Source organism: Nocardioides sp. SRI_004, assembly GCF_057586415.1.
The window spans coordinates 1-54,684 of record NZ_JBYCZV010000012.1; the positions used below are offsets into that span (position 1 = coordinate 1).

Annotated in this window: 58 protein-coding genes and 2 pseudogenes (1 of these 60 only partly in view); 29 read left to right on the forward strand and 31 right to left on the reverse strand. The window is 72.8% G+C overall.

Annotation, left to right across the window (positions count from 1 at the left end):
• Together AC2YHB_RS16730 and AC2YHB_RS16735 are read right to left on the reverse strand one after the other, a co-directional pair.
• Positions 1-518 (reverse strand): annotated as a pseudogene (locus tag AC2YHB_RS16730) (hypothetical protein); the annotation flags it as partial.
• Positions 515-1,330, reverse strand: a complete 816-nt coding sequence (locus AC2YHB_RS16735; protein WP_179650575.1) for a PP2C family protein-serine/threonine phosphatase — start codon at positions 1,328-1,330, stop codon at positions 515-517. The gene AC2YHB_RS16735 and the pseudogene AC2YHB_RS16730, both read right to left, overlap by 4 nt.
• Before the next feature lie 177 nt (positions 1,331-1,507).
• On the opposite strand from AC2YHB_RS16735, the gene AC2YHB_RS16740 reads away from it, so the two are divergent.
• Positions 1,508-1,879 (forward strand): FKBP-type peptidyl-prolyl cis-trans isomerase, encoded by a 372-nt coding sequence (locus AC2YHB_RS16740; RefSeq protein ID WP_036542003.1) that lies wholly within the window; start codon positions 1,508-1,510, stop codon positions 1,877-1,879.
• 6 nt (positions 1,880-1,885) lie between these two features.
• On the opposite strand, the gene AC2YHB_RS16745 is transcribed toward AC2YHB_RS16740, so the two are convergent.
• The 3 genes from AC2YHB_RS16745 to AC2YHB_RS16755 form a co-directional block, all read right to left on the reverse strand.
• Positions 1,886-2,095 (reverse strand): RNA-binding S4 domain-containing protein, encoded by a 210-nt coding sequence (locus AC2YHB_RS16745; protein WP_487354344.1) that lies wholly within the window; start codon positions 2,093-2,095, stop codon positions 1,886-1,888.
• Positions 2,096-2,261: 166 nt separating this feature from the next.
• A complete protein-coding gene (locus AC2YHB_RS16750; RefSeq protein WP_487354303.1) occupies positions 2,262-3,524 on the reverse strand; it encodes a DUF445 domain-containing protein in 1,263 nt (420 codons plus the stop codon).
• Between the two features lie 183 nt (positions 3,525-3,707).
• Positions 3,708-5,132, reverse strand: coding sequence for an MFS transporter (locus AC2YHB_RS16755; protein ID WP_487354304.1), 1,425 nt, complete (start codon positions 5,130-5,132; stop codon positions 3,708-3,710).
• Positions 5,133-5,209: 77 nt separating this feature from the next.
• Between AC2YHB_RS16755 and AC2YHB_RS16760 the strand changes: the two genes are divergently transcribed.
• Positions 5,210-5,818 carry a TetR/AcrR family transcriptional regulator gene (locus tag AC2YHB_RS16760; RefSeq protein ID WP_487354305.1) on the forward strand — a complete coding sequence of 203 codons (609 nt, stop codon included), beginning with the start codon at positions 5,210-5,212 and terminating at the stop codon, positions 5,816-5,818.
• Positions 5,818-6,465 (forward strand): Pr6Pr family membrane protein, encoded by a 648-nt coding sequence (locus tag AC2YHB_RS16765; RefSeq protein WP_487354306.1) that lies wholly within the window; start codon positions 5,818-5,820, stop codon positions 6,463-6,465. The genes AC2YHB_RS16760 and AC2YHB_RS16765 overlap by 1 nt, the downstream gene beginning before the upstream one ends.
• Before the next feature lie 3 nt (positions 6,466-6,468).
• On the opposite strand, the gene sigJ is transcribed toward AC2YHB_RS16765, so the two are convergent.
• The 5 genes from sigJ to AC2YHB_RS16790 form a co-directional block, all read right to left on the reverse strand.
• Positions 6,469-7,362 carry an RNA polymerase sigma factor SigJ gene (sigJ, locus tag AC2YHB_RS16770; RefSeq protein WP_487354307.1) on the reverse strand — a complete coding sequence of 298 codons (894 nt, stop codon included), beginning with the start codon at positions 7,360-7,362 and terminating at the stop codon, positions 6,469-6,471.
• Positions 7,355-8,098 (reverse strand): SDR family oxidoreductase, encoded by a 744-nt coding sequence (locus tag AC2YHB_RS16775; RefSeq protein ID WP_487354308.1) that lies wholly within the window; start codon positions 8,096-8,098, stop codon positions 7,355-7,357. Before AC2YHB_RS16775 ends, sigJ begins: the two co-directional genes overlap by 8 nt.
• A 47-nt stretch (positions 8,099-8,145) precedes the next feature.
• A complete protein-coding gene (locus AC2YHB_RS16780; RefSeq protein ID WP_036541994.1) occupies positions 8,146-10,299 on the reverse strand; it encodes a DEAD/DEAH box helicase in 2,154 nt (717 codons plus the stop codon).
• 205 nt (positions 10,300-10,504) lie between these two features.
• Positions 10,505-11,482 (reverse strand): TIGR03086 family metal-binding protein, encoded by a 978-nt coding sequence (locus AC2YHB_RS16785; protein WP_487354309.1) that lies wholly within the window; start codon positions 11,480-11,482, stop codon positions 10,505-10,507.
• A gap of 4 nt (positions 11,483-11,486) precedes the next feature.
• Entirely contained in the window at positions 11,487-11,858 is a 372-nt protein-coding gene (locus AC2YHB_RS16790) for an ArsR/SmtB family transcription factor (RefSeq protein ID WP_487354310.1), read from the reverse strand.
• A gap of 159 nt (positions 11,859-12,017) precedes the next feature.
• Here AC2YHB_RS16790 and AC2YHB_RS16795 point away from each other — a divergent pair, with 159 nt between their 5' ends.
• Positions 12,018-12,593 carry a hypothetical protein gene (locus AC2YHB_RS16795; RefSeq protein ID WP_487354311.1) on the forward strand — a complete coding sequence of 192 codons (576 nt, stop codon included), beginning with the start codon at positions 12,018-12,020 and terminating at the stop codon, positions 12,591-12,593.
• A 191-nt stretch (positions 12,594-12,784) separates the two neighbouring features.
• Here the strand turns inward: AC2YHB_RS16795 and AC2YHB_RS16800 are convergent, their stop codons facing one another.
• Positions 12,785-13,948, reverse strand: coding sequence for an acyl-CoA dehydrogenase family protein (locus AC2YHB_RS16800; protein ID WP_487354312.1), 1,164 nt, complete (start codon positions 13,946-13,948; stop codon positions 12,785-12,787).
• Between the two features lie 141 nt (positions 13,949-14,089).
• Between AC2YHB_RS16800 and AC2YHB_RS16805 the strand changes: the two genes are divergently transcribed.
• Positions 14,090-14,824: a winged helix-turn-helix transcriptional regulator gene (locus AC2YHB_RS16805; protein WP_487354313.1), complete on the forward strand. Its 735-nt coding sequence runs from the start codon at positions 14,090-14,092 to the stop codon at positions 14,822-14,824.
• Between the two features lie 21 nt (positions 14,825-14,845).
• The gene (locus AC2YHB_RS16810; protein ID WP_487354314.1) at positions 14,846-15,712 is read left to right on the forward strand and encodes an SDR family oxidoreductase; all 867 of its coding nucleotides are present in this window, start codon (positions 14,846-14,848) and stop codon (positions 15,710-15,712) included.
• On the opposite strand, the gene AC2YHB_RS16815 is transcribed toward AC2YHB_RS16810, so the two are convergent.
• Complete coding sequence (locus tag AC2YHB_RS16815) at positions 15,666-16,568, reverse strand: LysR family transcriptional regulator (protein WP_179650552.1); 903 nt, start codon at positions 16,566-16,568, stop codon at positions 15,666-15,668. The two genes, AC2YHB_RS16810 and AC2YHB_RS16815, sit on opposite strands and share 47 nt — an antisense overlap.
• 83 nt (positions 16,569-16,651) lie before the next feature.
• Between AC2YHB_RS16815 and AC2YHB_RS16820 the strand changes: the two genes are divergently transcribed.
• The 4 genes from AC2YHB_RS16820 (at position 16,652) to AC2YHB_RS16835 (ending at position 20,934) form a co-directional block, all read left to right on the forward strand.
• Complete coding sequence (locus tag AC2YHB_RS16820; RefSeq protein ID WP_179650550.1) at positions 16,652-17,821, forward strand: nuclear transport factor 2 family protein; 1,170 nt, start codon at positions 16,652-16,654, stop codon at positions 17,819-17,821.
• Positions 17,822-17,978: 157 nt separating this feature from the next.
• Positions 17,979-18,548, forward strand: coding sequence for a PadR family transcriptional regulator (locus tag AC2YHB_RS16825; RefSeq protein ID WP_487354315.1), 570 nt, complete (start codon positions 17,979-17,981; stop codon positions 18,546-18,548).
• Positions 18,545-20,548: an NADPH-dependent 2,4-dienoyl-CoA reductase gene (locus tag AC2YHB_RS16830; protein WP_036541980.1), complete on the forward strand. Its 2,004-nt coding sequence runs from the start codon at positions 18,545-18,547 to the stop codon at positions 20,546-20,548. The genes AC2YHB_RS16825 and AC2YHB_RS16830 overlap by 4 nt, the downstream gene beginning before the upstream one ends.
• Positions 20,545-20,934, forward strand: a complete 390-nt coding sequence (locus AC2YHB_RS16835) for a nuclear transport factor 2 family protein (protein WP_487354316.1) — start codon at positions 20,545-20,547, stop codon at positions 20,932-20,934. The genes AC2YHB_RS16830 and AC2YHB_RS16835 overlap by 4 nt, the downstream gene beginning before the upstream one ends.
• A gap of 117 nt (positions 20,935-21,051) precedes the next feature.
• Here AC2YHB_RS16835 and AC2YHB_RS16840 read toward each other — a convergent pair whose 3' ends face one another.
• Positions 21,052-21,537: an SRPBCC family protein gene (locus tag AC2YHB_RS16840; RefSeq protein ID WP_036541977.1), complete on the reverse strand. Its 486-nt coding sequence runs from the start codon at positions 21,535-21,537 to the stop codon at positions 21,052-21,054.
• Between the two features lie 303 nt (positions 21,538-21,840).
• Here AC2YHB_RS16840 and AC2YHB_RS16845 point away from each other — a divergent pair, with 303 nt between their 5' ends.
• Entirely contained in the window at positions 21,841-22,224 is a 384-nt protein-coding gene (locus tag AC2YHB_RS16845) for a DUF1304 domain-containing protein (RefSeq protein WP_179650544.1), read from the forward strand.
• Here the strand turns inward: AC2YHB_RS16845 and AC2YHB_RS16850 are convergent.
• Positions 22,221-23,495, reverse strand: coding sequence for a DUF1501 domain-containing protein (locus AC2YHB_RS16850; protein ID WP_487354317.1), 1,275 nt, complete (start codon positions 23,493-23,495; stop codon positions 22,221-22,223). The genes AC2YHB_RS16845 and AC2YHB_RS16850 overlap by 4 nt on opposite strands.
• Positions 23,496-23,500: 5 nt before the next feature.
• Entirely contained in the window at positions 23,501-24,967 is a 1,467-nt protein-coding gene (locus tag AC2YHB_RS16855; RefSeq protein ID WP_487354318.1) for a DUF1800 domain-containing protein, read from the reverse strand.
• Positions 24,968-25,134: 167 nt separating this feature from the next.
• On the opposite strand from AC2YHB_RS16855, the gene AC2YHB_RS16860 reads away from it, so the two are divergent.
• Complete coding sequence (locus tag AC2YHB_RS16860) at positions 25,135-25,764, forward strand: flavodoxin family protein (protein WP_487354319.1); 630 nt, start codon at positions 25,135-25,137, stop codon at positions 25,762-25,764.
• A 75-nt stretch (positions 25,765-25,839) separates the two neighbouring features.
• Here AC2YHB_RS16860 and AC2YHB_RS16865 read toward each other — a convergent pair whose 3' ends face one another.
• Complete coding sequence (locus AC2YHB_RS16865; protein ID WP_179650539.1) at positions 25,840-26,376, reverse strand: DUF4334 domain-containing protein; 537 nt, start codon at positions 26,374-26,376, stop codon at positions 25,840-25,842.
• A gap of 24 nt (positions 26,377-26,400) precedes the next feature.
• A complete protein-coding gene (locus tag AC2YHB_RS16870; RefSeq protein WP_487354320.1) occupies positions 26,401-26,799 on the reverse strand; it encodes a homing endonuclease associated repeat-containing protein in 399 nt (132 codons plus the stop codon).
• A gap of 152 nt (positions 26,800-26,951) precedes the next feature.
• Between AC2YHB_RS16870 and AC2YHB_RS16875 the strand changes: the two genes are divergently transcribed.
• The 6 genes from AC2YHB_RS16875 (at position 26,952) to AC2YHB_RS16900 (ending at position 35,288) form a co-directional block, all read left to right on the forward strand.
• Positions 26,952-28,754: a DUF3556 domain-containing protein gene (locus AC2YHB_RS16875; RefSeq protein WP_487354321.1), complete on the forward strand. Its 1,803-nt coding sequence runs from the start codon at positions 26,952-26,954 to the stop codon at positions 28,752-28,754.
• Positions 28,755-28,757: 3 nt separating this feature from the next.
• Positions 28,758-30,272, forward strand: coding sequence for a class I adenylate-forming enzyme family protein (locus tag AC2YHB_RS16880; protein WP_487354322.1), 1,515 nt, complete (start codon positions 28,758-28,760; stop codon positions 30,270-30,272).
• A 107-nt stretch (positions 30,273-30,379) separates the two neighbouring features.
• Complete coding sequence (locus AC2YHB_RS16885; RefSeq protein ID WP_487354323.1) at positions 30,380-31,660, forward strand: PucR family transcriptional regulator; 1,281 nt, start codon at positions 30,380-30,382, stop codon at positions 31,658-31,660.
• A 154-nt stretch (positions 31,661-31,814) separates the two neighbouring features.
• On the forward strand, positions 31,815-33,227 hold the full coding sequence (locus AC2YHB_RS16890; RefSeq protein WP_487354324.1) for a phytoene desaturase family protein: 1,413 nt from the start codon (positions 31,815-31,817) through the stop codon (positions 33,225-33,227).
• Between the two features lie 80 nt (positions 33,228-33,307).
• Positions 33,308-34,618, forward strand: a complete 1,311-nt coding sequence (locus tag AC2YHB_RS16895) for a cryptochrome/photolyase family protein (RefSeq protein ID WP_487354325.1) — start codon at positions 33,308-33,310, stop codon at positions 34,616-34,618.
• Between the two features lie 46 nt (positions 34,619-34,664).
• A complete protein-coding gene (locus AC2YHB_RS16900) occupies positions 34,665-35,288 on the forward strand; it encodes an alpha/beta hydrolase (protein WP_242530580.1) in 624 nt (207 codons plus the stop codon).
• 80 nt (positions 35,289-35,368) lie between these two features.
• Here AC2YHB_RS16900 and AC2YHB_RS16905 read toward each other — a convergent pair whose 3' ends face one another.
• Complete coding sequence (locus tag AC2YHB_RS16905) at positions 35,369-35,629, reverse strand: metal-sensitive transcriptional regulator (protein WP_036541962.1); 261 nt, start codon at positions 35,627-35,629, stop codon at positions 35,369-35,371.
• The gene (locus AC2YHB_RS16910; RefSeq protein ID WP_487354326.1) at positions 35,626-36,054 is read right to left on the reverse strand and encodes a DUF302 domain-containing protein; all 429 of its coding nucleotides are present in this window, start codon (positions 36,052-36,054) and stop codon (positions 35,626-35,628) included. Before AC2YHB_RS16910 ends, AC2YHB_RS16905 begins: the two co-directional genes overlap by 4 nt.
• 94 nt (positions 36,055-36,148) lie before the next feature.
• On the opposite strand from AC2YHB_RS16910, the gene AC2YHB_RS16915 reads away from it, so the two are divergent.
• The 4 genes and pseudogenes from AC2YHB_RS16915 (at position 36,149) to AC2YHB_RS16930 (ending at position 39,085) form a co-directional block, all read left to right on the forward strand.
• The gene (locus tag AC2YHB_RS16915; protein WP_487354327.1) at positions 36,149-38,305 is read left to right on the forward strand and encodes an MMPL family transporter; all 2,157 of its coding nucleotides are present in this window, start codon (positions 36,149-36,151) and stop codon (positions 38,303-38,305) included.
• 31 nt (positions 38,306-38,336) lie between these two features.
• Positions 38,337-38,714: a carboxymuconolactone decarboxylase family protein gene (locus tag AC2YHB_RS16920; protein ID WP_179650522.1), complete on the forward strand. Its 378-nt coding sequence runs from the start codon at positions 38,337-38,339 to the stop codon at positions 38,712-38,714.
• A 3-nt stretch (positions 38,715-38,717) separates the two neighbouring features.
• Positions 38,718-38,831, forward strand: a pseudogene (locus tag AC2YHB_RS16925) (hypothetical protein); the annotation flags it as partial.
• Between the two features lie 23 nt (positions 38,832-38,854).
• The gene (locus tag AC2YHB_RS16930) at positions 38,855-39,085 is read left to right on the forward strand and encodes a YgaP family membrane protein (protein ID WP_179650520.1); all 231 of its coding nucleotides are present in this window, start codon (positions 38,855-38,857) and stop codon (positions 39,083-39,085) included.
• Here AC2YHB_RS16930 and AC2YHB_RS16935 read toward each other — a convergent pair.
• The 6 genes from AC2YHB_RS16935 to pcaH are packed head-to-tail and all read right to left on the reverse strand — an operon-like array spanning position 39,064 to position 43,877.
• Entirely contained in the window at positions 39,064-40,242 is a 1,179-nt protein-coding gene (locus tag AC2YHB_RS16935) for a 4-hydroxybenzoate 3-monooxygenase (protein ID WP_036541956.1), read from the reverse strand. The genes AC2YHB_RS16930 and AC2YHB_RS16935 overlap by 22 nt on opposite strands.
• Complete coding sequence (gene pcaC, locus AC2YHB_RS16940) at positions 40,239-40,640, reverse strand: 4-carboxymuconolactone decarboxylase (protein ID WP_036541954.1); 402 nt, start codon at positions 40,638-40,640, stop codon at positions 40,239-40,241. The genes AC2YHB_RS16935 and pcaC overlap by 4 nt, the downstream gene beginning before the upstream one ends.
• Positions 40,637-41,374 (reverse strand): alpha/beta fold hydrolase, encoded by a 738-nt coding sequence (locus AC2YHB_RS16945; protein ID WP_179650518.1) that lies wholly within the window; start codon positions 41,372-41,374, stop codon positions 40,637-40,639. The genes pcaC and AC2YHB_RS16945 overlap by 4 nt, the downstream gene beginning before the upstream one ends.
• Complete coding sequence (locus tag AC2YHB_RS16950; RefSeq protein WP_179650516.1) at positions 41,367-42,530, reverse strand: lyase family protein; 1,164 nt, start codon at positions 42,528-42,530, stop codon at positions 41,367-41,369. The genes AC2YHB_RS16945 and AC2YHB_RS16950 overlap by 8 nt, the downstream gene beginning before the upstream one ends.
• Before the next feature lies 1 nt (position 42,531).
• Positions 42,532-43,080, reverse strand: a complete 549-nt coding sequence (gene pcaG / locus AC2YHB_RS16955; RefSeq protein ID WP_036541950.1) for a protocatechuate 3,4-dioxygenase subunit alpha — start codon at positions 43,078-43,080, stop codon at positions 42,532-42,534.
• Positions 43,077-43,877 (reverse strand): protocatechuate 3,4-dioxygenase subunit beta, encoded by an 801-nt coding sequence (gene pcaH, locus AC2YHB_RS16960; protein ID WP_308645626.1) that lies wholly within the window; start codon positions 43,875-43,877, stop codon positions 43,077-43,079. The genes pcaG and pcaH overlap by 4 nt, the downstream gene beginning before the upstream one ends.
• Positions 43,878-43,942: 65 nt before the next feature.
• On the opposite strand from pcaH, the gene AC2YHB_RS16965 reads away from it, so the two are divergent.
• Positions 43,943-44,689 (forward strand): IclR family transcriptional regulator, encoded by a 747-nt coding sequence (locus tag AC2YHB_RS16965; protein WP_036541949.1) that lies wholly within the window; start codon positions 43,943-43,945, stop codon positions 44,687-44,689.
• A gap of 33 nt (positions 44,690-44,722) precedes the next feature.
• On the opposite strand, the gene AC2YHB_RS16970 is transcribed toward AC2YHB_RS16965, so the two are convergent.
• The gene (locus tag AC2YHB_RS16970; protein ID WP_036541947.1) at positions 44,723-45,481 is read right to left on the reverse strand and encodes a glucose 1-dehydrogenase; all 759 of its coding nucleotides are present in this window, start codon (positions 45,479-45,481) and stop codon (positions 44,723-44,725) included.
• Positions 45,482-45,616: 135 nt separating this feature from the next.
• Between AC2YHB_RS16970 and cls the strand changes: the two genes are divergently transcribed.
• The 6 genes from cls to AC2YHB_RS17000 all read left to right on the forward strand — a co-directional run bounded on the left by cls (position 45,617) and on the right by AC2YHB_RS17000 (position 49,819).
• Complete coding sequence (gene cls / locus AC2YHB_RS16975; RefSeq protein ID WP_487354328.1) at positions 45,617-47,089, forward strand: cardiolipin synthase; 1,473 nt, start codon at positions 45,617-45,619, stop codon at positions 47,087-47,089.
• 182 nt (positions 47,090-47,271) lie between these two features.
• Complete coding sequence (locus AC2YHB_RS16980) at positions 47,272-47,493, forward strand: hypothetical protein (RefSeq protein WP_487354329.1); 222 nt, start codon at positions 47,272-47,274, stop codon at positions 47,491-47,493.
• Positions 47,494-47,661: 168 nt separating this feature from the next.
• Positions 47,662-47,874, forward strand: a complete 213-nt coding sequence (locus AC2YHB_RS16985) for a DUF6458 family protein (RefSeq protein ID WP_036541942.1) — start codon at positions 47,662-47,664, stop codon at positions 47,872-47,874.
• A gap of 10 nt (positions 47,875-47,884) precedes the next feature.
• On the forward strand, positions 47,885-48,013 hold the full coding sequence (locus AC2YHB_RS16990; RefSeq protein ID WP_257026918.1) for a hypothetical protein: 129 nt from the start codon (positions 47,885-47,887) through the stop codon (positions 48,011-48,013).
• A gap of 99 nt (positions 48,014-48,112) precedes the next feature.
• Entirely contained in the window at positions 48,113-48,322 is a 210-nt protein-coding gene (locus tag AC2YHB_RS16995; protein ID WP_036541940.1) for a DUF6458 family protein, read from the forward strand.
• 60 nt (positions 48,323-48,382) lie between these two features.
• The gene (locus AC2YHB_RS17000; protein WP_179650509.1) at positions 48,383-49,819 is read left to right on the forward strand and encodes a serine/threonine-protein kinase; all 1,437 of its coding nucleotides are present in this window, start codon (positions 48,383-48,385) and stop codon (positions 49,817-49,819) included.
• Between the two features lie 168 nt (positions 49,820-49,987).
• On the opposite strand, the gene AC2YHB_RS17005 is transcribed toward AC2YHB_RS17000, so the two are convergent.
• The 5 genes in view from AC2YHB_RS17005 to AC2YHB_RS17025 are tightly spaced (at most 47 nt apart) and all read right to left on the reverse strand, a layout consistent with a single transcriptional unit that may run on beyond the window.
• Positions 49,988-50,803, reverse strand: a complete 816-nt coding sequence (locus AC2YHB_RS17005) for a prepilin peptidase (protein WP_487354345.1) — start codon at positions 50,801-50,803, stop codon at positions 49,988-49,990.
• Positions 50,785-52,986, reverse strand: coding sequence for a hypothetical protein (locus tag AC2YHB_RS17010; protein ID WP_179650508.1), 2,202 nt, complete (start codon positions 52,984-52,986; stop codon positions 50,785-50,787). Before AC2YHB_RS17010 ends, AC2YHB_RS17005 begins: the two co-directional genes overlap by 19 nt.
• Positions 52,983-53,618 (reverse strand): PulJ/GspJ family protein, encoded by a 636-nt coding sequence (locus AC2YHB_RS17015; RefSeq protein WP_487354330.1) that lies wholly within the window; start codon positions 53,616-53,618, stop codon positions 52,983-52,985. The genes AC2YHB_RS17010 and AC2YHB_RS17015 overlap by 4 nt, the downstream gene beginning before the upstream one ends.
• Positions 53,609-54,046, reverse strand: coding sequence for a type II secretion system protein (locus tag AC2YHB_RS17020; RefSeq protein ID WP_179650506.1), 438 nt, complete (start codon positions 54,044-54,046; stop codon positions 53,609-53,611). Before AC2YHB_RS17020 ends, AC2YHB_RS17015 begins: the two co-directional genes overlap by 10 nt.
• Positions 54,047-54,093: 47 nt before the next feature.
• On the reverse strand, positions 54,094-54,684 hold the 3' end of the coding sequence (locus tag AC2YHB_RS17025; RefSeq protein WP_179650505.1) for a type II secretion system F family protein. 615 nt of this gene lie beyond the right edge of the window; only the last 591 of its 1,206 coding nucleotides appear in the window; its start codon lies beyond the right edge, outside the window; its stop codon occupies positions 54,094-54,096.

Consider the following 54,684-nt stretch of genomic DNA (forward strand, 5'->3'; position numbering starts at 1 on the left):
TCGACGGGCGCGGGCTCGACAGGCGCGGCCTCGACGGGCTCGGGAGCGGCGGCGGGCGCCGGGATCCGGACCGCGGCAGGCGCCGGGTCCTCGGCCTCCGCAGCGGGCACGGGGACCCAGGCCAGCCCGGCGCTGCGCACGACGCCGGCGGTGATCGGGAGGGTGGCACCGGCGAGCGGCGTACCGAACCGGGCGACCTCCACCGTGTCGCCGGGCGTGAGGGCGGCGGTGGCCTCGGTCCAGGTGGCGGCGTCGCGTCCCTCGACGGCGAAGCCGGCGATCCGCACGGCGAACCCGCCGCGGACCAGGACCCGCGCCTCGCTGCCGTCGACGCAGACGACCGCGAAGTCGGGCAGGTCGCCGAGCGCGCCCCGCGAGAGCGCCTCGACGACCTTCAGCGGGTCGATGTCGGCGCCGGCGAGCGGGACGAGGTCGGCGAGACGGTCGGCCGCCGCGAGGACGATGCCCTGCGGGGTGACGAGGGTGGCGAGCTCGCCGACGGCGTAGGACGCGCTCATGGCTGCACCGCCGGGAAGGGCTGGGTGCGCTCGGTCGCATGCTCGTCGCCGCCCTCGACGTCGACGACCACCACGGTGACGTTGTCGTGCCCGCCGGCGGCGACCGCGGCGTCGACCAGCGTGGCCACCACCTCGTCGGGCGGCAGCTGGCCGGTGAGGATGTGCACGAGTGCGGTGTCGGAGAGCTCCGAGGTCAGTCCGTCGGAGCACAGCAGCAGCCGCGACCCGGGCCCGGCGGGGACCAGGGAGAAGTCCGGCTCGGCGTCGGTGAGCGCGCCGATCGCACGGGTGATCACGTGCCGCTCGGGGTGGCCGATCGCCTCCTCGCGGGTGATCCGGCCGGCGTCGATGAGCTCCTGCACGACCGAGTGGTCCTTGGAGATCTGCTCGAGCACGCCGTGGGCGTAGGAGTAGGCGCGGGAGTCACCGAGGTTGGCGACCAGCCAGTAGCCGTGCCCGTCCTGGAGGACGTACGCCGCCGCCACGAGCGTGGACCCGGGCGCCGTGGTGAACTCGGCGGCCAGCGCGGAGACGCGCACCTGCGCCGCGGCGATCGCCGCCTCGACGTCACCGGGCTCGACGCGCGCGCGGGCGGACAGCGGCTCGAACGCCTCGACGACCAGCCGGCTGGCGACGTCGCCGCGGGCGTAGCCGCCCATGCCGTCGGCGACCAGGAAGACGGGCGGGGCGACCAGCGAGGAGTCCTCGTTGACGGTCCGGATCCGGCCCGGGTGGCTGCCGGCGGAGTAGACGAGCCGGGTCGAGCCACCGGGGACAGGCCACGACTCGACGCCCGTCGTGTTGACCCGCACCACTACCCCCGAGAACGACCCCTGCCCCACCCCTCCCATCCAGAAGTGGGGACGCTGGCCCGCAGCGTATCGCGGACCCGGCCGCCTCCGGGCGGCAATGGCGCCAGATCCGGGCACGCCACCGGGTGGCGCAGGCCACGCCGCGGGGCGGCGTCGGGCACGCCGTAGGCTTGCGGGATGAGCCAGAAGCCCGAGATCGACTTCGTCGACCCCACCCCGCCCACCGACCTCGTCATCACCGACCTCACCGTCGGCGACGGCGCCGAGGCGACCTCCGGCAGCACCGTGTCGGTGCACTACGTCGGCGTCGCCCTGTCCACCGGCGAGGAGTTCGACGCGTCGTACAACCGCGGCACCCCGCTGGACTTCCGCCTCGGCATCGGCCAGGTCATCCAGGGCTGGGACACCGGCGTGCAGGGCATGAAGGTCGGCGGCCGCCGCCAGCTCGTGATCCCGCCGCACCTGGGCTACGGCGACCGTGGCGCCGGCGGCGTGATCAAGCCGGGCGAGACGCTGATCTTCGTCGTGGACCTGCTGGCTGTTCGCTGACCCGTCTCACCAGGGCAGGTTGTCCGGGGCGTCGCCGTCGGCGACCCGGGCAGCCTGCCCCTCCAGCACCACCACGTCGCCCACGCGCAGCTGGCGCCCGCGACGGGTCTCGACCTCGCCGTTGACCTGGACCAGCCCGTCGGCGATGACCGGCTTCGCGTCGGCACCCGACTCGACCAGGTTGGCGAGCTTGAGGAACTGACCCAGCCGGATCACCTCGTCGCGGATCGCGACGTCGACGGGCACCGGGCCCTCGGGCTCGATGGGGTCGGGGTCCTTGCGCTTCCGGCCGAACATGGCCATCAGTGAACCAGCACCCGTCTGGATCGACTGATTTGCGGCGAGCGGAGCGTGCCCACATGGGGCGCCACGCCGGCGGAAATCAGTGGATCCAGACGGAGATCGCGTGGATCAGCAGGCCCACCAGGCCGCCGACGATCGTGCCGTTGATCCGGATGAACTGCAGGTCGCGGCCGACGTGCAGCTCGATGCGCTGCGCCGCCTCCTTGCCGTCCCAGCGCTCGATCGTGTGCGTGATGACCGCGGTCAGCTCGGTGCCGTAGCGCTCGACGGCGAAGACCGCGGCGTCGGCGGCCATCCGGTCCATCCGCTCGCGCAGCGGGGCGTCGGAGCGCAGCCGCGCCGAGGCCGCCTCGACCTCGACGAGCAGCCGGCGTCGTACGGCGCCCTGCGGGTCGTCGAGCGAGGTCAGCAGCGCCTTGCGGAGCGCCTTCCACAGCGTGACGGCCGTGCCGATCACCGCGGGGTGCTCGAGCACGCGCTCCTTGAGCCGGTCGGCCCGCGCCTGGGTGTCCGGGTTCTCCAGCAGGTCGTCCGAGAGCCGCTCGAGCATCGAGTCGAGCGCGCGGCGGGCCCGGTGGTCGGGGGTGTCGCGGATCTCGGCCATCCAGCGCACCATCTCGAGGTGGGCGCGGTTGATGACATAGGTGTTGACGCTGTCCGGCGCCCACCAGGGCGCCCGCTCCCCCAGCACCTCGTGCACCGTGTCGGGGTTGGCGACCAGCCAGTCGTGCATCTCCTCCAGCATCAGGTCGACGACGCCGTGGTGGAGGTTGTCCTCGAGGGCCTCGGCGAGCAGCCCGCCGAGGAGCGGGGCGATCGGCTCCTCCCGGAAGCGCGGCACCAGGGCCTCGTTGACGAGCGCCTCGATGTGGTCGTCGCGGACCTTGCCGAGCGCGACCGCAGCGACCTCCGCGACCTCGGTGACCACCCGCTCGGCGTTGGCCGGCACCGCGAGCCAGTCCGCCACCCGCTGCGCGATCTGCACGCCGAGCACCCGCTCGCGGATGATGTCGGCCTGCAGGAAGTTCTCCCCGACGAACTGCTCGAGACCCTTGCCGAGGTCGTCCTTGCGCTTGGGGATCAGCGCGGTGTGCGGGATCGGCAGCCCGAGCGGGTGCTTGAACAGCGCGGTGACCGCGAACCAGTCCGCGATCGCGCCGACCATCGACGCCTCGGCGCCCGCGTTGACGAAGCCCCAGGCACCGTCGCGGCCGAGCGTGGCGGCGTACACGGCGGCGGCGAGGAGCAGCAGCGAGACGGCGACCGTACGCATCCGGCGCAGGGCCGATCGGCGGACCTCGTCGGCGGACGGGTCGGACGGGATCAGCGGGCCGGCGGACACGCGGCCATCCTTGCGCATGAACGGAAGCGGGGCGGCTCCGGTCTCGGGCCGGAGCCGCCCCTGCGCGTGTCGCGAAACCCCCCAGTCACCGCAGCCACGCACTCCGATCAACGACCGGGGAACGGCGAGGTTCCGGGTACCCGTGATGTCTTGTCACGGACATGTGACCGGATCTGAGACTGGTCACCTGTCCGCTCGGCGGGCGGGCACCAGGGCGGCCAGGAGGACCCCGGCGAAGGCGGCCGCGGCGCCCACGACGAAGCAGATCCGGAAGGCGCTCTCGTCGGGGATCTCGTAGCCGCCGAGGCTGGTCGTCGAGGACGTCAGGATGGCCGCCATCACGGCGGAGGAGACACTCGTGCCGATGGAGCGCATCAGGCCGTTGATGCCCACGCCCGAGCCGGCCTCGCTCAGCGGGACGGACTCGAGGATGAGGGTCGGCATGGCGGCGTACCCGATCCCGATGCCGGCCGAGGTGATGCAGTTGGACACCAGGAGCTGCCACGGGGCGTCGGTCAGGAAGATCGCGAACACGTAGCCCAGGCCGAGCACCGTGGCGCCCACCATCAGCGTCCGGCGGGCGCCGACCAGGCGGATCAGCCGACCCGACACGGGCGAGAAGGCCATCATCACCAGGCCACCGGGCGCGAGCCAGAGGCCCGTCTCGAGCAGGCTCTGCCCCAGGCCGTAGCCGGTGGCCTCCGGCGACTGCAGGAGCCGGGGTACGACGATCGCCTGGGCCATCATCCCGAAGCCGATCGCGATCGCGGCGACGTTCGTGAGCAGCACCGGGCGGCGGGCGGTGACCCGCAGGTCGCACAGCGGGTCGGCGACGCGCAGCTCGTAGCTGCCCCAGGCGACGAGGACGACGACGGCAGCGGCGACGAGGCCGAGGGTGCGCCCGTGGGCCCAGCCCCAGTCGTTGCCCTTCGACACCGCGACGAGCAGCGCGACCAGGCCGACCGCCAGGCCCACCGCACCGACGGCGTCGAAGCGGCCGGGCACGGCGTCGCGCACGTGCGGCACGAGCAGCACGACGGCCGCGGCGACGAGCGCCGCGAGGCCGGTCGAGACCCAGAACAGGGTGTGCCAGCTGAAGTCCTGCACGATCCATGCCGACAGCGGCAGGCCGATCGCACCACCGACGCCGAGCGTGGCGCTCATCGCGGCCATGCCGGTCGCCGCGAACTGCGGCGGCACGACCTCGCGCATCAGCGCGATGCCGACGGGGATGAAGCCCATCGCGAGGCCCTGCAGCATGCGGCCGGCCAGCATCGGGGCGAGCGAGCTGCTCAGCGCGCAGACGAGCGAGCCGAGCACGAGCAGCGAGGAGCTGACCACGAGCACGCGCTGCTTGCCGAACAGGTCGCCGAGGCGCCCGGAGATCGGCATCGAGACGGCGCCGGCGACGAGGGTCGCGGTGACCACCCACGACGCGTTGGCCTCGCTCGTGCGCAGCAGCATCCCGAGCTGGCCCTGGATCGGGATGACCATCGTCTGGGTCAGCGACACGACCAGTCCACCGAGGCACAGGACGGCGACGGTCAGCAGGGGCGACCCGGTGCGGCCACCGGTCGCGGCACTCGCCGCAGGCGCAGTAGTTGTCACGGTCAACCAGTCAACGGCGTTGACCGAAGGGCTGTCAACACCGTTGACCGGGCTGGTCGATGCCCTACGGTTGCGGTGTGACCAAGACCTCCTCCCCCGACCGTCCGGCCCCGCCGGACGAGCGCCAGCTGCGGCCGGCGGGGCGGGCCACGCGGGCCGCGATCGAGGAAGCCGCCCGGCGGCTGTTCGCCGAGCGCGGGTTCGACGCGTCGGTCCGCGCGATCGCCCACGAGGCGGGCGTCGATCCCGCCCTGGTCATCCGGCACTTCGGGTCGAAGGAGGCGCTCTTCCTGCGCTGCGTCGACACCTCCACCGGCATCGGGACGGTCCTCGACGGACCACTGGAGACCGTCGGGCGTCGATTGGTCGCCTACTTCCTCGAGCCCGGCCGTCCGCTGCTCCGCCAGCGCTACCTCGCCCTCGCCCAGGCCGCCCACCTCGACCAGGTCCGCGAGGAGATGAACCGCCACACGGCCGAGACCTATGTCGCCGCGCTCGCGCCCCGGCTGACCGGCCCCGACCGTGAGCTGCGGGTCGCGCTGGCGGTCGCCCAGCTCGGCGGCCTGCTCAACCTCGTCTTCCGGCAGGAGGACCCCCTCGTCACGGCCGCCGACACGGACCGCGTCGTCGCGCTGTACGGCGACGCGATCCAGCACCTGCTCACCCCCGACGCCGAGGGACCCTGATGCGCGGCGCGCGCGGCTGGCACGTGCTCACGGCCGCGGTCACCGTGGCGGCCGTGGTCCTCCAGCTGGTCCTCGTCGTGCAGGGCGGGCGGGTGCTCGACGAGGTCGAGCCCCCGGGCCTCGGCCTCCGGCTGGCCCGCTTCGTCGCCTACTTCACGATCCAGAGCAACATCCTGGTCGCGGTCGCCACCACCCTGCTCGCGCTCTCCCCCGACCGCGACGGCGCCGCCTTCCGGGCGCTGCGCCTCGCCGCCACCGTCGGCATCACGGTCACCGGGCTGGTGCACTTCTTCCTGCTCCGCCCGCTGCTCGACCTCGCCGGAGCCGACTGGGCCGCCGACAAGCTGTTGCACATGGTCGTCCCGGTGCTGGCCGTCGTGGGCTGGTTCGCGTTCGGCCCGCGCCCGCGCGTCGACGGCCGGGCGGTCGCCGTGGCCTTCGCGTGGCCGATCGCCTGGCTGGCCGTCACCCTCGCCGTCGCCGGCGCGACCCGGTGGGTCCCCTACCCGTTCCTCGACTTCCGCGCCGAGGGCTGGGCGCACGTCGCCGTCGTCTGCATCGGCATCACCGTGCTGTTCAGCGTGCTCATCGCCGGCTTCCGGTACGCCGACCGGCAGCTCACGACCCAGCCGGCGACCACCGGCTGAGGCTCATCGCCGGTCGGCGGCCGCGAGCTTCGCCGGCGCGCGCACGATGTCGACCCGCGCCACCCGCCCGGCCCGGGCGGTCAGCACCACCAGCGAGGTGAGCACGCCGCCCTGGCGGATCCCGATGGCGGGCAGACCGTTGGCGAGGAGCAGGTCGACCTCGGCCTGCTGGTCGACGTACTTCGCGACGATGCCGAGGACGTAGCGCGCCGCACGGTCGGCGCCGAGCACCGGACGACGGGCCGCGCTGACGACGCCGCCACCGTCCGAGGTGACGACGACGTCGGGGTCGAGGGTCGCCACGAGCGCCTGGAGGTCGCCACCGGCCGCCGCCGCGAGGAAGCGTCCGAGGACCTCCTCGTGGGCCGTCCGGTCCACCTCGAAGCGCGGTCGCTGCGCGGCGAGGTGGGCGCGCGCCCGGGACGCGAGTTGGCGCACGGCCGCCGGTGTCCGACCGACCACCGAGGCGATCTCGGGGAAGCCCATGCCGAAGACGTCGTGCAGCACGAACGCGGTCCGCTCCGCCGGCGAGAGCGCCTCCAGGACGACCAGGAGTGCGTACCCGACGGTCTCGTCGAGGGTGACCCGGTCGACCGGGTCGGCGGTCTCGGCGGCCGTGACCACGAAGGGCTCCGGGAGCCACGGGCCTACGTAGGCCTCCCGCCGTACCCGCGCGGAGCGGAGCACGTCGGTGGCGGCCCGCGCGACCGCGACCGTCAGCCATGCCGTGACGTCGCGGACCGGCTCACGGGCGTCGGCGTCGACGAGCCGGGTCCAGCAGTCGGCGACGACGTCCTCCGCCTCGGCGCGCGAGCCGAGGATCGCGTAGGCGACGCGCACCATGCGGGGCCGCAGGGCGTCGTACGCGGTGGCGAGCTCGTCGCTGCGCTCAGGCACCCGTCGCCCACTCCTCGAAGGTCTGCCGGCCGAGCGTCGCGCCCGGCCCCGGCAGCAGTCCGCCGCCCTTGACCTGGCGGCCGGCAGCCCCCGCCATCGGAAGCGGTACGACGACGCGCCGCTCCCCGCGCCGGCGCAGCTCCGCGCGCACCAGCCGGTCCATCCGCTCCGGCCGCGGGCCGCCGAGCTCGCGCGTGGCGTGCTGCGGCTCACCGAGGGCGGTCGCGACCAGCAGGGCGGCCACCTCCGCGGCCGCGACCGGCTGGCTCAGCATCCGCGGGGCCAGCGCGAACGGGCCGGGACTGCGGTCGACGAGCTGGCCGGCGAACTCGTGGAACTGCGTCGCGCGCGCGATCGTCCACGGCACCGGGCCGGCCGTGACAAGCTCCTCCTGGCGTCTCTTGCCGAGGTAGTAGGGCAGGTCGACGACGTCGCAGCCGACGATCGAGAGCGCGACGTGGTGGCGCACCCCCGCCCGCTCCCCGGCCTGCAGCAGGTGCCGGGTCGCGGCCTCGAAGAAGGCGACCGACACCTTGCCGCTCATGGTCTCGACGTTGCTGGCGTCGACGACCGCGTCGACGCCCGCCAGGGCCTCGTCGAGGCCGGCGCCCGTCGTCAGGTCGACGCCCGCGGACCGGGCGACCACGACCGGGGTCGCGCCGGCCCGTCGTACCTCGTCGACGACCAGCCGGCCGACCAGTCCCGTCCCACCTGCCACTGCGATGCGTGTGCTCATGACAGGTGGACGGGACAGCGGCGGGAAGTGTGACATCGCCCGGACCGTCAGTCCCCGCGCGCCTCCAGCGCCGCGGTCAGCAGCGCCGCCAGCGCCTCGGTCTGCAGGTCGATCGCACCGCCCTCGACCTCCTCGCCGGCACCGTCGAGGGCGCGGGCGGCGAGCCCGGCCTTCTTGTCGATGAGCTCGGCGATGCGGGTGTCGAGGGTCTGGGTCGCGATCACGCGCCAGGCGGTGACCGGCTCGGCCTGGCCGATGCGGTGGACCCGGTCGATGGCCTGGGTCTGCTCGGCGTCGGTCCACGACAGCTCCGCGAGCACCAGGTTGGAGGCGACCTGCAGGTTGAGGCCGACGCCGGCGGCGGTCAGCGAGCAGACCGCGATCTGCACCTCCGGGTCGTTCACGAACGCGTCGATCGCCTTCTGGCGCGCGGTCGAGGACTGGTCGCCGCGGATCGAGGTGAACTTGATGCCGCGCTCGGTGAAGGTCCTCTCCGCCTGGTCCATCACGTCGATGTGCTTGGCGAAGAAGACGACCTTGCCGACGTTGCGGGCCAGCTGGGCGGTGTAGTCGGCCGCGAGACCGGCCTTCGCCTGACCGATCCGGCGCATCATCATGAAGACGTTCTCGCCGGTCTTGGTCGAGTTGTCCTCGCGCTCCCAGCCCGCGACCTGGCGGACCAGGTGGCGGTCGATGCCCTCGACGACGGCTCCGGCTCGACGCGTGGACAGTGCGGCGTCGTACCTCTCGACCATGCGGCGGGCGAGCTCCTGCTCGGCCTTGCGGATCGAGCGGCCGGCCTCGCCCTCCAGCTCGACGGGCATGTCGGCGACGCGGCGGGCGGGGATGTCGGCGGCGACGTCGATCTTGCGGCGGCGCACGATGCCCTCGTCGATGACGGCGCGTCGGGCCGCGGGGTAGAAGGCCGGGTCGGCCGGGGTCAGCCCGGTCTCCTCCAGCGCCTCCATCAGGCTGCCCTGCGGGACGACGTCGTCGATCCAGCCGAGGAACTGCCAGATCGCGCGGAAGTCCTCGATGTCGTTGATCAGCGGGGTGCCGGTCAGCGCCATCATCAGCGGCCGGGCGACGCGGGCGCGGATCCGGTTGGAGATCTCCAGGACGTTCTGCGAGCGCTGGGAGGTCTTGTTCTTGATGTAGTGCGCCTCGTCGACGATCATCCCGCGGAAGCCGTGGGTGCCGAGCCAGCCGACGTGGCGGTCGAGGATCTCGTAGTTGACGACGAACACGTCGGCGAAGCCGTCCGCGTCGTCACCGTCGCCGTGGAGCACCGTCGCCTTGCGGTGCGGCGTCCAGATCTCGACCTCGCGCGCCCAGTTGGTCTTGACGACGTTGGGGACGACGGCGAGCAGCGGGAACGCGCCCGCCGCCTCGGCGGCCAGCAGCGCCTGGGCGGTCTTGCCGAGGCCGGGCTCGTCGGCGAGCAGGTAGGTGCGGTGGCCCAGCGCTGCCGAGCCGATGAGCTGCGCCTGGTGGTGCATCAGCTCGCGCCCGACCGGGCCGTGCAGCCCGGTGAGGTTGGTGAGCTGGTCGGCGTCGGGCAGCGGCATGCACGCCGGGGCGTCGGGCGCCGCGCGCTCGAAGGACCGGAAGAGCGGCTCCAGCAGCTCCCAGCCGGCCAGCCGGCGCGGGCGGACCTTGGCCCGTGCGTGCTCGAAGTCGGGGGCGAGGAAGGGGTTGGCGAGCTGGCGCGCCTGCACCGACTGCGGGATGACCCGCTTCTCGAGCAGGGCCGCCGTCTCGGGGTCGACCGTCACGGGCACCGGCTCGGGCTCGGGCTCGTCGACACCGGCCTTGCGGAGCAGCTCGCGGCGCATGGCCTTCGCCGACTCCGACATCTCGGCGTTCTCGTCGAGCAGCGTGAAGAGCGTGCTGTCGCGGGCCGCGGTCTGGGCGAGGATCGTCGCGATCCCGTCGAGGCGCTTGAGCTCCTCGCCGCGGCGGCTGTCGGAGAGGTCCGGGTCGTTCTTCACCCGCGCCCGCTCCTCGCGGGCGAGCAGGGCCACGACCTGGAACTTCGCGCGCACCTCCGGCATCGCCGATCGGCGCGCGACGGCCGCCTCGACCTCGCGCACGGCGCGCGCGAGCTGCGGGATGATGCCCTCCTCGTTGCGACGCGTCCGCGCCGCCTGCGGGTTGTTGCGCCGCTGCTGCGTCGCTCCCCGCTGGCCTCCTCGAGCCACAGGTGTCCTTCCCATCGCGAACAGCGCCGCGAGGTCTTCATCGCAAGGTCGGTCGACGACGGCTCGCGCTGCTGCGGGAGGGCGCCGATCGGGTGAACGTCACCGGGTGCCCGTCGTACGACGGCGTCCGGTGGTGCACCCAGAGTAGCGCACGGCCTCCCGCGGGGGTGACGCCGCGCACATCGCGGCGACCACCCCCGGGGATTCAGACCAGCGCCAGCGGCGTCCGACCCGTGTACGCCGCCAGCCGCGTGAGGGCATCGGCGTCCACCGGAGCCGGCGACTCCTCGGCGAAGGCACGGCCCCGGGCACCGGGGACGACCCGCTCGGCGAGGCCTGCGACGTAGGTGACGAGCTCGTCGCTGACCGTGATGACGGCGCCGGTCGCCTGTGCGAAGTCCCACGCGTGGACCAGCAGCTCGAGGGCCACGATCCCGGCGAGGACCGGCGCGGGGGCCTCCCCGAACGGGCTGCGCGCCATGCCGTCGAGGCCGCGGCGGCGCCAGGCCTCGACCACCTCGGCGGCGAGGACCGCGACGCGGTCCTCCGCGTCGGCGCCCTCGGGCCGGGTGAGCTCGGCCTCGGCCATCGCACCGAGGTCGACGAGGGTGTCGAGCAGGTGCTCGGTCAGCTCGCCGACGGTGAACTCCGAGCACGGGGTCGCCCGGTCGCCGTCGCCGGGACCGACCTGGCGCAGCACGTGCTGGAGCACGGCGAGGGCCGCCTCGGCGGCGACCAGCTCGTCGATCGGGTCGGGCGCGGCAGCCCAGTCGTCGGGGCCCGCGTCGCCCTCGGCCGCGGCGACCTCGAGCCGGCCGAGGAAGTGGTCCCAGCCCTCCGCGTGGCTGGCCTCCTGCTCCACGTCGAGGCCCTCGTGCACGAGCGTGACCGTGGAGCCGTCACCGGCGGGCTCGACGGTCACCGTGACGGTCCCGAGCGAGCCCTCGGCTCCCGGCATCAGGTCCCAGCCCCAGTCGAGGACGACCCGGCGGCCGGGCTCGACCTCACGGACGGTGCCGCCGGCGACATTGCCCGGCGTGACGGTCCAGCGCCAGGCCCCACCGGCGCGCAGCTCGAGCCGCGCGGTGACGGCCATCCAGCGCCGCAGGCGCTCGGGCTGGGTGACGAGGGCGAAGGCCTCGTCGGCAGGGACGGGCAGGGACACGGTCTTCGCGTAGGTCATGGCTTCACTCCTGGCTGTCGGGGTCGTGGCTGTCGGGGTCGTGGCTGTCGGGGGCACGGGTGGGCGGGTGCGCACCGGCGCGGTGGAGCTCGTCGGCGTCGGCGACCAGCAGGTCGAGCTCGGCGGTCCAGAACCGGTCGATCTCGGCCTGGAGCCGGCGCAGCCCGTCGGGCACGACCCGGTAGAAGCGCTGCCGGCCGGACTTCTCGGCGGTGACCAGCCCGGCCTCGGCGAGGACGAGCAGGTGCTGGCTGATCGCCGAGCGGGTCACCGGGAACTGCCCGGCCAGCTCGGTGACGCTCTGCGGACCGCTCGCCAGCAGCTGCAGCAGGCGGCGCCGGTTGGGCTCCGCTGCGGCGCTGAGGGGGTCGGTCACGTCGTACACGTTAGTCAGCACTAACGCGTTAGTCAACACTGACGCGTTCCGTGGGCACTCACAGGCTCCTCCCAGCCGTGGCGCAGCGCTCCCCCAGCCGCCGTCGGCACCGTCGAGGCAGGTCCCCCAGCGAGGCGGGACAGAGACAAGGAGACCGAGATGACCACGTACCGCACCCGCGCCGCGGCCCTGCTCGCCGCCGGCGCCGTCGCCGGCGGCGTGACCGCCGCCAGCCTGTCCGCCCACGCCGCGGACGACACGGGCACCACCTCCGACTCGTCCAGCGCCACCGCGGGCGAGCCCGGTCCCGGCGGCCCCGGCGGCCCCGGCGGCCCCGGTGGACACGGCCGCGGCGGTCCCGTGGACGCCGCGGCCCTCGCGAAGGCCCTCGGCGTCAGCGAGGACAAGGTGTCCGACGCCCTCGACGCCGTCCGCGACGAGCTGAGGCCGGACGCCGACAGCAGGCCCGCCGACGGCGAGCAGCCGACACCGCCGACCGACGAGGAGCGCGCCGAGCGGGAGGCGGCGTTCGTGACCGCGCTGGCCGAGGAGCTCGGCATCGACGAGGACAAGGTGTCCGACGCGCTGGAGACCCTGCGCGCAGCCGCCAGGGCGGAGCACCGCACCGAGCTCTCCGACCGCCTGGACCAGGCGGTCGACGACGGTGACCTGACCGCCGCCGACAAGGCGTCGGTGCTCAAGGCGTTCGACGCCGGGGTCCTCGGCGGCCGCTAGGCCACGAACCGCCGACTCGACGCGCGAAACCGCCAACTCGACGCGCGAAACCGCCAACTCGACGCGCGAAACCGCCAACTCGACGGGCGGAAGCGCCAACTCGGCGGGCGGGCCGGGCCGCCGCTACCCCACGTCGCGGCGGCCCGGCCGGTGCTCCCGGTGCTCTCGGTACTCCCGGTGCTCCGGGGTGCTCAGGCCTCCGTGCCGAGGGCGTCGCGGCCGAGCGCGAGGAGGGTGTCCTCCGGGGTGAACGGGTGGAACTTGACCGCACGGATGTCGCGGTAGGCCCGCTCGATGACCGAGCCCTTGAAGAAGGCGGGGCCGCCGGCGACCTCCATGGCGAGGTCGCAGACCTCGAGCCCCGCTCGGGCGACCTCGGCCTTGGCGGCCATCACGGCGAGCACGGTGTCGTACGACGGCGTCGGGTCGTCGCCGACGAGTGCGAGCGCTCCGTCGAGGGCCCAGCCGGCGACCTGGAGCCGCGAGCGCATCACGCCGACCTGGCGCTGCGCGCTGGGGTCCGAGGCGCGGCGCGAGGCGGCGGCCACCGCGGCGTCGTACGCGGCCTCGGCGACGCCGAGGTAGGCGCCGGTCACGATGGGGAACGCGATGCTCGAGATGACCTGCAGCGGCGGGTCGAGGACACCCCACGGCCGGTTGGCCAGGACCTTCTCCTCGGGCACGAACACGTCGACGAGGTCGATGTCGTTGCTGGCGGTGCCGCGCATGCCGAGGGTGTCCCAGTTGTCGGCGACGGTGACGCCCTCGGACGCGAACGGGACGGCCATGTTGAGCACGCGGCGCCCCTGCTCGGGGTCGTCGAAGCAGAACATCGTCGACATCACCGCACCCTGCTCGGACTGGCTGGCGAAGCGCTTGCGGCCGGTGACGCGGTAGCCGCCGTCGACCTTCACGGCATCGCCGTGCGGGTGCGTGTAGTCGCCGCCGCCGGTGGAGACGAGGAGGATCTGCTCCTCCGCCACGCGGCGCAGGGTCGCCTCGGCGCCCGGCAGGCCGCGGCGGTAGCGCCACGCCGTGAACGCCACGACGTGCTGGTGCATGGCGCTGGCCAGGGCGGTCGAGCCGCAGTGGTGGCCGAGCTCGCGCTGGAGCGCCGTCAGCTCGCGGACGGTGGCGCCGTCGCCGCCGAGCTCGACCGGGACGGCGGCCCGGAGCAGGCCGGCGGCGCGCAGCTCGTCGTACGCCTCGGACACGAAGCTGCCCTCGGCGTCGTGGCGGGCGGCGTGGGCGGCGATGCGGGGCCCGATCTCGCGGGCGCGCTCGAGCGGGGTCGTGGTGGTGGCCGTGCTGCTGGTGGGCTGTCCGGCCGTCTGGGTGGTGTCGGTGATCGTCATGCGTCCAATGTCCGCCGGGCGCGACGGCGCAACCAGTCCACATTCGTGACCTCGCCGGTTCGGATTCGCGACCTCGACAGCGCGCGCGACCAGAGGTTCCATTTGCTGGCGGCGGCCGCCGTGCCGGAGGACCATGGGCGCATGCCCGACTACGGCAACTACTGCCCCGTCTCGATGGCGTCCGAGGTGGTCGCGGACCGTTGGACGCCGCTCATCATCCGCGAGCTGGTGCTCGGCAACACCCGCTTCAACGACATCGCCCGCGCCCTGCCGGGCATCTCGCGCTCGCTGCTGGTGCAGCGGCTGCGGCACCTGGAGAAGCGCGGCGTGCTGGAGATGTGGCCGGCGCCGACCGGGCGCGGCAGCGAGTACCACCTCACGCCGGCCGGGCGCGACCTCGAGCGGGTCATCGACAGCCTCGGTCGCTGGGCGATCGAGTGGCTCTTCGAGGAGCTGCGGCCGCACGACGTGGCGCCCACGACGCTGATGTGGTGGATGCACCGCCGGGTCGACCACGAGCGGCTGCCGCCGGGCCGGACGGTGGTGGAGTTCCGGCACACCGCGCCCGACCCCGTCTCGATCTGGCTGGTCATGGCGCAGAGCGAGGTGTCCGTCTGCCTGCAGCACCCGGGCTTCGAGGTGGACGTCGAGGTGGCCGGTACGACGCCGGCGCTGGCCGACGTCTTCCAGGGCTACTGCTCGTGGGGCGAGGCGGTCGACGCCGGCCGGCTCGAGGTCGCCGGCCCGCCGCGCCTGGTCCGGGCGCTGCCGCGGTGGTTCCTGTGGAGCCCGTGGGCCGCCGTCACCCGCGAGCGGGCGGACCGGGCGGACCAGTCGGCGCAGTCGGAGCGGGAGGACCAGGTACCCGCCAAGTAGAACCTGTTCTAGAGTCGCTGCGTGGGTACCTACGCAGTCACCGGGTCCGCCTCCGGCATGGGCGCCGCCGTCGTCGAGCGGCTCCTCGCCGACGGCCACCGCGTCATCGGGGTCGACGTCAAGCAGGCCGACGTCACGGCCGACCTCTCCACGCCGGCCGGCCGACGCGCTGCCTCGGCGGCCGTGCTCGAGCTGGCGGGCGGCGTACTCGACGGGGCGGTGCTGGCCGCCGGGCTCGGACCCGCGCCCGGCCGTGACCGCGCGCGGCTGATCGCCGAGGTCAACGTGCTCGGCGTCGTCGAGCTGCTCGACGCCTGGCGGCCGGCGCTCGCGAAGGCCGACCGCGCCAAGGTCGTGGTCTTCTCCAGCAACTCCACGACGACGGTGCCGATGGTGCCGAAGCGGGTCGTCCGGGCGCTGCTCGAGGGCGACGTCGAGAGGGCGCTCGGTACGCTGCGGCTGCTCGGCAGGGCGGCGCCGACCTTCGCGTACGCCGCGAGCAAGGTCGCCGTCTCCCACTGGGTACGACGCCAGGCAGTCACCCGCGAGTGGGCGGGCGCGGGCATCCGGCTCAACGCGCTGGCCCCGGGCGCGATCATGACCCCGCTGTTGGAGCAGCAGCTCGCGACGCTGGCCGAGGCCAGGCGGATCCGGGCGTTCCCGGTGCCGATCGGCGGCTTCGGCGACGCGGGCCAGCTCGCGGCCTGGGTGGTCTTCATGCTCTCCGACGCGGCCGACTTCCTCTGCGGCAGCGTGGTCTTCGTCGACGGCGGCTCGGACGCATGGTTCCGCGCGACCGACTGGCCACGGCCGGTGCCGGCGCGGCGCGTGGGGCGCTATGTCAGCCGGATGAAGGAGTTCCGGACCCTGCGGCGAGCGCCGTCCTGAGCCTGCTGCGCAGCACCGCGGCCGGTCCGTCCGGGGCACTCCCCGCCCGCTCGGTCACGTAGATCCCCCGTGTCGGGGCGTCCGCGACGGCCACGGCGACGACGTCGCGCCGCAGCGCCGGGACCAGCAGGCCCGGCACGAGCGCGACCGCGTGGCCTGCGGCGACGAGGGCGGTCTTGCCGGCGAGGTCGGCGGCCGTGAGGTCGATCCGCGGCGCGAAGCCCGCCGTCGCGGCCGCCGCGCGGAGCAGCGCGGCCGAGCCCTCGTTGTCCTCGACCCAGGTGTCCTCGGCGAAGTCGGCGAGCCGGGGCCGGCGGCGCCCCCGGCGGCGGGTGGCCGCCGGATGGCCGGCAGCGACGACGACGCGCATGACGTCGTCACCGAGCCGGCGCCGCTCCAGGCGCGGATCCGCTGTCAGGCCCGGCGGCGCATCGGTGACGACGGCGAGGTCGAGCGCGCCGATCGCGACCTGCTCCTCCAGCTCGCCGGTGAGCGCGACGGTCAGCGACCACGCGGCGTCCAGCCCGCGCAGCGCCGCCGGGACGAGCCCGGCCGCGGCCGACGGCGTCGCCCCGACCGTCACGAGGCGACGTCCCTGCGCCGCCTCCCGCGCCGCGCGCACCGCGCGGTCGGCGGCCGCCACCACGACCTGCGCGTGGCGGCCGAAGGCCTCCCCCGCCAGCGTGGGTACGACGCCGCGCGGGCGGCGCTCGACCAGGGCCACCCCGACCTCCCGCTCCAGCGCGGCGACCTGCCGGGAGATGGCGGACTGCGTGTAGCCCAGCTCCAGCGCGGCCGCCGAGAGCGAGCCGAGGCGGCAGACCGCGAGGAAGGTGCGCCAGGTGACCGGGTCCACTCCCTCATGGTATGCGGTCCGCGCATGGCAGCACTGCCAGATCTGCGCTAGTCGCAGGGACAGCGCTCGTCCAGCATGGACCCATGCACGTCACCGTCCTCGGCCTCGGCCGGATGGGCGCCGCCATGGCCGCCCGCCTCGCCGACCGCGACCACACCGTCACCACCTGGACCCGATCCGGCCGGACCCTGCCGGGACTGGCCTCCGCCCCGACCGCGGCCGAGGCGGTCGCCGGCGCCGACCTCGTCCTGCTCTGCCTGTACGACGCCGCCGCCTGCCGCTCCGTGCTGGACTCCCTCAGCGGCGCGCTCCCCCACGACGCCGTGGTCGTGAACACCGCCACCGTCGGTCCGGACGAGGCCGCGGACCTGGCGGCCGCGCTCGGGCCGGCCTACCTGCACGCCCCGGTGATGGGCTCGACCCCGGCCGTCGCCGCCGGCGACCTCACCCTGCTCGCGGGCGTCCCCTCGCTGGCCGGGCCCGCCGCAGGGGTGCTCGCCGACCTCGGCGACGTCGTCCCGTGCGGCTCCCCCGCCCGGGCCGCCGCCGCCAAGCTGGTCGCCAACGGCGTGCTGGCCGGCGCGCTGCTGACCCTCCGCGACAGCCGCACCCGCGCCCGCGAGCTCGGCCTCGACGCCGCCCTGACCTGGCACGTCCTCGAGCGGACCTCGGTCGGTGGGCTGGTCCGCGCCAAGCGCCAGCGCCTGGACGCGGGCGACCTCGCCGGCGCCGACTTCACCGCCGGCGCCCTCGCCAAGGACGTCCGGCTCCTCGCCGGCCACGCCCCCTCCGCCGCCGGCCTGCTGGCCGAGACGGAGCGAGTCCCGCTCGCACCCGAGGACGACATCGCGGGCCTGGCCGCGCCGCGGCACGGGCTCACCCTCGCGCCCGGCGCCACCGCGCCACCCGAGGTGCTGGAGCCGCTGCTGGCCTATGTGGCGGGGCACGCGACCGGCGAGGCGTCGTACCACCGGGCGGCGTTCCTGCCGACCGCCCACGTCGAGGGTCTGCGCGACGGCGCCTTCGTCTCGTGGACGCTCGACGAGTTCTGCGCGCTCTTCACCGGCAAGCCCGCCGACGACGAGGCGGAGCGGTGGCGGCGGATCGAGCACCTGAGCACGTCCGGGAGCACCGGGACGGCGGTGCTGACGCTGCAGCATGGCGCGGACACCTTCACCGACGTGTTCGTGCTCCTGCGGGTCGACGGCGCGTGGCGGATCGCGAACAAGGCCTACCACCGCCGCTCCGGATGACGCCTTCTCGCGGTTGGTGACGGTTGCAGCCGTCAGCATGCGCAGGAATCCCCGGCCAGCCGGGGATTCCTGCATCCCGCACGCCCGTGACCCAGACCACCTGAAACTAGTTGCGCAACTAGTTGCATAGCCGCTCCGACTGGGGCATCCTCGTGCCATGGCCCTCGAGCACGCGATCCTCGTGTCGCTGAGCGAGCGCGCCGCGTCCGGCTCAGACCTGGTGCGCCGCTTCGACGCGTCGATCGGCTTCTTCTGGTCCGCGACGCACCAGCAGATCTACCGCGTGCTCGGCCGGATGGAGGGCGACGGATGGGTCAGCGCCGAGGCCGTCCCCCAGGCCGACCGGCCGACCAAGAAGGTCTACGCCGTCACCGACGCGGGGCGGGCCGAGCTCGCCCGCTGGATCGGCGAGCCCACCACGCCCGACGCCATGCGGAGCAGCATCGGCATCAAGATGCGCGGGGCGTCGTACGGCGACCGGGCGACCCTGCTCGACGACCTGCGCCGCCAGCTCGACGAACACACCAAGCGACTCTCGCTGTACGAGTTCATGGCCGCCCGGGACTTCCCGGACCCCGGCGCGCTGACCGGCGCCGAGCTCGACATCCACCTCGTGCTGCGCGGCGGCCTCCTCATGGAGGAGTTCTGGATCCGCTGGCTGACCGAGTACATCGACGCCCACACCACCGCCGGCACCACCGCTGGAGACACCGAGGAGAACCGATGACCAGCTATCCCCTGCTCACCTCGAAGGCCGTCGTCGGCGGGCTGGAGCTCCAGTCCCGCGCGGTCATGGGCTCGATGCACACCGGTCTCGAGGACCGGCCGTGGCACATCGACGAGATGGCGGCGTACTTCGCCGAGCGGGCCGCCGGCGGTGTCGGCCTCATCGTGACCGGCGGCTACGCGCCGAACGTGCGCGGCTGGCTGCTGCCGTTCGGCTCGCAGATGACCACGCGGATGAACGCGCACCGCCACCAGCGGGTGACCGACGCGGTCCACGAGAACGGCGGGCGGATCGCGCTGCAGATCCTCCACGCCGGCCGCTACGGCTACACGCCGTTCAGCGTCTCGGCGAGCGCGACCAAGTCGCCGATCACCCCGTTCAAGGCGTCTGCGCTGTCGACGCGCGCGGTCGAGCGGACCGTCGACGACTTCGTCGCATCGGCGAGGCTCGCGCGCAAGGCCGGGTACGACGGCATCGAGATCATGGGCTCCGAGGGCTACCTGATCAACCAGTTCCTCGCGGCGCGCACCAACCGTCGTACCGACAAGTGGGGCGGCTCCGCCGAGAACCGGATGCGCTTCCCCGTCGAGATCGTGCGCCGGATCCGGCAGGAGCTGCCGGACTTCTTCGTGATGTACCGGATGTCGCTGCTCGACCTCGTCCCCGACGGCCAGACGTGGGAGGAGACCGTCGAGCTGGCGCACCGGATCGAGGCGGCCGGCGCGAGCGTCATCAACACCGGCATCGGCTGGCACGAGGCGCGGGTCCCCACGATCGTCACCAGCGTGCCGCGCGGCGCGTGGGTCGACAGCACCCTGCGCCTCAAGGAGGTCGTGTCGATCCCGGTCTGCGCGAGCAACCGGATCAACACCCCGGACGTCGCGGAGTCGATCCTCGAGCAGGGCATCGACTTGGTCTCGATGGCCCGCCCGTTCCTCGCCGACTCCGAGCTCGTCAACAAGGCCCGCGACGGCCGCGCCGACGAGATCAACACCTGCATCGGCTGCAACCAGGCCTGCCTCGACCACACCTTCCAGGCCAAGCGCGCCTCCTGCCTGGTCAACCCGCGCGCCTGCCACGAGACGACGCTCGTGCTCGGCCCGACGCGCTCCGCCAAGCGGGTCGCCGTCGTCGGTGGCGGCCCCGCCGGCCTCGCGACCGCCGTCAGCGCCGCCGAGCGCGGCCACGACGTCACGCTCTTCGAGGCGAGCGACGAGATCGGTGGCCAGTTCCGCCTGGCGATGCAGATCCCCGGCAAGGAGGAGTTCGCCGAGACGCTGCGCTACTTCCGCCGCCGCATGGAGGTCCTCGGCGTCAACGTGAAGCTGTCGACGTGGGCGACGCCCGAGCTGCTCGCCGGGTACGACGAGGTCGTGGTCGCGACCGGCGTCGAGCCGCGCACCCCGTCGATCCCGGGGATCGACCACGCGAAGGTCGTCTCCTACCCCGACGCCATCACCGGCCGCGTCGCGGTCGGCGGCCGGGTCGCCGTGATGGGTGCCGGCGGGATCGGCTTCGACGTCACCGAGCTGCTCGCCCACACCGACGAGACCGTCGAGGAGTGGAAGGCCCACTGGGGCGTGGCCGACCCGGCCGTCGTACGCGGTGGCGTGACGGAGAAGGCGCCGCGCACCCCGAAGCGCGAGGTGTGGCTGCTGCAGCGCAAGGAGTCCGCCCAGGGCAAGGGCCTGGGCAAGACCTCGGGCTGGGTGCATCGTGCCGTCGTCAAGGACCTCGGCGTCCACCAGCTCAGCGGCGTCTCCTACGACAAGGTCGACGACGCGGGCCTGCACATCACCGTCGACGGAGCGCCGCAGGTGCTCGACGTCGACCACGTCGTCGTCTGCGCCGGCCAGGAGTCGGTCCGCAGCCTGTACGACGACCTGCTCGCCTCCGACTTCGCCGGTCGTGTCCACCTCATCGGGGGCGCCGACGTGGCCGCCGAGCTGGACGCGAAGCGCGCCATCAAGCAGGGCACCGAGCTGGCGGCGGCGCTGTGAGCGCGGCGTTCCGCACCGCCGTCGAGGCGCGCGACATCGAGGCCATGCGGGCGTGCCTCGCCGACGACGTCGTCTTCCGCAGCCCGGTCGCGCACAAGCCGTACCCCGGCAAGCCCATCACCGCGGCGATCCTGGCCAACGTGATCGAGGTCTTCGAGGACTTCCACTACGTGCGCGAGCTCGGCGACGACGCGGGCCATGCGCTGGTCTTCGAGGCGAAGGTCGACGGCCTCGACATCACCGGGTGCGACTTCCTCGTCCTCGACGACGACGGCCTGATCATCGACTTCATGGTGATGGTCCGCCCGCTCAAGGCCGCCAGCGCGCTCGCCGAGGCGATGGGCGCGCGCTTCGACCGGATCGTGGAGCAGGCCGGACGGGGCTGAGCCCCGGCACCTTGGACGACAGAACTCACGCCTGGACGACGAAGTTTCGTCGTCCAGGCGTGAGTTTCTTCGTCCAGGCGCGGGAGTTTCACCGGCCGGCCGGTGAAACTCCCCCGATCACAACGCCGGATTCGGCGGGTCCACGTCGCTCGGGCTCACCGCCCCGCGCCACCCGCCCGTCTCGACACCACGGGCCTCGATGAACTCCTTGAACCGCTCGAGGTCGCCCTCGGTGCGCTTGTCGACGATCTTCAGCGCGTCGCCGACCTTCTCGACGATGCCCTCGGGCTCGAACTCCATCTGCAGGGTGACCCGCGTGCCGCGCCCGGTGGGGTCCGGGGCGAAGGAGACGGTGCCGTCGTTCGTCGTACCGTCGGTGGCGCGCCAGGTGATCCGCTCGTCGGGCGTCTGGTGGACGATCTCGGCGTCCCACTCGCGGTGCACTCCGGCGATGTCGGCGCTCCAGTGCAGGTGCTTGTCGTCGATCTGCTTCACGTGCTCGACGCCCTGCATGAACTTGGGGAAGCTCTCGAACTGCGTCCACTGGTCGTAGGCCGTACGGACCGGCACCTCGACGACGATGGTCTTCTCGATCGTGCTCATGGATCGTGCTCCTCTCGGTCGGGGTTCGTTGTCGGTTCCGCCTCGCGGTACCCGCCGACAACGGCCGAACCCGGGTGGGGGCGCGAAGTGTGAGGTTTTCTCCGCCGAAGTGGGCTGCTTTCTCCGCCGAAGTGGGCCGTTTTCTCCACCGAAGTGGGCCGATTTCTCCGCCACCGGCGCCGCAATCCTCACGTCTCGACGGAGAACCTCTGCCACTTCGCCGGAGAAGACCTCACACTTCGGCGGAGAAACCCACGCACTTCGCGCCCGCCAGAGGTCCCGCCGCCCCTTAGGGTGCAGGACATGACCACCGTCGCCCTCGCGTTCGCGGGCCTCGCCGCCGCACTCCACGTCTACATCTGGGTCATGGAGTCGCTCACCTGGACGAGCCCGCGGACGCGGGCGACGTTCGGCACGTCGGTCGAGGAGGCCGAGGCCACCAAGGAGCTCGCCTACAACCAGGGCTTCTACAACCTCTTCCTCGCGCTGGTGACCTTCGGCGGCATCGCCGCCCACGTCGCCGACGAGGAGACGGTCGGCTCGACGCTGGTCTTCACCGGCGCGGGGTCGATGGTGGCCGCCGGGCTGGTGCTGCTGCTCTCGTCGCCGGACAAGGCTCGTGCGGCGATCACGCAGCTCACCCTCCCCGCGATCGCGGTCGTGCTCCTCGCGATCGCCGTCGCCTAGGCCATCACGCCGACGGTCTCCGGCGTGAAGCCCGGGAACACCGTCGCCGACGAGGCGGCCATCCGCTTCACCACGACCTCGGCGAGGACGCTGCGGTAGTCGGTCGTGACCGTGAGGTCGGCGTTGACGTCGTTGACCAGCCCCGGCCAGGTGCCGTGGTAGCCGCCCTTGACACCGGCGCCGAGCAACAGCATCACGTTGCCCCACCCGTGGTCGAGCCCGTAGTTGGCGTTCTGCTTGACCCGTCGGCCGAACTCCGACAGCGCCACGACGGTCACCTTGTCGGCGAGCGAGCCGAGGTCGGTGAAGAACGCCGCCAGCACGTCGGCGAGCTCGGAGGTCATCCGCTGCATCGCACCCCACTCGAGCGTGCCGAGGTCGACGTGGTGGTCCCACGACCCGAAGTCGACGGTGATCACCTCGGCACCCACGTCGCCGCGGATGGTGCGCGCCGTCGCGGCCATCGCGCGCCCGAAGTCCCCGTCCGGGTACGACGCCCCGTTGGCCGGTGTCGTCGAGGTCGCCTTGACCGGGGCGAAGTCGGCGATGGCCGCCATCGCGGCGCGGGCTCCCGCTCCGAGCGGTCCCGAGGCTGACGCCCAGGTGGTCCGCATCGACCGGGGCCGGCGCCCCTCGGGGTCCCACTTGTCGGCTCCGGAGAGCCGCATGTCCGCGATCCGCTCGATCGCGACGCTCTGCTGCGGCCCGCTGAGGGAGGTCGGCGGGTTGGCGCTGCCGAGCTGGACCGCCTGCAGCGGGCTGGTGTAGGTGTCGCGGCCGATCAGCCGGTTCAGCCAGCCGGTGCGCGTCGTCGAGCCGGGCGCGGCGTCCTCGACCTCCTCCATCGCGGAGAAGTGCGAGCGGTTGGGCGCCGGCAGGCCGGTCGCGTGCACGGCCGCCATGCGGCCGCCGTTCCACAGCGGCAGCAGGGGCGCCAGGTTCGGGTGCAGCCCGAAGAAGCCGTCCTTCGCGAGCAGCTGCGCCGACGGGACGGCGATGCCGGGCCGCGCGCTCGCGTAGACCGGGTCGCCGTGCGGGACGACGAGGCTCATCCCGTCGACCGCGCCGCGCATCGACAGGACGACCAGCACGGCGGGCGCGGAGCGCGTGGCGGCGTACGACGTCTCGACGAAGGCGGTGCCGAACGCGGTGGCCGTGCTCAGGCCGGCCCCGGCGGCGAGCGCGCTCCGGAGCAGGCCGCGGCGTGAGACCCGCGAGAACTCGGGGCATCCGCAGGGCTCGGCGGGAGGGGCAGGGGTCGGGGAGGTCATGGCCGTCACCTCGTCATGTGGGTCGGGCAGTCGAGGAACACGGTCAGCAGGCGCGGCATCTCCCAGCGGACCAGGTCGTGGGTACTGGTGATGATCGTGCCCGGACTGCAGCCGGTCGCCTCGCACGCGGCCTGCAGCAGCAGCGACGTCGAGCCGCGTCCGTGGATCGACCGGGCGAGGTGGTCGACGAGGTGGTCGAAGCGGATCCGCGTGGCCGGCAGCCACGACGCCGGCGTGCGGTAGCGGGTGCCGATGGACGGCCACCAGCCGCCCGCCATCGTGTAGTGCACGTCGAGGGAGTTGAGGAAGCGCGAGGTCGACGACCACGCCGCTGCCGTGTCGGGTCGTCCGTCGGGCGGCTGCCACGAGAACGGCCTGATGCCGACGGACGACGCCTGCCACAGGATCGCGTTGGCGCCGGCCTCGGACTCGCTGTCCGCCGGACGCGCTGAGAGCTGGACGCCCAGCGCCCGCCAAGTCGCGACGACGTCGTCGGTCGGCGTACGGACCTTCTTGCCGATCGAGCTCGCCGCCTTGAACTCCGTCGAGGCGACCAGCGCGCGGAGCACCGGGCGGATCTGGGTGTCGTTGGCGAGGTAGACCTTCGCGAGCCGGTCGACCAGGGCGTCCGGTGGGCTGTCGGACACGAAGCGCCGGGCCAGCTTCAGCGCGATCCGCCGCGCGGTCGCGGGGTGGTGCGCGAGATAGCGCAGGTAGGCCTGGACGACGGGCCGGCCGTCGGCGGCGCCGTTGTCGTGGGCGAAGCCCATGACCTGCACGGGTCCGGTCCAGTGGTGGGCCAGGTCGCAGGAGAAGGCCCACGTCCGCCACGAGTCGACGCGGTAGCCGGTGAGGATCCGCGCGGAGGCCTTGACGTCGTCCTCGTCGTAGTTGCCGCGACCAACGGTGTGCAGCTCCAGCAGTTCGCGGCCGAGGTTCTCGTTGGGGGCGCGCTTGGAGGAGTTCGCGTTGCCGAGGTAGACCGCCATCGCCGGGTGCACGATCGCCGCCTGCAGCAGGTCCTCGAAGCGGCCGAGCGCGTGCTTCCGGATCGTCTTCCCGTACGACGTCCGGAACGGCCCGACCTCGCCCGTCGCCGGCACGTGCAGGTGGTGCTCCCAGAGCTCCGCCATCGTCTCGAGCACCTGCCGCTGCGAGCCGAGGCGGCGCACCAGCGCCCAGCGCTCGTAGTTGGCGTCGGCCAGCCACAGCTCCTCGATGCCGTCGACCTGTCGTTGCCAGAGCGTCTCCGCCGAGGCGTTGATCGAGGTCCACCACGTCGCCGAGGTGGTGTACCAGGTGTCGGCGTACTGCGACGTCAGCTGCTTCTCGAACCACGCCGTGAACCCGCCGGCGGCGACGACCTGGCGGTGGAGCGCCGGCGTGTAGCCGGCGGTGAACCGGCGCAGGCAGTGCAGCGTCGCGGACGACGGGATCGCGGTGCGGGTCCAGGCCCGCGGTGTGTACGCCACCCGAGCTCCCTCCCCCGATCAGTGCGCGTCGCGGCGAGCGTAGGCAGCGGGGACGGCCCGGCGGAGCGGCCTCTCGGACACGATGCGACACCCATCCGGATCACGGACCCGGGACCTCTGCCCCGGGCGCCCGGGTGCCCGGCCCCGCGCCGGGTACCGCCCCGCGCATGGTCGACGACACCCCACCCACAGATTCCCTGCGTGCCCTCGTCCTGTGCTGCACGCTGCGCAGGTCACCGTCCGAGTCCAGCTCCGACCTGCTGGGGCGGCGCGTGCTCGAGGCCCTGCGCAGGCACGGGGTCGACGGCGACCTGGTGCGCGTGGTGGACCACCCGGTCGCGTTCGGGGTCAGCACCGACGAGGGCGACGGCGACGCGTGGCCGGACATCCGCCGCCAGGTGCTCGCCGCCGACATCCTCGTCATCGCCACGCCGATCTGGATGGGCCAGCCCTCGTCGGTGTGCAAGATGGTGCTGGAGCGGCTCGACGCCGAGCTCAGCGAGGAGGACGACGAGGGCCGGATGCTGACCTCCGGCAAGGTCGCGGCCGTGGCGGTCGTCGGCAACGAGGACGGCGCCCACCACGTCAGCGCCGAGGTCTACCAGGCGCTCTCGGACGTCGGCTTCACGATCCCGGCGAACGGCGTGACCTACTGGGTCGGCGAGGCGATGCAGTCGACCGACTACCAGGACCTCGACCCCGAGCCCGAGAAGACCGCGGCCACCACCGCGACGCTCGCCGGCAACGCGGCCCACCTGGCGGCGCTGCTCAAGGCGGCGCCGTACCCGCCCGCCTGACCCTGCCGCCTGAACCTGCCCGGTGGTCGAGGAGGCTGCGCAGCAACCGTCACGAGACCACCGGCGGCTGCCGGATCAGTCCCGGACCAGGACGAAAAAGTACGGCGGGGCGTCGCGCAGGTCCATGCAGCCCAGCAGGGTGTCGGCGTCGACCCGGCGGAAGAGGTCGATGATCGGCAGGTGGTCGTAGCTCATCCCGGCGGTGACCACGCCGCGGTACTCCACGTTGCGCAGCCGGGCCCGGGGCTTCTTCGTGCGCAGCGCCGGGAGCGCCGCGCCCATGACCGCGCGGCCGCGGGCGACCACACCCTCGGGGATCCGGTCGACGATCCCGAAGGGGATCCGTCGCGGGTCGACGGACACGATCTTCCCGGCCGGCGTCCGAAAGAGCAGCGGGTGCACCTCGTCCACGGAGTCGAACTGCTTGCCGTACCACCCGGACGCCTCCAGCAGCCCGTCCATCGGGTGCCCGGTGGCGAGCTCGCGCCCGTGCCAGCGGCCGGTGACCTCCTCGGCACGGACGGCCGGGAGGCTGTCGAAGAACGCCAGTGCGTCCGCGAGCGCGCAGGCGGGCTCGAGCTCGGCGAGGCGGTCCGCGGGAATGACAGTCATGCTGTCATTGTGACGGACGCCCGCTCAGGTGCCGGCCGTTGCCCGCTTCTTGACCTCGGCCCACGGGAAGCGCTGCCGCAGCGTCGCCCCGCTCGGGGCGTCGTCCTGCGCCTTCGCCCACTCCGAGTAGTCGGCGAACGAGCCCGTCGCCCCCGGTGAGCCCAGGTACGCCGCCACGATCGCGACGACGTCCTCGTCGCTCCACCTCCGCGAGGTCGAGCGGGTCTTGTTGGTGGCCACGCCGGCGCGGGCGCAGGCCTCGTTCCACGAGCCGAACCGGCGGATCAGCAGCGCCGGGGAGGCCGCCTCCTGGTCGCGCTGCCAGGCGTCGTACGCCGCAGCGGTCAGCGGCTCGCCCAGTGCGGCGGCAGCAGCGGCGACACCGGCCGCCAGCTGGTCGTCGGAGTACTCGGGGGTCCGCATGCCGCCACCGTAGCGGGCCCCGGTCGTTGGCCGTCGGGGACGAAGAACGGGAGGCAAGTTCGGTCGTCGCGGCCGTGATGACGCAGGTCACATCGCGCCTACCTTCGGGGCGGATCGCCGAGCGGTCCTTCCCGCACCAAGGAGCCAGACCCATGCCCTTCCTCACCCCCACCGTGCCGCAGGTCGACCCTGCGGAGTTCCTCACCCGCCCCCGCCAGGAACGGATCAGGTTCCTGGCGACGTTCTGGGCCGAGAACGGCTTCGGCACCCAGAAGATGGTGCACACCATCTACATCGTGAAGCTGCTCGTCCTCTACATCGGCGGCGGCGTCGCGCTGGCGACCCTCACCTCCGACGTGGGCGGCCCGCTCGAGGTCAGCCAGTGGTGGGACCAGCCGATCATCTACCAGAAGTTCGTGCTCTGGACGCTCTTCCTCGAGCTGTTCGGCATCGGTGGCACGTGGGGTCCGCTCGCGGCGCACTTCAAGCCGATGACCGGTGGCATCGCCTACTGGGCGCGACCGAACACCATCCGGCTCCCCCCGTGGCCGGGCAAGGTCCCGTTCACCGCCGGCGACAACCGCAGCGTCTTCGACGTGGCGCTCTACCTCGCCACCCTCGCGAGCTTCCTCCTCGCCGCGTCGTCGGGCGGGACGACCCTCGAGGGCTTCGGCGTCGACATGGTCGACCCGGCGCTGATGGCGCTCTCCGCCGGCCTGCTCGTGCTCTGCGGCCTGCGCGACAAGATCCTCTTCCTCGCCTCGCGCGGCGAGCAGTACCTGCCGATCCTGCTGATCTCCGCGCTCGCCGGCGAGGTGCTCACGTTCGTCGACTTCATCGTCGCGGCCAAGCTGATCATCGTCACGATCTGGGTCGGCGCGGCCGTGTCCAAGATGAACCACCACTTCCTCAACGTGATCCCGCCGATGGTGTCGAACGCGCCGTTCGTGCCGAAGGCCCTCAAGCGTGCGCACTACCGGTCGCTGCCCGAGGACCTGCTGCCGTCGCGGCTCGCCTGGTTCATGGCGCACGTGCTCGGCACGACCGCCGAGCTCGCCGTACCGCTGGTCCTGCTGCTGAGCACCAACTGGACGATCACGCTGCTGGCCGTGGGGTCGATGGTCCTCTTCCACCTCTTCATCACCCAGACGTTCCCCCTGGCGGTGCCGCTGGAGTGGAACATCAACTTCTCGTTCATCACGATCTTCCTGTTCGCCGGGCACTTCGCCGGTGACGGCTACGCCGTGACCGACTTCAGCGAGGGCTGGATGCTGCCGGTCTTCGTGGCCGCGCTGGTCTTCTTCCCGGTGCTCGGCAACCTGCGTCCCGACCTGGTGTCCTTCCTCCCCTCGATGCGGCAGTACGCCGGCAACTGGGCCTCGGCCACCTGGGCCTTCGCCCCGGGCGCGGAGGCGAAGCTCAACCAGATCCCCGGCGGCGCGCTCAACCAGATCGACCAGCTGGTCGACGGCATGGGCTTCGACCCGGCGGCCGCCGAGATGACGATGCAGATGACGCTGAGCTGGCGCTCGATGCACAGCCAGGGGCGCGGCCTGTTCTCGGTGCTGCAGAACTACCTGGGCGACGAGTACGAGGGCTACTCCCTGCGCGAGGCCGAGTTCTGCTGCAACAAGGTGATCGGGTGGAACTTCGGCGACGGCCACCTGCACGACGACCAGCTGATCGAGGCCATCCAGAAGCGGGTCGGCTTCGCCCCCGGCGAGTTCGTCGTGGTCTGGGTCGAGTCGCAGCCCATCCACAAGCCGACGCAGGAGTACTTCGTGATGGACGCCGCCCTGGGCATCGTCGAGCGCGGCAGCTGGCTGGTCACCGACTGCGTCAAGGAGCAGCCGTGGCTGCCGAACGGCCCGGTCCCGACGGACGTCACCTGGCGCCACCCGCAGCACCACCCGGCGCACGCCCTCGGCGCGGCCAGCCCGACGGCGACGGCCTGACCCATGGGCGTCACCACGACCAGCCCGCTGGCGGCGATCCCGTTCCAGCGAGCCGCGCAGGACCCCACCGGGTCGTGCCTGCAGGACGGTGACCGGGCCTGGGACAACGCCGGCTTCGCGACCGCCGTACGACGCCTCGCCCAGCGCTTCACGGCGCTGGGCGTGGCGCCCGGCGACACCGTCGCCGTGCTGCTGCCGAACTGCGCGGAGATCATCGCCACGATGTTCGCCGCGTGGTTCCGCGGCTCCGCCCTCAACCCGGTCAACACCGCGCTGACCGACGACGAGGTGCGCTACCAGCTCGAGGACTCGGCGTCCGCGGTGATCGTCGGCGACCAGCGGGCCCGGGCACTGGCGGAGTCCCTGGGGATCGCGTGGGTGGACGCTGACCTCGTCCTCCCCGCCCCCGGGGACCCGCCCGTGTCCCCCGCACCCGCCGGCGCCGGGGACGGCGTCGAGGAGCCGTCCGCCCTCGGCGACGACTTCGCGCTCGTGATCTACACCAGCGGCACGACCGGCAAGCCGAAGGGCGTGCTGCTCGACCACGACAACCTCGACGCGATGAGCGCCTCGCTCGTCGAGCACTTCGGGTTGACCGCCGACGACCGCAGCCTGCTGGTCCTCCCGCTGTTCCACTGCAACGGCCTGGTCGCCGGCACCCTCGCCCCGTTGCGGGCCGGCGGTGACGTCGTCGTCGCGCGGCGGTTCTCCCCCGACACCTTCTGGGACGACGTCGAGGCCGCCCGGCCGACGTACTTCTCGGCGGTGCCGACCATCTACGCCGTGCTCGAGGCGCGGACCGAGCGCAGGGTCGACACCTCCTCGCTGCGCTTCCTGGTCTGCGGCGCGGCGCCGATGCCGGCCGAGCTGATCACCCGCTTCGAGCGGCGCTTCGGGGTGCCCGTCGTCGAGGGCTACGGGCTCTCGGAGGGCAGCGTGGCGTCGACGATCAACCCGGTCGACGGACTGCGCAAGCCGGGCACCGTGGGCGTCGCGCTCCCGGGCCAGGAGGTCGCCGTCGTCTCGGCCCAGGGCGTCCCACAGCCGGCCGGGCAGCGCGGCGAGGTGGTGATCCGCGGCGCCAACGTGATGCGGGGCTATCTCGGAAAGCCGCAGGAGACGGCCCAGGTGCTCCGCGACGGCTGGCTGCACACGGGCGACGTGGGGATCATCGACCGGGACGGCTACCTGCGCATCGTCGACCGGATCAAGGACATGATCATCCGCGGCGGGGAGAACATCTACCCCAAGGAGATCGAGGAGTGCCTCTACCTGCACCCCGCGGTCCTCGAGGCGGCCGTCATCGGCAAGCCGGACCCCGTGCTCGGCGAGGTCCCGGTCGCGTACGTCGCCACCCGGCCCGGTCGCGTCGCGACGCCGGAGGAGCTGCGCGAGCACTGCGCGGCCACGCTGGCGCGCTACAAGGTCCCCCAGGAGGTGCACGTGCGCACGGAGCTGCCGAAGAACTCGGTCGGCAAGCTGGTGAAGGGCCTGCTGCGCGAGCAGGTGTCGGCGTGACCCGTTCCCCGCAGCAGACCTTTGGTCGCCGCGACCAAAGCGCGGGCCCGCAGTCGTGGCGCGAGCACAGTGACGCGCGTCACGCTCGGTCTGGGACACTGCGAGACGTGGCAGACGCTCCCCCTCCACTCTCCGCCGACGTGCTGGTGACCACCGTCGCGACGGCGCTCCAGGCCCGGATCACCGAGCTGGCCAGCAGCATGCGCGACCGCCTCTCGAACCGCATCGAGGAGCTCGACGAGGACGGCGCGATCTTCGAGCTGCTCTACGCCAGCATCGAGGGCAACATCGAGAACATCCTCTACTCGCTGCGCCACGACATCACGCTCGACAAGATCGAGCCGCCGTCGGCGGCCTACGAGTACGCGCGGCGGCTCGCCCAGCGCGGGGTGCCGATGAGCGCCTTGGTGCGCGCCTACCGGCTCGGCCAGCAGCACCTGCTGGAGATGACCTTCGCCGAGTGCGACCGGCTCGAGGCGCCGGTCGAGGTGCGCTCGGAGGCCTACGAGCGGATCGTGAAGGTCACCTTCGACTACATCGACTGGATCTCGCAGGGCGTGGTCACGGTCTACGAGGGCGAGCGCGAGCGCTGGCTGGCCGAGCGCAACAGCGCCCGGGTCGGCCGGGTCGAGGAGCTCATCGCCGGCGCCCCGATCGACATCGACGCCGCCGAGACCACGCTGGGCTACCGCCTGCGGGTGCCGCACCTCGGCGGCGTGCTGTGGGTCGACGAGACCGGCACCCAGCAGGACCAGCTCTCCCGCTTCACCCGCGCCGCGACGTCGATCGCGGAGTTCCTCGGCTCTTCGCGTACGCCGCTGGTGATCCCGCGCGACCGCGCGACGGCGTGGATCTGGATCTCGGTCCGCGACGAGGTCGAGCTCGACGTCGGCGGGATCCAGTCCCTCCTGGCCAAGGCCGGTGGACCGCCGGCGCCCAACCTGGCGCTCGGCCGGCTCGCGTCGGGGGTGGAGGGCTTCCGTCGTACCCACCGGGAGGCGTTGCACGCCCAGCAGGTGGCGATGGTCGGCGACGACCCGCAGCGCTCGGTCACGACCTTCGACGAGCCCGGCCTCAAGGTCGCCGCCCTGCTCGCCAACGACCTCGACACCGCCCGCACCTGGGTGCAGGAGACGCTCGGCGACCTGGCCCTCGACGACGAGCAGCACGAGCGGCTGCGGCACACGCTGCTCTTGTTCTTCCAGCACGACAGCAGCTACACCGCCACCGCCGAGGCGATGTTGATGCACAAGAACTCGGTGAAGTACCGGATCGCGTCCGCCGAGAAGGCGATGGGCTGGCCGGTCAGCTCCGACCGACAGGCGATCGAGCTCGCGCTCACCGCGTGCCACTGGCTCGGCCGGGCCCTGCTGATCCCCACGCACTGACACCAGCAGCCCGGGTCCCCCCACCAGGTCCTCCCCGCCGGCGCGGGGAGGACCTGGCGATCTCCGGTGTTGTGCGCGGAGACCAAAGGCCGCGCGCCAAGTCCGCACGCCGTGACATGGGAGGGACGCGGCTGTTGGGCCTACCGTCGTACCCATGACGGACGCACTCGTGGTCGGCAGCGGGCCCAACGGCCTGGCGGCCGCGCTGACCCTCGCGAAGGCCGGCGTGCAGGTCACCGTGCTCGAGGCGCGGGACGACATCGGCGGCGGCACCCGGACCGTGCAGCCGTTCGGCGAGGGGATCCTCGTCGACCACTGCGCCGCCTTCCACCCGATGGCGGTGCAGTCGCCCGCGCTCGCCGGGCTGGACCGCTACGGCCTGCAGTGGGCCTGGCCGGAGATCGACGCGGCCCACCCGCTCGACGATGCCGCCCCGGCGCTGCTGCGCCGCTCCGTGGACGCGACGGCGGCCGGCCTGGGGGCCGACGCGCGCCGCTGGCGGATGCTCTTCGGCGCTCCCTCCCGAGCCTGGGAGCGGCTCGCCGGCGACATCCTCGGGCCGGTCGTCCACCTCCCCCGGCACCCGCTGCTGATGGGCCGCTTCGGCGCCCCGACGATGCTCCCGGCGGCCCTGCTGGCCCGCTTCTTCCGCACCGAGCAGGCCCGCGCCCTCTTCCTCGGTACGACGGCCCACGCGATGCGCCCGCTCACCGAGGTGCTCTCCTCGGCCATCGGCATGGGCATCCTGACGGCCGGCCACCACGACGGCTGGCCGGTCGTGGTCGGCGGCACCCAGGCGCTCACGGACGCGATGGCGAAGGCGCTCGTCGACCTCGGCGGCAAGATCGAGACCGGCGTGCGGGTCACCTCCGCGAGCCAGCTCCCGGCCGCCGACGCCGTGCTGCTGAACCTCTCGCCGACCGCCGCGCTGGGCCTGTACGACGACCAGCTGCCCTCCGGGAGCAGGCGCGCCTACCGCCGCTACCGCTACGGACCGGCCGCCTTCAAGGTCGACTTCGCCGTCGAGCAGGGCATCCCGTGGCGCGACGCCGAGCTCGCCGGCGCCGGCACGCTCCACCTCGCGGGCGGACCGGCCGAGATCATCGCCGGCGAGAAGGCCGTCGCCACCGGGCGGATGCCGGAGCGGCCGTTCGTCCTGCTCGGCCAGCAGTACGTCGCCGACCCGTCCCGCTCACGGGGCGACGTGCACCCGGTCTACGCCTACGCCCACGTGCCGGCCGGCTACGACGGCGACGCCACCGAGGCGATCATCGCCCAGGTCGAGCGCTTCGCGCCGGGCTTCCGCGACCGGGTCGTGGGCACCCACGTGACCCGACCGGCCGACTTCGCCTCGGCCAACGAGAACTGGGTCGGTGGCGACATCCTCACCGGCGCCAAGTCGCCGGCGTCGCTGGTGCTCGGACCGCGGCCGGGCCGCAACCCCTACCGGACCGGCGCCCGTGGGGTCTACCTCTGCTCGGCGGCGGCGCCGCCTGGACCGGGCGCGCACGGCATGGCCGGCTACCGGGCGGCCCAGCTCGCGTTGAAGGACCTCGGTCTGCGCTGACCGGGGTCTCCGGTGGTCGAGGAGGTCGCGCAGCGACCGTCACGAGACCCGTCTTCCCGCCCGTCTGCCAGCATGGCCGGGTGACCCCGAGCATCCTGTGGTTCCGCCGGGACCTGCGTCTGGGCGACCACCCCGCCCTGCTCGCCGCGGCCGCCGACGGCCCGGTGCTGCCGGTCTTCGTCCTCGACGACGCGCTCCTGGCCCCCTCCGGCCCCGCGCGCCGGGCGTTCCTCGCCCGGTCGCTGGAGGCCCTCGACCGCGACCTGCGTGCGCACGGCCCGGGGCTGGTGGTGCGCAGCGGCCGGCCCGAGGAGGTGCTGTCCGCGCTGGTCGCCGAGACCGGCGCCGCGGCCGTGCACGTGAGCGCCGACTTCGGCCCGTACGGCGCCGCGCGGGACGCCCGCGTCGAGGACGCCCTCGGTGACGTGCCGCTCGTGCGCACCGGGTCGCCGTACGCGGTCGCCCCGGGCCGCCTCTCCACCGGAGCAGGCCAGCCCTACAAGGTCTTCACGCCCTTCCACAAGGCGTGGGTCGACCACCGTTGGCGGGCGCCGGCGGAGTCCGACCCGGCCGCCGTCGACTGGGTCGGAGCCCCCTCGGACGGCCTGCCCGAGGCACCCGACCTGGGCGATGTCCAGCTGCCCGAGGCCGGGGAGGCCGCCGCCCTCGCCCGCTGGGAGGAGTTCCGCGGGACGCCGTACGACGACGTCCGCGACCGCCCCGACCTCGACGAGACCTCGCGCCTGTCCACCTACCTGCGCTGGGGCGCGATCCACCCGCGCACCCTGCTGGCGGACCTCGACGCCCGCAACCACCACGAGGCGGTCTTCCGCAAGGAGCTGGCGTGGCGGGAGTTCCACGCGCACGTGCTGCACGCGTGGCCGGACTCCGCGCGCGAGTACTTCAAGCCCGAGCTGAAGGGGCTGCCCTACGTGACCGGCCGCGCGCTGCGGGAGCGGCTGGCCGCGTGGGCGGAGGGCCGCACCGGCTACCCGATCGTCGACGCCGGGATGCGCCAGCTGCTCGCCGAGGGCTGGATGCACAACCGGGTGCGGATGGTCGTGGCGTCCTTCCTGGTCAAGGACCTCCACGTCGAGTGGACCCACGGCGCGCGGCACTTCATGCGCCACCTCGTCGACGGGGACCTCGCGAGCAACCAGCACAACTGGCAGTGGGTCGCCGGGTGCGGGACCGACGCGGCGCCGTACTTCCGGATCTTCAACCCGACCTCACAGGCCAAGAAGTTCGACCCCGACGGGGCGTACGTGCGCCGGTGGGTCCCCGAGCTGGAGGACCCGACGCGGGGCGACTACCCGGAGCCGATCGTCGACCACGCCGAGCAGCGCGCGGAGACGCTCGAGGCCTACCACCTGCTGCGCCAGCATGGCTGAGCAATCCGGCCGCCCGGCCGGCTCCGAAGACGGGGAGATGGATGCCGTGACCACCTCCCCGACGTTCACCGACGAGCACCTTCCCGCCTCGCCACGCGCGATCGCGCTGGTCCTGCACGGCGGTGCCGAGCACGGCACCATGCCGGTCGACGGCCGCAGCCTGTCGTGGCGCCGCGGCCGCGCGCTGGCCCGCCACCTCGCCGGCCCGCTGAACGGCGACGGCATCGGCGTGGTGCTGCTGCGCTACCGGGTCAAGGGCTGGAACGCCGCCGCCGGCGCACTCCCCTCGCCCGTCCCGGACGCGCGGTGGGCGCTGGATGCCCTCGCCGCCGAGCACGGCCTGCCCGTCGCGGTCGTCGGCCACTCGATGGGCGCCCGCACCGGCGTCGCCGTCGCGGACCACCCGTCCGTGCGCGGCGTCGTCGCGCTCGCCCCGTGGCTGCCGCCCAGCGACCCGGTCGAGCCACTGGCCGGCAAGGTCCTGCGCGCCGCCCACGGCCGCCGGGACCGGATCACCTCCGCCCGCGCGACGAGGAAGTACGTCGAGCGGGCGAGCGCCGTCGCCGACGCGGAGTTCACCGACATGGGCGCCGTCGGGCACTACCTCCTGCGCCGCACGTCGCTCTGGAACGCCTGGGCCACCGCGTCCGTGCGCGAGGTCCTCGCCTGACCCGGGTGGTGCGGTTCACCTACCGAAATTGTCGTGAGATCGCCTGATCCACGACGAATTCGGTAGGTGAACGGCGAAGATCAGGCCAGCGCGAGGAAGAGCTTCTCCATCTTCTTCGCGTCGACGCTGTCCGGGCCGCCCTCGACCAGGCACTTCTGCAGGCCGGTGGCGACCAGCGCGTAGCCGCCGCGCCCGACCGCCTTGTTGACGGCGGCGAGCTGCATCAGTGCGTCCTCGCACTCCGCGCCCTCCTCGAGCATCCGGATCACCGACGCCAGGTGGCCGTTGGCCCGCTTGAGGCGGGTGATGATCGCCTTGATCTCCTCAGGCTCCAGCTTCATCGGTTGCTCCCGTCAGGTGCTGCAGTCGCGGTCAGTGCCTCCATCATCCTGGTCAGCCGGGCACGACCCTCGGCGGCCACCCCGGCGAGCCGGGGGTCGGGCGCCAGTGAGGCGATCAGCGCAGGGTCCATGACATCGACGCGGGTGCGCCCCTCCCCTGTGTCGGCGACGACGACATTGCACGGCATCAGCGCCGCCACGCGCGGCTCGACCTGCAGGGCACGGTGGGCCAGCTCGGGCCGGCAGGCGCCGAGGACCACCTGGGCGGGCACCTCCACGCCGAGCTTGGCGTGGAGCGTGGCGCGGATGTCGATCTCCGTCAGTACGCCGAAGCCGGCGTCGGCGAGCAGGGCGCGCACGCGCGCCACCGTCTCGTCGTACGACGCATCGAGGGTGGCTCCCAGCGTGAAGTCGGTGCTGTCCATCGGGTTCTCCTGTCGATTCACTATCCCCCCGGGGGGATCTGCTACTGTCCTGATCCTAACCCCCCGGGGGGATAACTCGAAAGGAGGCGCCACCGTGGCGCAGACGACATCGGCCGCACCGGAGGCGGCCTCGCACACCTGGCGGCCCGGCCCCCTCGGGCGGCTCGGGGTCTGGGTGACCGAGCACCGGGGAGGCGTCGGCCTCGTCTGGATCGCGATCGTGATCGGGCTGGGCGTCTTCGCCCCGTCCGTGGAGAAGAGCCTCTCCGGCGCCGGCTGGCAGGCCGACGGCTCGGAGTCCGTGACCGTGCGCGACCTCGCGCAGGAGCACTTCGGCGGCAACGCCAGCCACGCGATCCAGGTCGTCGTGCACGCGACCGACGGATCGCTCGAGTCCGGCACCGGCGCCCGGGTCGTGGCCGAGGTGACGCGCATCCTCGAGGACGAGCCGCGCCTGGCCGAGGTCATCGCCCCCGTGCCCGGCGCCAGCCTCTCCCCCGACGGCCGCACCGCCGTCGTGCTCGCGGGTGCGGGCGTCGACACCAACGAGATGGTCCGGGTCGCCACCGACCTGAAGGAGGAGCTCCAGGGCCTCTCGACCGGCGGCGTCGAGGTCAATCCCACCGGCTCGTCGCTGCTGTGGTCCGACTTCAACGAGGCGAACCTCGACGCGATGCTGACCTCGGAGATGTTCTCCTGGCCGGTCACCCTGGCGATCCTCGTGCTCGCCTTCGGCGCCCTCGTCGCAGCCGGGCTTCCGCTGCTGCTGACCCTGGCCGGGCTGGTGGCCTCCGCCGGCTCGCTGGTCCTCATCAACGAGGTCGTGCCCGTCTCCATCTGGGCGATGAACTTCGCGATGATGTTCGCCCTGGCACTCGGCATCGACTATGCACTCTTCCTCGTCGTCCGCTACCGGGCGGCCCGGCTCGGCCAGCACGGCTCGCCACGCCAGGCGATCGCCGAGACCATGGACACGGCCGGCAAGGCGGTCCTGCTGTCCGGCGCCACCGTGCTGGTGTCACTGTCCGCCGTGATGCTCGTGCCCTCGCCGTCGTTCCGCTCGATGGCCGGCGGCATCATGATCTCGGTCGTCTTCGTGCTGGCCGCGACGCTCACCCTGCTGCCGCTGGTGCTGTTCAAGCTCGACGGGCGGATCAACCGGCTGGCCCTGCCGTGGGTGAAGGTGGGCGAGCACCGCTCCCCCGTGTTCGCCCGGTGGGGTGAGCACCTGTGGCGGCGGCCGGCGGTGTGGGGCATCGGCTCCACCCTGGTGCTCCTGGTCCTGGCCGCTCCCGTCCTCGGCCTGAAGACGGGCATGCCCTCGATCAAGGTGCTGCCCGAGGACGCCAGTGCCCGGCTCGGCTACGAGCAGGTCAAGGACGCCTTCGGACCGGGCGCGCCCGGCATGCTGCAGGTCGTCGCGGACGGTATCGACGCCGACGCCACGAGCGCCGCCCTGGCCGCGGACCCGGGCATCGCCGCCGTGCTGCCCGCCATGCCGGCCACCGACGGCACCGACCGGGTGCTCGTCCAGGCGATGCCGACGGTGGACCCCTCCGACCCGGCGCTCCCGGACACGGTCGACCGGCTCCGGGCCGAGCTCCCCGACTCGGCGCTGGTCGGCGGCGCCGCCGTCGAGAACATCGACCTCACCGACCAACTGCACCGCTCGACGCCGGTGGTCATCGGCGTGGTCCTGCTCCTCGGCTTCCTGCTGCTGCTCGTCGCCCTGCAGGCACCGTTGATCTCCCTGCTCGGCACGCTCGCGAGCCTGCTGTCCACCGCCGCCGCCTTCGGTGTCGCCCGCCTGGTCTTCCAGGAGGGCCACGGCGCGGGCCTGCTCGGCTTCGAGTCACAGGGCTTCCTCGACGCCTGGGCGCCGGTGTTCTTCTTCGCGATGATCTTCGCCATCGCGATGGACTACACGGTCTTCCTGCTCGCCTCGGCGAAGGAGCACTGGGAGAAGTCGGGCGACCCGCGCGAGGCCATGGTCGGCGCCGTGGCCCACTCCGGCCGGGTGATCTTCGCCGCCGGCGGCGTCATGGTCGCGGTGTTCTTCACCTTCGCCCTGTCCGGCCCACTGCCTCCCAAGGAGATGGGCGTGATCCTCGGGGTCGCCGTCCTGCTCGACGCCTTCCTCGTCCGCCTGGTCCTGCTGCCCGTCCTGCTGCGCGTCTCCGGCCGCGCCGCCTGGGCGACGCCGGTGTGGCTGCGCCGGATCCTGCCCGCCATCACCTTCGCCCACGACTGAACCGCACCACGCACCCGAGAGGAAACCCGACATGACCGACCACACCTCGCCCCACGGCAAGCCACTGCTCGACGAGCTCTCGCCCCTGCACCGCCAGCTGCGCCGGGCCATCCCCGACGTCTACTCCGGCTTCGGCGCACTCTCCCATGCGGCCTTCGCCGACGGCGCCCTCGACAAGCGCACCAAGGAGCTGATCGCCCTCGCCATCGGCGTCGTCGAGGGCTGCGACGGCTGCATCGCCTCCCACGCGCAGGCAGCGGCCCGCGCGGGTGCGACCAAGCAGGAGGCCGCCGAGGCCATCGGCGTCACCTTCCTGATGCACGGCGGACCCGCGACCATCCACGGCGCCCGTGCGTACGACGCCTTCTGCTCCTTCGCCGACGCGCTGGCCGAGACCGAGGAGGCCTGAGCCATGTGCCGTCCCGTGCGCTGCAGGATCTGCAGCAAGACGACCTGGGCCGGATGCGGCCAGCACATCGCCTCGGTCAGGGCACAGGTGCCCGCGGACCAGTGGTGCCCGGGCCACGAGAAGCCGAAGCGGTGGTGGCGATGAACGTCGACCGCTTGGTGCTCGCGCTCGCGGGCTCGCTGGTGCTGCTCAGCGCGGCGCTCGCCGCCCTGGTCTCCCCGTGGTGGCTGCTGCTGACGGCCTTCGTCGGCGTGAACCTCCTCCAGTCGAGTCTCACCGGCTTCTGCCCGGCGGCGGTCGTGCTGCGACGGCTCGGGGTGCCCGCAGGCTGCGCGTTCCCGTCCCGACGTCAGGACGGCCAGCCGGTGTAGCCCTCCGCGAGGTACGTCGAGCCGGCCGTGGACGAGACGATCGACGTGAGCTCGCCGACCTGGCGTCGTACGTCGAAGTCGCTGGCGTCGGGCAGGCGGTGCAGCAGCGTGGTCATCCAGTACGAGAAGTGCTGGGCCCGCCACACCCGCTGCAGCGCCCGCTCGGCGTAGGAGTCCAGCGCGTCCGCGGCGCCGGAGCGCAGGTGGCGCTCGAGCTCCTCGGCCAGCACCCGGACGTCGGCGAGCGCCAGGTTGAGGCCCTTGGCGCCGGTCGGCGGGACGGTGTGCGCGGCGTCGCCGGCGAGCACGAGGTTGCCGTGGCGCAGCGGCTCCTGGACGAAGCTGCGGAAGGGCAGCACCGTCCTCGAGGTGATCGCGCCCTCCTTGAGCACGTAGCCGTTCGCGCCGACGCGGGACTGCAGCTCCTCCCAGATCCGGTCGTCGGACCAGTCGGCGACGTCCTCGCGGGGGTCGCACTGGAAGTACATCCGCTGCAGCGACTCGGTGCGCTGGCTGATCAGCGCGAACCCGCGGTCGGAGTGGCTGTAGATCAGCTCCTCGCTGCTGGGCGGGGCCTCGCAGAGGATGCCGAACCAGGCGAAGGGGTACTCGCGGAAGAACTGCCGGCGCAGCGCCTCCGGGAACTCATGGCGGCAGATGCTGCGCGAGCCGTCCGAGCCGACGAGGACCTTCGCCGCGACCTCGTGCGCGACGCCCTCCGCATCGGTGAACCTCATCACCGGGCGGTCGGTGGTGAGGTCGGCGACCGAGACGTCGCGTACGCCGAAGCGGACGTCTCCCCCGTCCCTGACCCGGGCGTCGGCGAGGTCGATGAAGACGTCGGTCTGCGGGTAGAGCTGGGTGCTCGCGCCCACCAGTCCCTGGAAGTCGATCCGGTGCCCGGCGCCGCCGAAGGCGAGCTCGATCCCGTCGTGGCGGTAGCCGTCGCGGTGCACGCGGTCGGAGACGCCCGAATCGACGAGCAGCCGGACGCTGTCCTGCTCCAGGATCCCGGCGCGGTGGGTGTTCTCGATCTCCTCGCGGGTGCGGATGTCGATCGCGACCGAGTCGATCCCGGCCCGCTGGAGCAGGTGCGCGAGCATCAGGCCGGCGGGGCCGGCGCCGACGATGGCGACCTCGGTGGTCGTGCGGTTCACTGCTGCTCCCCTGTGCTGTCGAGTCCTTCGAGGACCTGCTTCGCGACGGCGAAGGCGTGGTTGGCGGCCGGGACGCCGCAGTAGATGCCGGCCTGCAGGATCACCTCGGCGATCTCGTCGTCGGTGAGCCCGTTGGTGCGGGCGGCCCGCACGTGCATCGCGAACTCGTCCCAGTGGCCGAGCGCGATCATCGCGGTCAGTACGGCGACCGAGCGCGACCGGCGGTCGAGGCCGGGACGGGTCCACACACTCCCCCACGCGAAGCGGGTGATGAGCGCCTGGAAGTCCTCGGTGAAGGCGGTCTTCGCCGCCTCGGCGCGGTCGACGTGCGCGTCGCCGAGCACCTCGCGGCGCACCCGCATGCCGGCGTCGTGGGGGTCGACGTAGGGGTCGCTCACAGGTTCTCCTCGAGGTGGCTCAGGACCAGCGCGGCCGTCGCGGCCGGGTCCTCGATCGGGGGCAGGTGGCCGACGCCGTCGAGCACGACGTCGACCTGGTCGGGCGTGACCACGGTGTCGGCGGACCCACCCGCCACGAGCAGGGGTACGACGGATGCGCGGTCGCGGGCGTCGTACCGGGCCAGCGCCTCGCAGGCGAGCGCGTAGGACTCGTCGTCGACCTCGCGCAGCGCCATCAGCAGCGCACCGCCGGCGGACGGCGAGCGGTCGAGGAAGCCGGGCGCGAACCAGCGCTCCGAGGAGCCGGCCACCATGGCGGAGGTGCCGGCCTTGCGGACGAAGGCGGCCCGGTCGTGCCAGCCTTCCGGCGTACCGATGACGCGTGCGGAGGCGAGGGTGACGACGGCGCCGAACGGGCCCGGGTCGGCCGCGAGGGCGAAGCCGACGGCGCCGCCGAGCGACACCCCGGCGTAGGCGGCCGGGCGGCCGGCGGCCACCCGGGAGGCGCCGTCGCGCACGGCGGAGGCGAGGTCGTCGATCGTGAAGGCCGCCGCCGTCGGGCGGGAGGCACCGTGGCCGGGCAGGTCCCAGCCGACGACCTGGAGGTCAGCCGGCAGCGACGCCGCGCAGGACTGCCAGAGGTCGGCGGCACCGGTGCCGAGCGACGGTCCGACGACGAGCACGCGGGGAGCGTCGTCGTCGCCGGCGAGCTGGGTGAGGGCGAGCTCAGGCATGACGGCCCTCCCACCGCGCGACCGCGAGGTCGACGAGCCGGCCGGCCTCGCCGGTCGCGCCCCGGGCGTCGAGGGCACCGGCGTCCGTCGCGACGGCGACGCGCGCCGCCATGGCTGAGGTGTCGACCTGCAGGCCGGCGACCAGCTCGGCGGCCTGGCTGCCGGCGGTGACGGCGAGCTCGAGCAGTCGCGCGAACGCCGGCCACTCGGCGTGCCAGGCGCCGTCCGGCCGCTCGTCCACGGCGCCGGCCGCGGCGAGGTGGAGCTGGGCGGCGAGGCCCGGCGCCTGCTGGGCGGCGGCGTTGACGAGCACGGACAGGACGGGGTTCTGCTTGTGCGGCATCGTGGACGAGCCACCGCGCCCCTCGGCCAGGCTCTCGCGGACCTCGGCGACCTCGGGCCGTCCGAGCAGGAGGACGTCGGCGGCGAGCACACCGAGCGCGTCGGTCGCGGCGACCAGCGCATCGGCGATCGCCGTCACGGCTCCCCGGCGGGTGTGCCAGGGCAGCGCGTCGGCCAGGCCGAGCGCGGCCGCGAGGGCCGGGGCCGCGGCGTCCGCGCCGGGTCCGGCGAGCTCGGCGAGCAGCGCGCGGGTACCCGCGGCGCCGCCGTACTGGACCGGGAAGGAGAGCGCGTCGAGGCGGGCGACCGCGTCGTCGACGCCGGCCAGCCACTGCGCGGCCCGGAGGCCGAAGGTCGTCGGCACCGCCCACTGCGTGAGGGTGCGTGCGACGGCGACGTCGTCACGGTGGGTCCGGGCGAGCGACGCGAGCGCGTCGCCGGTCGCGACCAGGTGCGACCGCAGCCGTACGACGGCGTCGCGCGCCAGCAGCACGAGCGCACTGTCGAGGACGTCCTGGCTGGTCAGGCCGCGATGCACGGCACCGGCCGCGTCGCCGGCGGCCTCGCGCAGCAGGCCGACCAGCGGCACCACCGGGTTGCCCGCGGCCTCCGCGGCGACCGCCAGCGCGTCGAGGTCGACGTCCAGCCCGGCCGCGGCCTCCGCGACCTTCGCCGCCTCGGCCTCGGTCGCGACGCCGGTCGCGACGAGCGCCTTCGCCCACGCGACCTCGACGCACAGCATCGCCGCCACGACGGCCCCGTCGTCGGCGACGTCGGTGGCCCGGTGGGAGCCGGGGCGCAGCACGCCGGCCATGTCAGGCCCGGTGCCGCGGGTAGGCGAGGAAGACCGTCTCGCGCTCGCCCTGCAGGTGGACGTCGAAGCGCAGGTCGCCGGCCTCGTCGCGGACCACCTGCAGCGTGGCGGCGTCCTCCGGGGCGAGCCCGGCGAGGAAGGCGTCGCTCTCCCCCGGCAGGTAGGCGCGCGTGAAGAGCCGGTCGAGCAGGCCGCGGGCGAAGACGGTGACCGCGAAGAAGGCGGCACCGCCCCGCACTCCCCCGGGTGCGACCGTCGTGAAGGCGTACCGCCCGCCGGCGTCGGTCGCCGCCCGCCCCCAGCCGGTGAACCGGCCGTCGCGGGCGAGGGAGCCCTCGACCCGCGGGGTCGCGCCGGCGGCGTCGGCCTGGCGGATCTCGAGGAGCGCGTCGGGGACCGGGACCCCGGCGCCGTCGTACACGGTGCCGTGGAGGCGGACCGCGCCCGGCGTGCCGGGCGGGACCAGGTGCGCGCCGCCGTCGTACGGCAGGGCGTAGTGGAAGAACGGGCCGACGGTCTGGCCGGGCGTCGGCTCCAGCGTGGCGGTCATCGGTGGTCCTCCCCGTCCTGGTCGTCGAAGGTGGCCTCGAGCGGGGTCGCGTGCGTGCCGGTGAGGACGATGTCCCAGCGGTAGCCGGTCGCCCACTCGTGCGTGGTGACGTCGTGGTCGTAGGTCGCGACGAGCCGGTCGCGCGCGGACTGCTCGGTGATCGACTGGTAGATCGGGTCGAGCGCGAAGAGCGGGTCGCCCGGGAAGTACATCTGCGTCACCAGCCGCTGCGTGAACTCCGTGCCGAACAGCGAGAAGTGGATGTGCGCGGGCCGCCAGGCGTTGTGGTGGTTGCGCCACGGGTACGGGCCGGGCTTGATCGTCGTGAACCGGTAGTTCCCGTCGGCGTCGGTCAGGCAGCGGCCGACGCCGGTGAAGTTCGGGTCGATCGCAGCAGGGTGCTGGTCGCGCTTGTGGATGTAGCGCCCGCCCGCGTTGGCCTGCCAGATCTCCACGAGCTGGTGGCGCACCGGCCGCCCGTCGCCGTCGAGCACGCGCCCGGTCACGACCATCCGCTCGCCGATCGGGTCGCCGCCGTGCTGGATCGTGAGGTCCGCCTCGACGGGGTCGACGTCGGAGTGGCCGAAGACCGGCGCGACCAGCTCGATGCCCTCCGGGTCGGCGTGGCGCAGGTCCTTGGTGGGATGGCGCAGGACCGAGCTGCGGTACGGCGGGAAGTCGATCCGCGGCTGCGCGGCACCCGGCGGCGTCGCGGCGTGGGCCTCGGTGATCTCGGCCGTGACCTGCTCCTGCGGCACGAGGGCCGGGGCGGTGCTGGTGGACGTGGTGGTGAGCACGGTCACACGCTAGGCCCGCGCCGCGCCCCGGGCGATAGAGTCATTCCACTCAGCGAAAGGTACTCATGGCCGGCAACACCTCCGTCCCCGGCGCGACCGTCGTCTCCCGGGCGCTCGCGCTGCTCTTCGCGTTCGACGACGCGCACCGCCGGCTCACCCTCTCCGAGCTCGCCCGGCGCGCCGACCTGCCCGTCCCCACCGCGCACCGCCTGGTCGGCGAGCTGGTGGCCGGCGGCGCGCTGGTGCGCCGCCCCACCGGCGAGTACGTCGTCGCGCGACGCCTGTGGCAGACGGGCCTGCTCGCCCCCGTCGAGACGGGGCTGCGCGAGATCGCGGCGCCGTTCATGAACGACCTGCACGCCGCCACCCGCGCTACGGTGCACCTCGCCGTCCGCGAGGGGACCGAGGTGCTCTACCTGGAGCGGTTGTCCGGTCGCGCGTCGGTGCCCGTCGTGAGCACCGTCGGCTCCCGGCTCCCCCTCCACGCGACCGGTGTCGGGAAGGTGCTCCTGGCCCACGCACCGGAGGACGTCGTCGAGGCCGCCCTCGCGCGGCTGGCCCGCGTGACGCCGTACACGATCACGCAGCCGGGGCGGATGCGTGAGCAGCTGGAGCGGATCCGCCACGACGGCTACGCGACCACCGTCGAGGAGATGACGCTGGGCGCCTGCTCCGTCGCGGTGCCGATCAGCGCAGGCGACCGGGTCATCGGAGCCCTCGGCATCGTGGTGCCCTCGCTCAAGCGCGACCGCACCCGCCTCGTCGCCGCGCTCCAGGTCGCCGCGCAGGGCATCGGCCGCTCGGTCGGCTGACCCGCACCGCTGGTCGAGGAGCCGTCGGCGCGATCAGATCAGCGACGACGTGATCCCGCCGTCGAGGGTGAGGATCGACCCGGTCACCCACGACTGCTGCGCGTCCGCGAGGAAGGCCACCGCCCGCGCCACGTCCTCCGGGTCGCCGAAGCGCCCCTGCTTGGCCTCGATCACCGGACCGAAGCCGCCCTCGGGAAGGCCGAGCAGGCGCTCGAACTCGGGCGCCGCGTCGTTGACCAGGTCGGTGCCGATGAAGCCCGGTGCGACGGCGTTGACCCGGACGCCGTGGTCGCGCAGCTCCATCGCCGCGGTCTTGGTGAGGTTGATGACCGCGGCCTTGGCAGCGGCGTACGACGCGATGAGGGGCGTGCCGGTCGTACCGCTCACCGAGGCGATGGAGACGATCGAGCCGCCGCCGGAGGCGATGATGGCGGGCGCCGCCCAGCGCAGGCTGAGGAAGACGCCGTCGAGGTTGACCGACGTGACCTCGCGCCACTGGGCGAGGTCGGTGTCGAGGATCGGCGCGACGATGCCGATGCCGGCGTTGGGGACCATCAGGTCGAGGCGCCCGTGGTGGTCGGTCGTGGCCGCGACCAGCGCCCGGACCTGGTCCTCGTCACGGACGTCGCAGGGTACGGCGATCGCGCCGTCGATCTCCTTCGCCGCGACCTCGGCGGCCGAGGCGTCGAGGTCGGAGACCACGAGCTGGTAGCCCCGGGAGGCGAGCTCGCGGGCCGTGCTCAGGCCGATGCCCTTCGCGGATCCGGTGACGATGGCGACGGGTGCGGACATGGCTTCCTCCAGGGTGGCGTGCGAGCTGTCGCGCCACCGTAGGGACGCGGGCGCCCCGTCCGGACCGGCCCGACGCGACAACAACCGACGCGTCGGTTGTGCGCCTGTGACGAACGCCCGCCCTACTGTTCATCCATGAATTTCCCCGTGCCGACGTCGACGCTCGGCTGGATCGTCCTCGGCCTCGACATCGTGCTGCGCTTCGTCGCGCTCGGGATCATCCCGGGCAACCGGAAGCCCTCGACGGGAATGGCCTGGCTGCTGCTGATCATGATCGAGCCGATCATCGGGTTCTCGATCTTCCTGCTGCTCGGCCGCACCCGCCTCGGCAACCGGCGGATCACCCGCCAGAAGGCGGCGATCGCGGCGATCCGCGAGCGTGCCGACGAGCTGCCGCTGTCCTTCGACAGCACCGTGCTCCCGGCGCCGATAGCGCGGGTCGCCGACCTCAACCACCACCTCGGGGCGCTCCCCCTCACCGGAGGCAACGAGGTCCAGTTGTGGCCGGACTACGCGGGCGTGATCGAGGAGATGGCCCGCGAGGTCGAGCGGGCGCGCAGCCACGTGCACGTGGAGTTCTACATCACCGCGTGGGACGAGGTGACCGACCCGCTCTTCCAGGCGCTGGTGCGCGCGACGAGCCGCGGCGTCGACGTACGCCTGCTCTTCGACCACCTCGGCTCGCGCCGCCTCAAGGGCTACCGCCGGATGCTGAAGCGGCTGCGGGGCACGTCGATCGAGTGGCACCCGATGCTGCCGATCAAGCCGTTGCAGGGGCGGTTCCGGCGCCCGGACCTGCGCAACCACCGCAAGATCCTCGTCGTCGACGGCACCGTCGGCTTCACCGGCTCGCTCAACCTCACCGAGCCCGGCTACAACAATCCGAGGAACCACCGGCTGGGCCGCGAGTGGGTCGAGCTGATGGTGCGCCTGGAGGGCCCGGTCGTCGGCGGCCTCAACGCCGTCTTCGCCTCGGACTGGTACGTCGAGACGGGCGAGGTCGTGGAGCTGGTGCCCGTCTTCGGCCAGCCCGACGTCCGCCCCGACGAGGTGCTCGACGTCCCCTGCCAGGTGGTCCCCAGCGGCCCGGGCATCGTCGCGGAGAACAACCTGCGCATGTTCACGTCGCTGATCTACGCCGCGACCCAGCGGATCTCCCTGACCTCGCCGTACTTCGTGCCCGACGAGTCGCTCCTCTACGCCGTCACCACCGCGGCCGAGCGCGGCATCGAGGTCGAGCTCTTCGTCAGCGAGGTCTCCGACCAGTTCATGGTCGGCCACGCACAGGCGTCGTACTACCGCGCGCTGCTCGAGGCCGGCGTCCGGATCTTCCGCTACCCCGCGCCGTTCATCCTCCACGCGAAGCACTTCACGATCGACGACGACGTCGCGGTGATCGGCTCGAGCAACATGGACATGCGCTCGTTCGGCCTCAACTACGAGATCTCGCTGATGCTCCCCGACCCCGCCGTCGTCGAGCGGCTGCGCGAGGTGCAGGACCACTACCGGGCCCTGTCGACGGAGCTGGCCCTCCCCGAGTGGCAGCAGCGCCCGCGCCGGACGAAGTACGTCGACAACGTGATGCGGCTGACCGCGGCGCTGCAGTAGCGGATCCGATGGTCGTCGCGGAGAGGATCCGAGACGGTCGTCCCGGGTGGGTAGTCACGACGGGTCATCCGCCCGAATCCTTCGACCTGACCTGACGCGCACCCATTGCTACGGCGGTGAGCGACCCCTGATCCTCGTGAAGAAGGGTCTCGGTCATGTGTCAGGAGTTCAGGGAGGAACCCATGAGCGCTCTCGAAGCCACCGTCGTCGACACTGACGTCACGCTCGGCGCGGCCACCGCGCCGGCCGGTCCGCGGATCCCCGCGGAGCTGGAGGAGACGATCCTCGAGATCGCCGCCTCCGAGCGAGCCCTCGACGAGCTGCTCGGCCGGGCGGACCGCCTGCACGCCAGCCACATCCAGCACGAGCCGCACACCTGCCTCGTCTGCTTCACGCAGCGCTGAGCCCGAAGGGCCGGGCGCACCGGGACGACCGCGGCGGAGCAGCCCGCGTCGAGTGGGGCGGCTGCTCCGCCGCGGCACCCCGGTGATCGCGGAGGTCGCGCACGGCGCCTCCATCCGTCCTGCGATCCGATGGGTCTGGCCCGGTCGTCGCCGGGCACTGACAGCGCCATGTACATCGGACTCGGAATCGTTCTCCTCGTCCTGGGCCTCATCCTCGCCCTGGACGTCATCACAGTGGACCTGCAGTTCGTCGATGACGGCGCGCTCGGCACGATCCTCATCGTCGCCGGCGTGCTCGCGATCGTGCTGTCGCTCTTCATGGCTCCGCCGTGGCGACGCGACCGCGTGGTCCACGAGTACGACGACCGTCCGCTGCGCTGAGGAGCCCGCCATGTCACTCGCCCAGCCCCCGGGCCGCCGCGCAGCCGGCCGCCGGCCCGTCGACGCCGAGGCGTCGGGGCTGCACCTCTTCCTCGGCATCCTGCTGATGCTCGGGCTGCTGGTGGCGCTGACGCTCTGATCCCGCCCGCCCGGTGTCGAGGAGGTAGCGCAGCAACCGCCAGGAGACGCCCTCTCGGCGCACGGGTATGCGGTGGCTGCCCCGGGGCACCGAGCGGGCATGTACATCGGACTCGGAATCGTCCTCCTCGTCCTCGGCCTGATCCTCGCCCTGGACGTGATCACCGTCGACATCGACTACGTCAACGACGACCTGCTGGGCACGATCCTGATCGTCGCCGGTGCGCTCGCCATCGTGCTGTCCCTGGTCGTCGCACCGCCGTGGCGTCGCGAGCGCGTCGTCCACCACGACGACCGCCCGCTGCGCTGAGCCCCGCCCGGCACTGGTCCGGTGCGCGGGCCGTCGGCGCCGAACGGGCATCATGGCGCCATGTCTCCGGGTGACCTGCTGGCCGGCCGTTACGAGCTGCGGAGCCCGATCGGGCGTGGTGCGAGCGGCGAGGTGTGGCAGGCCCGCGACACCGCGCTCCAGCGCGACGTCGCGGTCAAGGTGGTCTCGCTCGCCGGAGCCGACGACGCCGAGACGGCGCGCTTCCAGCAGGAGGCACGCACGGCCGCGTCCCTCAACCACCCGCACGTCGTGGGCGTCTACGACGCGGGCACCGACGGCGACCGCGCCTTCCTCGTCATGGAGCTGCTGCCCGGCCCGACGCTGGCGACGCTGGTCCGGGAGGAGGGACCGCTCGCGCCGGAGCGGGCCGCCGACCTCGCCGCGCAGGCGGCCACGGGTCTCGAGGCCGCCCACCGGGTGGGAGTCCTCCACCGCGACGTCAAGCCCGGCAACCTGGTCCTCGACGCGCGGGGACGGGTGCGCCTGGTGGACTTCGGGATCGCCCGCCTGACCGAGGCGACCGGCACCCGGCTGACGGCCACGGGCATGGTGGTCGGGAGTGCGTCGTACCTCTCCCCCGAGCAGGCCCGTGGCGACGCCGCCACCCCGGCGAGCGACCACTACGCCCTGGGCTGCACCCTGATGACGCTCCTGACCGGGGAGCCGCCGTTCACGGCCGAGCACCCGATGGCCGTGCTGCGCCAGCACCTCGACGAGGCCCCGCCCCGCGTGAGCGACCGGCGCGACGGCGTACCCGCCTGGCTGGACGCCGCCGTCGACGACCTGCTCGCGAAGGACCCGGTACGACGTGCGGCCGGCGTCGCCGCCCTGCAGCGCGGTGGTCCGCCCTCACCCGGCGCCACCGCAGTGCTGCCGGACGCCGCTCCGTCCCCGTCCACCACGGCCGTGCTGCCGCCACCTCCCCCGCCACCACCCACGACCCGGCGGCGCCTGCCCGTCGGCATGCTCGCCGCCGCGGCGCTCGCTGCCGTCGTCGTCCTCGTGGTGGTCATCGCGGTCCTCGCGCAGGACGACGACGCCCCGCCGCCGGACGCTTCGGCGAGCACCAGCGAGCGCTCGACCGCGACGCCGACTCCGACGACGGACGATCCCGGCACGGCGCCCCCTGCGACCACGGACGGTGCCGCGGAACCCTCGACCCTCGCCGACGCCGTCGCCGCCCTCCGCGACGTCGTCGCCCAGGAGGCCCGGTCGGGCGGGCTCGAGGGCAAGACCGCCGACGACCTCACCAAGCGCGTCGAGGACCTGCAGAAGGCGCTCGAGGACGACAAGCCCGGCAAGCCCGGCAAGCCCGGCAAAGGGGGCAAGGGCGGCGACGACGAGGACGACACGCTCGCCAAGCCTCTCGACGAGATCGCCCGGAAGCTGGCAGAGGGCCAGGAGAAGGGCGAGGTCTCCTCGTCCGCAGCGGACCGCATCTCCTCGGCCGTGGACGGGGTCCGCGCGTTCCTGTGAGTCCGGTGGTCGAGGAGGTTGCGCAGCACCGCCGGTGGTCGAGGAGGTTGCGCAGCACCGCCGGTGGTCGAGGAGGTTGCGCAGCACCGCCGGTGGTCGAGGAGGTTGCGCAGCACCGCCGGTGGTCGAGGAGGTTGCGCAGCAACCGTCACGAGACCCCCGGCACCCTCACACCCCGATCAGCTCCAGGTAGTAGTTCCCCAGCTCGCCCGCGCCCAGGATCGCCGTCCACGCGCCCAGGATCATGAACGGCCCGAACGGCACCGCCGTCTTGCGCCCCGCCTTCCCGCCGACCATCAGCAGCACGCCGGCGACGGCCCCGAGCAGGAAGCCCATGAACGCGCCGACGAGGAAGGTCCCCCAGGTCAGGTACGCGGTCATCCCACCGACCAGCCCGGCCAGCTTCACGTCCCCGAACCCCATCCCGCCGGGCGCGACGAACCACACGATGAAGTAGAACGCCCCCAGGACCGCGGCGCCGACCAGCGCCCGCAGCAGCGCGTCTCCGTCCCCGCCGATCAGCAGCAGCGCCGCCAGGACCGGGTACGACGGCAGCACGATCACGTCCGGCAGCCGCTTCACGTCGAAGTCGATCAGCGCGAGCGCGATCCCGATCCCGGCGAAGGCGAGGTACGCCGGCAGCAGCCGTAGCCCCGCCTCGTCCGCCCCGAGCCGGAGCGCCACCAGCGCGAACGCCACCCCCGTCCCCGCCTCGACGAGCGGGTACCGCGGACTGATCGGTTCACCGCAGTCGAAGCACTTCCCCCGCAGCACCAGCCACCCGAGCACGGGGACGTTGTGCCGTGTCCGGATGGCGTGCCCGCACTTCGGGCACGCGGAGGGCGGGTGCACCACGGACTCCCCCGCCGGCACCCGGTGCGCGACGACGTTGAGGAACGACCCGATGGCCAGCCCGAGGAGGCCGGCGATCGCCGGGATCGCGATGTCGAGGAAGTCCTGCTCGGTCAGCGGGTGTGGCTCCAGTTCAGCACGGTCACTTCACGGTTCGGAGGTCCTGGGGTGCCACCCTCGTCGAACAGCTCCACGCGCGACTCCAAAGCCAGCTCCCCGCCACCGGGCGTGCACCCGGACGTGACGCCGGGGCAAAGGTAGACCTTGAGGCGCACGAGTGTCCGCTCGAACCCGAAGCCGGGCGAGTCGTCAGGGATCTCGAACACCGGGCCGGTGTAGCGCGGGTTTCCCGTGTTGACGCTGAACGACACCGATCGCGTGACGACGCCGAACTTGGCCACCTCGGCGCTGAAGTTGCTGAGCACGATGCTCATGTGGCCGTAGGGAACGTAGGTGGTCCCCTGGAGGTACATGTTGATCTTGTTGTTGCCGCTCGGGTCGGTGCCGAGGATGGGGCAGCTCGTGCCGGTCTCGATGCAGGTGCCCTGCTCACCGCGCAGGACCGGGACGTAGTAGGTCAGGTCGAGCGCCAAGGAGTCCAGCGTGACGGTGTTGTTTCCGTTGGTGGTCACCTTGACCGCGTACACCAGCCGCGCGCCGGAGTAGCCGTAGTCGTGCACCTGCTTCTGCAGCGCCTGGAACTGGGTCGGGTCCGCGGTCGCGAGGTTGACGGTGTCGACACCACTCGTCGTGTTGCGCACGGGGACGTTGAACGTGCCCGTCGCGGCGGGCGCGCCGGTCACCTGGACGGTCACCGTGCTCGCGTTGGCGACGTCCTTGTGCTTCACGCGCAACGAGGCACCCGTCAGGATGGCGCCGGCCGGGACATTCTGGACCGGGGTGAAACCGGGCACCGTGATCGTGCCGTTCTTGGTCCCGTTGCCGGTGGTGGTCCAGGTCGCCTCGGCGCCGCCGTCGGCGCTCACCGCCGCAGCAGTGGCGTTCGTCCACGTTCCCTGCGGCTGGGTCGTGGTCACGCTGCCGCTGGGAAGCAGTCCGTTCGCCTGGGCCGAGGTGGGGGTGCTGCCGGTCTTGAGTCCGTAGAGCTCGATGGGTGGACGGTTGGCGTGATAGGTCGCACAGAGCTCCATCCGGGCACCGCTGCTGCCGTTGCCGTCCAGGAACAGCCTGCTGTTGCCGCCGAAGACGAACTGGACGCCCTGGGCGTTGATGTTCGTGATCGGGCTCTGGCAGTTGCCCGGGATCAGCCCGTTGCCGTTCGCCGGGAGCGGCGAGGGAGGCCGCGAGAGGACTGCGCCAGTCGTCGGGTTGGTGGGCGTCCCCCCGACGACGTCGGTGCCACGCGGGATCGTCCAGACATTGGTGGTGCCGGCGTAGAGGTTGTCCGGGCAGACGTTGGCGCAGGTCTCGTCGTGGAAGTCGAAGTAGTAGTTGCCCGGCTTGAACCACATCACCCGGCACAGGCCCATGGCGGTGTTCAGTGCCTGCGCGCTGTCGTAGTAGCCCGGCGCGAACTCGGCCACGCCGCCCGTGCAGGACGTCGGCGGCTGCTGCAGCGCGGGCACGGTCGAGCCCAGTTCGTGGTTGTAGTTCGGGTCGTTCAGCGCGGCCGCAGCGGGGGGCGAGTCCGAGCATCGTTTGGTGGAGGGCGCGACCACGGTCGTCGCCGAACAGGTCCCCGTGGCCTTCACGTCGCCGGCGTCCAGGGCGACGGGGCCGGAGATGTTGCCGTTGGCATAGACGCCGCCGTGGACGTTGAGGGTCTGCGAGGCCGAGATGTTCCCGCCGGTCTTCGTCGTCCGGTCGCCGAGGGCGACGATCGCGTAGCCGGGCTTGTTGCTGCTGTTGATCGGTACGGCCGATCCCTGTGCGCCTGTGGCCTCCTCGGGTTCGCAGACCACGGCTGCCGACATGGCGCTCTGGGTCTCTCCCGTCTGCTTGGGGATCAGGCCGTCGAGGACGAGGGTGTCCTTCGGGGTGGTCGAGGAGCCGCTGCCGTCGTAGCCGAAGCAGCCCGTGCCCGCGACATTGGTGTAGTACCACTTCGGCACCTGTGCACTGCTGCCCGAGCCCACGCTGTAGCCGGTCCGGAGACCGTTGATCGCCACCTGCGCGGCGGCGTCGGCGGCGTACGACGAGCGGGCGACGTCGCGCAGCGCGACGGTGGCGCGGAGGCTTCCGTCCCCCCGCGTCAGCACGGCGCCCGTCACCACGGCCACCACGGCGACGACGAAGATCGCGATGATGAGGATGGCGCCCTCGTCGGAGCGGCGGCGCCGCAGGCGGAAGTTCATGACTGTCTCCGTTCGCCAGAGAGCGTGGCGGTGTAGGCGGTCGTACCGTTGCCCTCGGGGTCCAGCACGGACAGGTTGAGGTTGACCACGGAGGGCACGTTGGCGCCGGAGCCGGTGCAGGCGACGTCGCACGTCTTGGTCGGCAGTGCGTTGAGGCTGTGGGCCACCTCGACGGTGGAGTCAACGGTCGCGCCGCTGCACCGGCGGCGGACCAGGTCATAGCCGGTGCCGTCGGCCTGGGCCACATAGCTCACCGTCACGCGAGCGGGCGTGGCGGTCGAGTCGAGCGAGGTGTACTCGCTCCACGCGAGGGTGGCCACGACCGTGCCCGACGGGAGCGCACACGCAGGCGTCACGTCGACCGACTGCTGCAGCGGGAACGTCTTGGTGCCGGCGTCGAAGGAGCGGACACCGATGCTCGCCACGTCCCGCTGCCAGTACGCCGCCACGAACTGCACGTCGTGCGACTCGGTGAGCCGCGCCTGGGTGTCCACGGTCGTCTTGAAGTAGCTGATGACGATCCCGGTGAGTCCCGCGATCACGAAGCCGATGATCGTCACCGTCATCATCAGCTCCATCAGGGTGAAGCCGCTGTCATCGCGCAGGTCGCGGCGATCCGCATTCAGGGACATGCCGTCCCCGTCCCACACGAGCGCCGCACAACGATCGTCAAGCGCTCTGTCGCCCTGCTGTCCGAGCTCGCAACCGTGAGGGTCAGGCGCTGGACGCCCTTGTCCCTCGACGGGCAGGAGCCGGTCGTGATCACCGAGCCGTTGCCGTCGAGCGGTTGCGCGGCTGACGCCGAGGCCGTGTAGCCCGAGGGGACGGCGTAGCCCACCGTCGCCGGCGCATAGGCGCCCGCACCAGCGCACGGGACATAGTTGCCATCGGCGTCGAGATACTTCTCGATCGCCTCCGCGTACGTGCGTACCGCGGAGCCGCCGGTGGACTGCTTGCGGTGGATGTCGGAGCTCTTCACCGCCAGCTGGAGGCCGGCCATGATCGCTACCCCGGCGATGGCCAGGATCGACAGCGCGACGAGCGTCTCGATGAGCGTCACACCCGCATCAGAGGTGGACGCTGTACGCCGGCGCGCGAGCCACTGCATCAGAGCTCGACCTGTTGGAAGATCCCGTACATCGCAGACACCAGGGCGACCGCGACGAAGCCGACGATGCCACCCATGATCACGATCACGATCGGCTCGAAGAGCGCGGTGAGCTTCTTGATCTTGTAGTCGAGCTCGTCCTCGTAGTACTCCGCCGTCACCTCGAGCTGGGTGTCCATCGACCCCGTCTCCTCGCCGACGCGCAACATGGCAGTGGCGGTTCCCGGGAAGAGTTGCGTCCGCGCCAGCGGGCCGGCGATGCCCTGCCCCTCGAGCATCTGCTCCGTCACGCCGTTGAGACGCTTCATGAAGACCCGGTTGCGCAGCGAGTCCGTCGCGACCCGGATGGCCTCGGGCAGGTTGACTCCCGCGCTGACCATCGAGGCCATCACGCGACAGAAGCGTTCGACGAGGGCGTACTGGATGGTCTCGCCCAGGACGGGGACCTTCAGCAGGAAGGCGTGGAAGACGTACTTCCCGCGCTCGAAGCGCTGGGAGATGAAGAAGAGCAGGGAGACCGTGGCGATACCGATCAGGATCGCCCACCACCAGTCGCCCAGGAAACCAGTGAATCCGAGCAACATCCGGGT

What these genes read in the sequence shown, in the direction of transcription:
- AC2YHB_RS16995 (WP_036541940.1), top strand. Translation starts at nt 48,113, where the DNA reads ATGTACATCGGACTCGGAATCGTCCTCCTCGTCCTCGGCCTGATCCTC.
- AC2YHB_RS16875 (WP_487354321.1), top strand. Translation starts at nt 26,952, where the DNA reads ATGCCCTTCCTCACCCCCACCGTGCCGCAGGTCGACCCTGCGGAGTTC.
- AC2YHB_RS16985 (WP_036541942.1), top strand. Translation starts at nt 47,662, where the DNA reads ATGTACATCGGACTCGGAATCGTTCTCCTCGTCCTGGGCCTCATCCTC.
- AC2YHB_RS16800 (WP_487354312.1), bottom strand. Translation starts at nt 13,948, where the DNA reads ATGACGATCACCGACACCACCCAGACGGCCGGACAGCCCACCAGCAGC.
- AC2YHB_RS16880 (WP_487354322.1), top strand. Translation starts at nt 28,758, where the DNA reads ATGGGCGTCACCACGACCAGCCCGCTGGCGGCGATCCCGTTCCAGCGA.
- AC2YHB_RS16980 (WP_487354329.1), top strand. Translation starts at nt 47,272, where the DNA reads ATGAGCGCTCTCGAAGCCACCGTCGTCGACACTGACGTCACGCTCGGC.
- AC2YHB_RS16795 (WP_487354311.1), top strand. Translation starts at nt 12,018, where the DNA reads ATGACCACGTACCGCACCCGCGCCGCGGCCCTGCTCGCCGCCGGCGCC.
- AC2YHB_RS16970 (WP_036541947.1), bottom strand. Translation starts at nt 45,481, where the DNA reads ATGTCCGCACCCGTCGCCATCGTCACCGGATCCGCGAAGGGCATCGGC.
- AC2YHB_RS16950 (WP_179650516.1), bottom strand. Translation starts at nt 42,530, where the DNA reads ATGGCCGGCGTGCTGCGCCCCGGCTCCCACCGGGCCACCGACGTCGCC.
- AC2YHB_RS17015 (WP_487354330.1), bottom strand. Translation starts at nt 53,618, where the DNA reads ATGTCCCTGAATGCGGATCGCCGCGACCTGCGCGATGACAGCGGCTTC.
- cls (WP_487354328.1), top strand. Translation starts at nt 45,617, where the DNA reads ATGAATTTCCCCGTGCCGACGTCGACGCTCGGCTGGATCGTCCTCGGC.
- AC2YHB_RS16860 (WP_487354319.1), top strand. Translation starts at nt 25,135, where the DNA reads ATGGTCGACGACACCCCACCCACAGATTCCCTGCGTGCCCTCGTCCTG.
- AC2YHB_RS16820 (WP_179650550.1), top strand. Translation starts at nt 16,652, where the DNA reads ATGCACGTCACCGTCCTCGGCCTCGGCCGGATGGGCGCCGCCATGGCC.
- pcaG (WP_036541950.1), bottom strand. Translation starts at nt 43,080, where the DNA reads ATGACCGCCACGCTGGAGCCGACGCCCGGCCAGACCGTCGGCCCGTTC.
- AC2YHB_RS16785 (WP_487354309.1), bottom strand. Translation starts at nt 11,482, where the DNA reads ATGACCTACGCGAAGACCGTGTCCCTGCCCGTCCCTGCCGACGAGGCC.
- AC2YHB_RS16830 (WP_036541980.1), top strand. Translation starts at nt 18,545, where the DNA reads ATGACCAGCTATCCCCTGCTCACCTCGAAGGCCGTCGTCGGCGGGCTG.
- AC2YHB_RS16765 (WP_487354306.1), top strand. Translation starts at nt 5,818, where the DNA reads ATGCGCGGCGCGCGCGGCTGGCACGTGCTCACGGCCGCGGTCACCGTG.
- AC2YHB_RS16870 (WP_487354320.1), bottom strand. Translation starts at nt 26,799, where the DNA reads ATGCGGACCCCCGAGTACTCCGACGACCAGCTGGCGGCCGGTGTCGCC.
- AC2YHB_RS17000 (WP_179650509.1), top strand. Translation starts at nt 48,383, where the DNA reads ATGTCTCCGGGTGACCTGCTGGCCGGCCGTTACGAGCTGCGGAGCCCG.
- AC2YHB_RS16740 (WP_036542003.1), top strand. Translation starts at nt 1,508, where the DNA reads ATGAGCCAGAAGCCCGAGATCGACTTCGTCGACCCCACCCCGCCCACC.
- AC2YHB_RS16840 (WP_036541977.1), bottom strand. Translation starts at nt 21,537, where the DNA reads ATGAGCACGATCGAGAAGACCATCGTCGTCGAGGTGCCGGTCCGTACG.
- AC2YHB_RS16920 (WP_179650522.1), top strand. Translation starts at nt 38,337, where the DNA reads ATGACCGACCACACCTCGCCCCACGGCAAGCCACTGCTCGACGAGCTC.
- AC2YHB_RS16825 (WP_487354315.1), top strand. Translation starts at nt 17,979, where the DNA reads ATGGCCCTCGAGCACGCGATCCTCGTGTCGCTGAGCGAGCGCGCCGCG.
- AC2YHB_RS16930 (WP_179650520.1), top strand. Translation starts at nt 38,855, where the DNA reads ATGAACGTCGACCGCTTGGTGCTCGCGCTCGCGGGCTCGCTGGTGCTG.
- AC2YHB_RS16845 (WP_179650544.1), top strand. Translation starts at nt 21,841, where the DNA reads ATGACCACCGTCGCCCTCGCGTTCGCGGGCCTCGCCGCCGCACTCCAC.
- AC2YHB_RS16965 (WP_036541949.1), top strand. Translation starts at nt 43,943, where the DNA reads ATGGCCGGCAACACCTCCGTCCCCGGCGCGACCGTCGTCTCCCGGGCG.
- AC2YHB_RS16890 (WP_487354324.1), top strand. Translation starts at nt 31,815, where the DNA reads ATGACGGACGCACTCGTGGTCGGCAGCGGGCCCAACGGCCTGGCGGCC.
- AC2YHB_RS16990 (WP_257026918.1), top strand. Translation starts at nt 47,885, where the DNA reads ATGTCACTCGCCCAGCCCCCGGGCCGCCGCGCAGCCGGCCGCCGGCCC.
- AC2YHB_RS16850 (WP_487354317.1), bottom strand. Translation starts at nt 23,495, where the DNA reads ATGACCTCCCCGACCCCTGCCCCTCCCGCCGAGCCCTGCGGATGCCCC.
- AC2YHB_RS16910 (WP_487354326.1), bottom strand. Translation starts at nt 36,054, where the DNA reads ATGGACAGCACCGACTTCACGCTGGGAGCCACCCTCGATGCGTCGTAC.
- AC2YHB_RS16945 (WP_179650518.1), bottom strand. Translation starts at nt 41,374, where the DNA reads ATGCCTGAGCTCGCCCTCACCCAGCTCGCCGGCGACGACGACGCTCCC.
- AC2YHB_RS16775 (WP_487354308.1), bottom strand. Translation starts at nt 8,098, where the DNA reads ATGAGCACACGCATCGCAGTGGCAGGTGGGACGGGACTGGTCGGCCGG.
- AC2YHB_RS16805 (WP_487354313.1), top strand. Translation starts at nt 14,090, where the DNA reads ATGCCCGACTACGGCAACTACTGCCCCGTCTCGATGGCGTCCGAGGTG.
- AC2YHB_RS17010 (WP_179650508.1), bottom strand. Translation starts at nt 52,986, where the DNA reads ATGAACTTCCGCCTGCGGCGCCGCCGCTCCGACGAGGGCGCCATCCTC.
- AC2YHB_RS16905 (WP_036541962.1), bottom strand. Translation starts at nt 35,629, where the DNA reads ATGAAGCTGGAGCCTGAGGAGATCAAGGCGATCATCACCCGCCTCAAG.
- AC2YHB_RS16865 (WP_179650539.1), bottom strand. Translation starts at nt 26,376, where the DNA reads ATGACTGTCATTCCCGCGGACCGCCTCGCCGAGCTCGAGCCCGCCTGC.